The organism is Acinetobacter sp. ACNIH1, from assembly GCF_002934695.1.
GTDB lineage: Bacteria > Pseudomonadota > Gammaproteobacteria > Pseudomonadales > Moraxellaceae > Acinetobacter > Acinetobacter variabilis.
In genome coordinates this window covers 1,153,429-1,211,099 of sequence record NZ_CP026420.1, presented here as the reverse complement: position 1 = coordinate 1,211,099, position 57,671 = coordinate 1,153,429, and the positions used below count along the sequence as shown (strand labels likewise).

The 57,671-nt window shown below is 42.4% G+C and carries 55 protein-coding genes, 2 tRNA genes, 3 rRNA genes, 5 pseudogenes and 1 riboswitch (1 of these 66 running past the window's edge); of the genes and pseudogenes, 27 read left to right on the top strand and 38 right to left on the bottom strand.

The genetic code is table 11. The features are described 5' to 3' along the window. Nucleotides 1-24: 24 nt before the first annotated feature. Genes C3F22_RS06020 through C3F22_RS06010 form a run of 3 tightly spaced genes read right to left on the bottom strand, consistent with a single transcriptional unit; the run spans nt 25 to nt 2,588 of the window. Nucleotides 25-132 (bottom strand): DUF2474 domain-containing protein, encoded by a 108-nt coding sequence (locus C3F22_RS06020; protein ID WP_104426067.1) that lies wholly within the window; start codon nt 130-132, stop codon nt 25-27. 9 nt (nt 133-141) lie between these two features. Beyond that, complete coding sequence (gene cydB / locus C3F22_RS06015) at nt 142-1,146, bottom strand: cytochrome d ubiquinol oxidase subunit II (protein ID WP_104426066.1); 1,005 nt, start codon at nt 1,144-1,146, stop codon at nt 142-144. Next, nucleotides 1,143-2,588 carry a cytochrome ubiquinol oxidase subunit I gene (locus C3F22_RS06010; RefSeq protein ID WP_104426065.1) on the bottom strand — a complete coding sequence of 482 codons (1,446 nt, stop codon included), beginning with the start codon at nt 2,586-2,588 and terminating at the stop codon, nt 1,143-1,145. The genes cydB and C3F22_RS06010 overlap by 4 nt, the downstream gene beginning before the upstream one ends. 260 nt (nt 2,589-2,848) lie before the next feature. On the opposite strand from C3F22_RS06010, the gene C3F22_RS06005 reads away from it, so the two are divergent. Beyond that, a complete protein-coding gene (locus C3F22_RS06005; RefSeq protein WP_004785531.1) occupies nt 2,849-3,292 on the top strand; it encodes a MarR family winged helix-turn-helix transcriptional regulator in 444 nt (147 codons plus the stop codon). After that, nucleotides 3,289-3,729: pseudogene (locus tag C3F22_RS06000) on the top strand (MFS transporter); the annotation flags it as partial. The gene C3F22_RS06005 and the pseudogene C3F22_RS06000, both read left to right, overlap by 4 nt. 17 nt (nt 3,730-3,746) lie before the next feature. On the opposite strand, the gene C3F22_RS05995 reads toward C3F22_RS06000, so the two are convergent. Further along, nucleotides 3,747-4,775: a transposase gene (locus C3F22_RS05995; protein WP_077067961.1), complete on the bottom strand. Its 1,029-nt coding sequence runs from the start codon at nt 4,773-4,775 to the stop codon at nt 3,747-3,749. A 57-nt stretch (nt 4,776-4,832) separates the two neighbouring features. On the opposite strand from C3F22_RS05995, the pseudogene C3F22_RS05990 reads away from it, so the two are divergent. The 3 genes and pseudogenes from C3F22_RS05990 to C3F22_RS05980 all read left to right on the top strand — a co-directional run. Next, nucleotides 4,833-5,594: pseudogene (locus C3F22_RS05990) on the top strand (MFS transporter); the annotation flags it as partial. 150 nt (nt 5,595-5,744) lie between these two features. Further along, on the top strand, nt 5,745-5,951 hold the full coding sequence (locus C3F22_RS05985; protein WP_104426064.1) for a helix-turn-helix transcriptional regulator: 207 nt from the start codon (nt 5,745-5,747) through the stop codon (nt 5,949-5,951). Then, on the top strand, nt 5,948-6,277 hold the full coding sequence (locus C3F22_RS05980) for a hypothetical protein (protein WP_104426063.1): 330 nt from the start codon (nt 5,948-5,950) through the stop codon (nt 6,275-6,277). Before C3F22_RS05985 ends, C3F22_RS05980 begins: the two co-directional genes overlap by 4 nt. Before the next feature lie 45 nt (nt 6,278-6,322). Here the strand turns inward: C3F22_RS05980 and C3F22_RS05975 are convergent, their stop codons facing one another. After that, complete coding sequence (locus tag C3F22_RS05975) at nt 6,323-7,303, bottom strand: GlxA family transcriptional regulator (RefSeq protein WP_104426062.1); 981 nt, start codon at nt 7,301-7,303, stop codon at nt 6,323-6,325. 78 nt (nt 7,304-7,381) lie between these two features. Here C3F22_RS05975 and C3F22_RS05970 point away from each other — a divergent pair, with 78 nt between their 5' ends. Next, on the top strand, nt 7,382-9,205 hold the full coding sequence (locus C3F22_RS05970; protein WP_171284742.1) for an acyl-CoA dehydrogenase: 1,824 nt from the start codon (nt 7,382-7,384) through the stop codon (nt 9,203-9,205). A 9-nt stretch (nt 9,206-9,214) separates the two neighbouring features. On the opposite strand, the gene C3F22_RS05965 is transcribed toward C3F22_RS05970, so the two are convergent. After that, entirely contained in the window at nt 9,215-9,967 is a 753-nt protein-coding gene (locus C3F22_RS05965; protein WP_104426060.1) for an IS5 family transposase, read from the bottom strand. A gap of 134 nt (nt 9,968-10,101) precedes the next feature. After that, on the bottom strand, nt 10,102-11,316 hold the full coding sequence (locus C3F22_RS05960; RefSeq protein WP_104426059.1) for an alkane 1-monooxygenase: 1,215 nt from the start codon (nt 11,314-11,316) through the stop codon (nt 10,102-10,104). A 188-nt stretch (nt 11,317-11,504) separates the two neighbouring features. Here C3F22_RS05960 and C3F22_RS05955 point away from each other — a divergent pair, with 188 nt between their 5' ends. Further along, nucleotides 11,505-12,455: an AraC family transcriptional regulator gene (locus C3F22_RS05955; protein ID WP_104426058.1), complete on the top strand. Its 951-nt coding sequence runs from the start codon at nt 11,505-11,507 to the stop codon at nt 12,453-12,455. Here C3F22_RS05955 and lpxB read toward each other — a convergent pair. Beyond that, nucleotides 12,444-13,616 carry a lipid-A-disaccharide synthase gene (lpxB, locus tag C3F22_RS05950; RefSeq protein ID WP_104426057.1) on the bottom strand — a complete coding sequence of 391 codons (1,173 nt, stop codon included), beginning with the start codon at nt 13,614-13,616 and terminating at the stop codon, nt 12,444-12,446. The two genes, C3F22_RS05955 and lpxB, sit on opposite strands and share 12 nt — an antisense overlap. Before the next feature lie 407 nt (nt 13,617-14,023). Here lpxB and C3F22_RS05945 point away from each other — a divergent pair, with 407 nt between their 5' ends. The 3 genes from C3F22_RS05945 to C3F22_RS05935 all read left to right on the top strand — a co-directional run bounded on the left by C3F22_RS05945 (nt 14,024) and on the right by C3F22_RS05935 (nt 16,722). After that, nucleotides 14,024-14,914: a sulfite exporter TauE/SafE family protein gene (locus tag C3F22_RS05945; protein ID WP_104426056.1), complete on the top strand. Its 891-nt coding sequence runs from the start codon at nt 14,024-14,026 to the stop codon at nt 14,912-14,914. Between the two features lie 127 nt (nt 14,915-15,041). Beyond that, nucleotides 15,042-16,133, top strand: coding sequence for a 3-deoxy-7-phosphoheptulonate synthase (locus C3F22_RS05940; protein ID WP_125278643.1), 1,092 nt, complete (start codon nt 15,042-15,044; stop codon nt 16,131-16,133). A gap of 64 nt (nt 16,134-16,197) precedes the next feature. Beyond that, nucleotides 16,198-16,722: a protein tyrosine phosphatase family protein gene (locus C3F22_RS05935; RefSeq protein ID WP_004785512.1), complete on the top strand. Its 525-nt coding sequence runs from the start codon at nt 16,198-16,200 to the stop codon at nt 16,720-16,722. 2 nt (nt 16,723-16,724) lie between these two features. Here C3F22_RS05935 and ispF read toward each other — a convergent pair whose 3' ends face one another. Continuing rightward, nucleotides 16,725-17,213: a 2-C-methyl-D-erythritol 2,4-cyclodiphosphate synthase gene (ispF, locus tag C3F22_RS05930; protein WP_005235881.1), complete on the bottom strand. Its 489-nt coding sequence runs from the start codon at nt 17,211-17,213 to the stop codon at nt 16,725-16,727. A 99-nt stretch (nt 17,214-17,312) separates the two neighbouring features. Here ispF and C3F22_RS05925 point away from each other — a divergent pair, with 99 nt between their 5' ends. Continuing rightward, nucleotides 17,313-17,966: a hypothetical protein gene (locus tag C3F22_RS05925; protein WP_104426054.1), complete on the top strand. Its 654-nt coding sequence runs from the start codon at nt 17,313-17,315 to the stop codon at nt 17,964-17,966. Nucleotides 17,967-18,162: 196 nt separating this feature from the next. On the opposite strand, the gene C3F22_RS05920 is transcribed toward C3F22_RS05925, so the two are convergent. From C3F22_RS05920 to C3F22_RS05890, 8 genes are all read right to left on the bottom strand, one after another. Further along, nucleotides 18,163-19,407, bottom strand: coding sequence for a D-amino acid dehydrogenase (locus tag C3F22_RS05920; protein WP_104426053.1), 1,245 nt, complete (start codon nt 19,405-19,407; stop codon nt 18,163-18,165). A gap of 134 nt (nt 19,408-19,541) precedes the next feature. Next, a riboswitch (glycine riboswitch) is annotated at nt 19,542-19,629 on the bottom strand. 292 nt (nt 19,630-19,921) lie between these two features. Further along, on the bottom strand, nt 19,922-20,830 hold the full coding sequence (locus C3F22_RS05915) for an AEC family transporter (RefSeq protein WP_104426052.1): 909 nt from the start codon (nt 20,828-20,830) through the stop codon (nt 19,922-19,924). Between the two features lie 160 nt (nt 20,831-20,990). Then, on the bottom strand, nt 20,991-21,242 hold the full coding sequence (locus C3F22_RS18515; RefSeq protein ID WP_005235892.1) for a hypothetical protein: 252 nt from the start codon (nt 21,240-21,242) through the stop codon (nt 20,991-20,993). Beyond that, nucleotides 21,184-21,426 (bottom strand): hypothetical protein, encoded by a 243-nt coding sequence (locus tag C3F22_RS18510; RefSeq protein WP_228203575.1) that lies wholly within the window; start codon nt 21,424-21,426, stop codon nt 21,184-21,186. The genes C3F22_RS18515 and C3F22_RS18510 overlap by 59 nt, the downstream gene beginning before the upstream one ends. Before the next feature lie 52 nt (nt 21,427-21,478). Further along, nucleotides 21,479-22,009, bottom strand: a complete 531-nt coding sequence (locus C3F22_RS05905) for a GNAT family N-acetyltransferase (protein ID WP_104426051.1) — start codon at nt 22,007-22,009, stop codon at nt 21,479-21,481. Between the two features lie 64 nt (nt 22,010-22,073). After that, complete coding sequence (gene aroC, locus C3F22_RS05900) at nt 22,074-23,168, bottom strand: chorismate synthase (RefSeq protein WP_104426050.1); 1,095 nt, start codon at nt 23,166-23,168, stop codon at nt 22,074-22,076. Between the two features lie 12 nt (nt 23,169-23,180). Beyond that, nucleotides 23,181-24,191, bottom strand: a complete 1,011-nt coding sequence (gene prmB, locus C3F22_RS05895) for a 50S ribosomal protein L3 N(5)-glutamine methyltransferase (RefSeq protein WP_104426049.1) — start codon at nt 24,189-24,191, stop codon at nt 23,181-23,183. A 197-nt stretch (nt 24,192-24,388) separates the two neighbouring features. Beyond that, nucleotides 24,389-24,775, bottom strand: coding sequence for a lysozyme inhibitor LprI family protein (locus C3F22_RS05890; protein ID WP_104426048.1), 387 nt, complete (start codon nt 24,773-24,775; stop codon nt 24,389-24,391). 201 nt (nt 24,776-24,976) lie between these two features. On the opposite strand from C3F22_RS05890, the gene C3F22_RS05885 reads away from it, so the two are divergent. The 3 genes and pseudogenes from C3F22_RS05885 to C3F22_RS05875 all read left to right on the top strand — a co-directional run. Further along, entirely contained in the window at nt 24,977-25,285 is a 309-nt protein-coding gene (locus C3F22_RS05885; RefSeq protein ID WP_004785493.1) for a hypothetical protein, read from the top strand. A gap of 156 nt (nt 25,286-25,441) precedes the next feature. Then, nucleotides 25,442-26,815, top strand: a complete 1,374-nt coding sequence (locus C3F22_RS05880) for an ABC1 kinase family protein (RefSeq protein WP_005235905.1) — start codon at nt 25,442-25,444, stop codon at nt 26,813-26,815. A 243-nt stretch (nt 26,816-27,058) separates the two neighbouring features. After that, nucleotides 27,059-27,748 (top strand): annotated as a pseudogene (locus tag C3F22_RS05875) (acyl-CoA dehydrogenase family protein); the annotation flags it as partial. An 11-nt stretch (nt 27,749-27,759) separates the two neighbouring features. Here the strand turns inward: C3F22_RS05875 and C3F22_RS05870 are convergent. Next, nucleotides 27,760-28,461, bottom strand: a complete 702-nt coding sequence (locus C3F22_RS05870; RefSeq protein ID WP_001223318.1) for an IS1-like element ISPa14 family transposase — start codon at nt 28,459-28,461, stop codon at nt 27,760-27,762. A gap of 62 nt (nt 28,462-28,523) precedes the next feature. On the opposite strand from C3F22_RS05870, the pseudogene C3F22_RS05860 reads away from it, so the two are divergent. The 4 genes and pseudogenes from C3F22_RS05860 to C3F22_RS05845 all read left to right on the top strand — a co-directional run. Continuing rightward, a pseudogene (locus C3F22_RS05860) lies at nt 28,524-29,150 on the top strand (acyl-CoA dehydrogenase family protein); the annotation flags it as partial. Nucleotides 29,151-29,173: 23 nt separating this feature from the next. Next, a complete protein-coding gene (locus C3F22_RS05855; protein ID WP_104426047.1) occupies nt 29,174-30,373 on the top strand; it encodes an acyl-CoA dehydrogenase family protein in 1,200 nt (399 codons plus the stop codon). Between the two features lie 106 nt (nt 30,374-30,479). Then, on the top strand, nt 30,480-30,968 hold the full coding sequence (locus C3F22_RS05850) for a GNAT family N-acetyltransferase (protein WP_104426046.1): 489 nt from the start codon (nt 30,480-30,482) through the stop codon (nt 30,966-30,968). A 285-nt stretch (nt 30,969-31,253) separates the two neighbouring features. Continuing rightward, nucleotides 31,254-31,760, top strand: coding sequence for a lytic transglycosylase domain-containing protein (locus tag C3F22_RS05845; protein ID WP_227504435.1), 507 nt, complete (start codon nt 31,254-31,256; stop codon nt 31,758-31,760). A 156-nt stretch (nt 31,761-31,916) separates the two neighbouring features. Here the strand turns inward: C3F22_RS05845 and rrf are convergent. The 9 genes and pseudogenes from rrf to ftsY form a co-directional block, all read right to left on the bottom strand. Next, nucleotides 31,917-32,031 (bottom strand): 5S ribosomal RNA (gene rrf, locus C3F22_RS05840). Nucleotides 32,032-32,233: 202 nt separating this feature from the next. After that, nucleotides 32,234-35,125 (bottom strand): 23S ribosomal RNA (locus C3F22_RS05835). Nucleotides 35,126-35,506: 381 nt separating this feature from the next. Further along, nucleotides 35,507-35,582 (bottom strand) — tRNA-Ala (locus C3F22_RS05830). A 61-nt stretch (nt 35,583-35,643) separates the two neighbouring features. Then, a tRNA-Ile gene (locus tag C3F22_RS05825) sits at nt 35,644-35,720 on the bottom strand. 61 nt (nt 35,721-35,781) lie between these two features. Beyond that, a 16S ribosomal RNA gene (locus C3F22_RS05820) occupies nt 35,782-37,319 on the bottom strand. The 16S, 23S and 5S rRNA genes sit together here with 2 tRNA genes alongside, the layout of an rRNA operon. A 474-nt stretch (nt 37,320-37,793) precedes the next feature. After that, nucleotides 37,794-38,459 (bottom strand): DUF2057 domain-containing protein, encoded by a 666-nt coding sequence (locus tag C3F22_RS05815; RefSeq protein ID WP_104426045.1) that lies wholly within the window; start codon nt 38,457-38,459, stop codon nt 37,794-37,796. 194 nt (nt 38,460-38,653) lie between these two features. Beyond that, nucleotides 38,654-39,247, bottom strand: coding sequence for a nitroreductase family protein (locus C3F22_RS05810; RefSeq protein WP_104426044.1), 594 nt, complete (start codon nt 39,245-39,247; stop codon nt 38,654-38,656). A gap of 182 nt (nt 39,248-39,429) precedes the next feature. After that, nucleotides 39,430-39,857: pseudogene (locus C3F22_RS05805) on the bottom strand (hypothetical protein). 180 nt (nt 39,858-40,037) lie between these two features. Beyond that, nucleotides 40,038-41,141 carry a signal recognition particle-docking protein FtsY gene (gene ftsY, locus C3F22_RS05800; protein ID WP_104426043.1) on the bottom strand — a complete coding sequence of 368 codons (1,104 nt, stop codon included), beginning with the start codon at nt 41,139-41,141 and terminating at the stop codon, nt 40,038-40,040. Between the two features lie 232 nt (nt 41,142-41,373). Between ftsY and C3F22_RS05795 the strand changes: the two genes are divergently transcribed. Beyond that, complete coding sequence (locus C3F22_RS05795; protein ID WP_416332517.1) at nt 41,374-42,714, top strand: M16 family metallopeptidase; 1,341 nt, start codon at nt 41,374-41,376, stop codon at nt 42,712-42,714. An 11-nt stretch (nt 42,715-42,725) separates the two neighbouring features. Beyond that, entirely contained in the window at nt 42,726-44,303 is a 1,578-nt protein-coding gene (locus C3F22_RS05790) for a M16 family metallopeptidase (RefSeq protein WP_171284719.1), read from the top strand. On the opposite strand, the gene C3F22_RS05785 is transcribed toward C3F22_RS05790, so the two are convergent. Further along, complete coding sequence (locus tag C3F22_RS05785; protein WP_104426040.1) at nt 44,227-44,550, bottom strand: hypothetical protein; 324 nt, start codon at nt 44,548-44,550, stop codon at nt 44,227-44,229. The two genes, C3F22_RS05790 and C3F22_RS05785, sit on opposite strands and share 77 nt — an antisense overlap. Before the next feature lie 162 nt (nt 44,551-44,712). On the opposite strand from C3F22_RS05785, the gene C3F22_RS05780 reads away from it, so the two are divergent. Next, on the top strand, nt 44,713-45,594 hold the full coding sequence (locus C3F22_RS05780) for an IS982-like element ISAba9 family transposase (RefSeq protein WP_004282326.1): 882 nt from the start codon (nt 44,713-44,715) through the stop codon (nt 45,592-45,594). A 42-nt stretch (nt 45,595-45,636) separates the two neighbouring features. On the opposite strand, the gene C3F22_RS05775 is transcribed toward C3F22_RS05780, so the two are convergent. Further along, nucleotides 45,637-45,999, bottom strand: coding sequence for a hypothetical protein (locus C3F22_RS05775; protein WP_081402667.1), 363 nt, complete (start codon nt 45,997-45,999; stop codon nt 45,637-45,639). Between the two features lie 220 nt (nt 46,000-46,219). Here C3F22_RS05775 and C3F22_RS05770 point away from each other — a divergent pair, with 220 nt between their 5' ends. From C3F22_RS05770 to C3F22_RS05760, 3 genes are all read left to right on the top strand, one after another. After that, complete coding sequence (locus C3F22_RS05770; protein ID WP_034171084.1) at nt 46,220-46,453, top strand: hypothetical protein; 234 nt, start codon at nt 46,220-46,222, stop codon at nt 46,451-46,453. Between the two features lie 156 nt (nt 46,454-46,609). Beyond that, nucleotides 46,610-46,984 (top strand): DUF2750 domain-containing protein, encoded by a 375-nt coding sequence (locus C3F22_RS05765; RefSeq protein WP_034171083.1) that lies wholly within the window; start codon nt 46,610-46,612, stop codon nt 46,982-46,984. A 100-nt stretch (nt 46,985-47,084) separates the two neighbouring features. Next, on the top strand, nt 47,085-47,516 hold the full coding sequence (locus C3F22_RS05760; RefSeq protein WP_034171082.1) for a CBS domain-containing protein: 432 nt from the start codon (nt 47,085-47,087) through the stop codon (nt 47,514-47,516). Nucleotides 47,517-47,656: 140 nt separating this feature from the next. On the opposite strand, the gene trpB is transcribed toward C3F22_RS05760, so the two are convergent. From trpB to C3F22_RS05715, 9 genes are all read right to left on the bottom strand, one after another. Then, complete coding sequence (gene trpB, locus C3F22_RS05755; protein ID WP_034171081.1) at nt 47,657-48,862, bottom strand: tryptophan synthase subunit beta; 1,206 nt, start codon at nt 48,860-48,862, stop codon at nt 47,657-47,659. Between the two features lie 107 nt (nt 48,863-48,969). Next, on the bottom strand, nt 48,970-50,157 hold the full coding sequence (locus tag C3F22_RS05750) for a vWA domain-containing protein (RefSeq protein ID WP_034171080.1): 1,188 nt from the start codon (nt 50,155-50,157) through the stop codon (nt 48,970-48,972). A 13-nt stretch (nt 50,158-50,170) separates the two neighbouring features. Further along, nucleotides 50,171-51,022: an AAA family ATPase gene (locus C3F22_RS05745; RefSeq protein ID WP_104426039.1), complete on the bottom strand. Its 852-nt coding sequence runs from the start codon at nt 51,020-51,022 to the stop codon at nt 50,171-50,173. 21 nt (nt 51,023-51,043) lie between these two features. Beyond that, nucleotides 51,044-51,427: a hypothetical protein gene (locus C3F22_RS05740; protein WP_104426038.1), complete on the bottom strand. Its 384-nt coding sequence runs from the start codon at nt 51,425-51,427 to the stop codon at nt 51,044-51,046. Between the two features lie 21 nt (nt 51,428-51,448). After that, nucleotides 51,449-51,754, bottom strand: coding sequence for a YcgL domain-containing protein (locus C3F22_RS05735; RefSeq protein ID WP_004783715.1), 306 nt, complete (start codon nt 51,752-51,754; stop codon nt 51,449-51,451). 129 nt (nt 51,755-51,883) lie between these two features. Then, nucleotides 51,884-53,026, bottom strand: coding sequence for a ribonuclease D (locus tag C3F22_RS05730; protein WP_104426037.1), 1,143 nt, complete (start codon nt 53,024-53,026; stop codon nt 51,884-51,886). Nucleotides 53,027-53,219: 193 nt separating this feature from the next. After that, nucleotides 53,220-53,816 carry a recombination mediator RecR gene (gene recR / locus C3F22_RS05725; protein WP_004783720.1) on the bottom strand — a complete coding sequence of 199 codons (597 nt, stop codon included), beginning with the start codon at nt 53,814-53,816 and terminating at the stop codon, nt 53,220-53,222. 13 nt (nt 53,817-53,829) lie between these two features. Then, nucleotides 53,830-54,159 carry a YbaB/EbfC family nucleoid-associated protein gene (locus tag C3F22_RS05720; RefSeq protein WP_004783723.1) on the bottom strand — a complete coding sequence of 110 codons (330 nt, stop codon included), beginning with the start codon at nt 54,157-54,159 and terminating at the stop codon, nt 53,830-53,832. Nucleotides 54,160-54,187: 28 nt separating this feature from the next. Then, nucleotides 54,188-55,375, bottom strand: coding sequence for an O-succinylhomoserine sulfhydrylase (locus C3F22_RS05715; RefSeq protein ID WP_104426036.1), 1,188 nt, complete (start codon nt 55,373-55,375; stop codon nt 54,188-54,190). Nucleotides 55,376-55,517: 142 nt separating this feature from the next. On the opposite strand from C3F22_RS05715, the gene C3F22_RS05710 reads away from it, so the two are divergent. From C3F22_RS05710 to C3F22_RS05700, 3 genes are all read left to right on the top strand, one after another. Further along, on the top strand, nt 55,518-56,615 hold the full coding sequence (locus C3F22_RS05710) for an alpha/beta fold hydrolase (RefSeq protein WP_104426035.1): 1,098 nt from the start codon (nt 55,518-55,520) through the stop codon (nt 56,613-56,615). A 55-nt stretch (nt 56,616-56,670) separates the two neighbouring features. Then, nucleotides 56,671-57,543 carry an NAD(P)-dependent oxidoreductase gene (locus C3F22_RS05705; protein ID WP_104426987.1) on the top strand — a complete coding sequence of 291 codons (873 nt, stop codon included), beginning with the start codon at nt 56,671-56,673 and terminating at the stop codon, nt 57,541-57,543. Nucleotides 57,544-57,626: 83 nt separating this feature from the next. Further along, nucleotides 57,627-57,671, top strand: the beginning of a protein-coding gene (locus C3F22_RS05700; protein ID WP_104426034.1) for a YARHG domain-containing protein. The gene runs 222 nt beyond the window's last position; the window shows 45 of its 267 coding nt (coding positions 1-45); the start codon lies at nt 57,627-57,629; its stop codon lies off the right edge, out of view.

The following is a 57,671-nucleotide window of genomic DNA, read 5'->3' as shown; positions in this document are numbered from 1 at the left end:
TGCTTGTTCAGTTCATATGATGACCTAATAGGCCAAATGCACCAGAAAGCGGAATGCCCCTGCAATAAGTGCCAGTGTCAAAAAACCTGCAAGCCATAAGCCTACAAACCATACTATCTGTTTGCGTGTCATACCTGCTCCTTAATGATAACCATCATCACCAACACGCACCTTATGCCGGAATACCCAATAGGACATGCAGGTATAAATCACGATAATCGGAATCAGGACTAAGGCTCCAATCAAAGCAAATAACTGACTATTTTCATGTGCCGCTGCCTGCCAGATCGTGACTGATGGTGGAATAATATAAGGCCACAGACTAATCAGAAAACCGGTATATGCCAGGAATACCAGCACTAACATATAGGAAAATGGTCCTAGTTCACTGCGTCTTTTACAGGCACGTAAGGCCAGCCAGGTAAACAATATGACCAGGATCGGTACGGGCATAAAGTAGGTAAATTGAGGCTGGCTGAACCAGCGCTCCGCAACTTGCGGATGGGTCAACGGCGTATAAACACTAACTGCACCTAGAATAATCAATAAGGCTATAATCAGCTTCGGCATCAGTTTAAACATGCGATCCTGTAAATCATCACCGGTTTTATAAATGAGCCATCCACAGCCTAATGCTGCATATAGCACCACGACACTGATTCCTGTAAATATACTAAATGGACTGAGCCAATCCAGACCACCACCTACATAGACACCATTTCGTGTTTCAATTCCCTGAATATATGCACCCAGGATCATCCCTTGCAAGAAACTGGTGACGATCGATCCACCTATAAAAGCTTTATCCCACCAATGTTTGCTTTTATTCGCCTTAAAACGGAACTCAAAAGCAACACCACGAAAAATCAAGGCGATCACCATCAGGATAATGGGCATATACAGTGCTGAGAGTACCGTCGAATAAGCCAATGGAAAGGCAGCAAATAATCCAGCGCCCCCTAGAACCATCCAAGTTTCATTACCATCCCAGACCGGAGCGACCGTATTCATCATGACATCGCGTTCATCCTGATGCGGGAAGAATGGAAATAGAATGCCAATGCCCAGATCGAAACCATCGAGAATAGTATAGACCAGTACACCCAGTCCAATAATCGCAATCCAAATTAATGATAAATCAATCATTTTTTATCCTCCTGATCCGGATGTTCAGGAACATCTTCAATACGCTCGCGAATACTGCTCAATGGTCGACGGGAAGCCTGAACCACATCGCTATCCGATTCATGGTGTGGTCTGGAATGAATAAATTCTGGACCTCTATGCATTAGGCGCAACATGTAGAAAATTCCTACGCCAAAAACAACGCAGTACACCACCACAAAGATAATCAAGGTCAAACCGACCTGTTCAGCGGACACTGGTGATAATGCATCTTTGGTCCGCATAATGCCGTAGACAACCCAAGGTTGACGGCCGACTTCTGTGGTAAACCATCCTGCCAGCATGGCAAGAAATCCGGATGGACCCATGATGAGTGCAAAACGATGCAGACCACGTGACTCATAAAAACGTCCTCGGGTACGTGACCATAGCCCCCATAATGCAAGCAAGAGCATCAACATACCCATCCCGACCATAATCCGGAAACTCCAGAACACGACCAGTGAATTGGGTCGATCTTCAGGCGCAAAATCTTTAAGCCCCGTGACTTTTCCATCCATAGAGTGCGTCAGAATCAGACTACCCAATTTAGGAATACCAATTGCATATTTGGTTTCTTCCGCTTGCATGTCTGGAATCCCAAACAGGTATAAAGGCATTCCTTCATCATGATTGGTTTCCCAATGGCCTTCCATCGCGGCCAGTTTGGCTGGCTGATGTTCAAGTGTATTCAGACCATGCATATCCCCCACAAAAATCTGTAAAGGTGCAAGTGCCAGAATCAGCCACATGGCCATGGAAAATGAAGTTTTAACTAAAGGATCGCGACGACCCTTGATCAGATGCCATGCTGCTGTTGAGGCTACAAGTAAGGCCGAGACCAGAAAGGCGGCCATCGCCATATGGGCCAGACGATAAGGAAAAGACGGGTTAAATACGATCGCTACCCAATCCTGCGGGACGATTAGGCCGTTTTCAATCGCAAAACCTTGTGGGGTCTGCATCCAGCTATTGGAAGATAAAATCCAGAACATGGAAATACAGGTGCCGACTGCGACCATTAAAGTGGAGAAAAAGTGTGCTCGTGGGCCAACCCGATCCCAGCCAAAGAGCATGATGCCCAGGAATCCGGCTTCTAAAAAGAACGCAGTTAAAACTTCATAAGCCAGCAAGGGTCCGGTCACACTTCCAGCGACCCGGGAAAACTCACTCCAGTTGGTTCCGAACTGATAGCTCATTACCACACCGGATACGACGCCCATACCAAATGCAACGGCGAAAATTTTGACCCAAAACTTGAACAGATCCTGAAAAATCGGATTTTTAGTCTTTAACCAGCGCCATTCCAGAATAGCCAGAAAACTTGCCAATCCGATTGAAATTGCAGGAAAGATAATATGAAAAGATACAGTAAAGGCGAACTGTATACGTGCTAACTCTAATGCAGTTAAACCCAGAGTCATAAACTTCACCTATGTAGTGTTATTTGGCATATCTGCCCTTCAGTTATTAAGTGATGGATTTTTCTAGTGCTTAGGTAGCTTAGGCTGAATCATTCTTAAAAGTATGTAGTCTTTTGTTGATTGTTTTTTAATCAGGTTAAAGACTTGTAATAACTTAGTCAAAAAGACGTTAACCATGCAAAAATTTTCAAAATTTCCCTCTTGTCTAATTGAATAAAGAGGCGTAAATTAGGCACAATTTAGTTAGCTAGGTTAACTATATGTTTCAACCCTCTTCCAGATTTCGTTCACTGTTGCTGCGTTGCGCACGACTCATGAGTGATGAAATCAATACTATTTTGTTATCCTCCCAACTTAATTATTCCTTATGGCAAGTGCTCTATACCATTCAATCCCAACAGCAATGCACGCTGGTTGATATTTCAAGCTATTTAAATGTTTCAAAACCAAGCATAACCAAACGTATCCAGCATTTAAGTGAACTCGACTTAATCTGCCAGATCGAAACCGAAGATAAACGTCAAAAAGTATTTAAACTCAGCGAGCAAGGGGTTAAAACCTTTAACCTGTGTTCTAAACAGATTGATGCTTTTGAAGATCAGTTACTGCAACAGATTGACGCAGATGATCTGCAAAGCAGTAAAAATACTTTGGTTCAGCTGATTCAGCAATTACACCCTTCATCTCAGGAAACACCACAATGAGCCAAGATCAAGCCCGCTTATGGACCCCTAATTTCGTCCTGGTCAGTCTGGTTAATTTCCAGCTTGTTCTGGTGTTTTACCTGCTGGTGATCGTGATTGTCGGTTTCTCGGTCGCTGAACTGGGAGCATCGACTGCACAAGCCGGTCTGGTATCCGGTCTGTTTATTGTCGGAACGCTAATTGGACGCTTATTTATTGGGAAGTTGCTGAATCGTCTAGGGCTGAAAAATACTCTAGTGATTGGCCTGACTGGCTTTTTACTATTTTCCGGACTTTATATGATTCCGGCCAAACTAGAAGTGTTATTGGGTATTCGTCTGATCCACGGCTTTATGATGGGTATGGCCTCTACCGTACTCGGCACAGTAATTGCGCAAACCATTCCGGCAACACGACGTGGTGAAGGTATCGGTTATTTCAGTATGAGCAGTACGCTTGTAGGACTTACGCACTATTATTTATAGATTTTCTGTGGCAGCAGATGATTCTTATCGAGAATAAATTCATCAATAAAGTTCTTGATAATTGGTCTAAATAATTTCTTCTGCCAACGATATACATTTTCAAAGATCCGCTCAAACTGGTTCTTTTGTATCTCAACATAGGCCATCAAGGCTGAGAAAATATGATTCAAAATCAGCTTGGATCGTCTTACTTGAAACTTTTCAATATGACAAACCTGTTTAATTACTCGATGATATTGTTCTATTTTCCAATGACTTGAATGTAATTCATAAAAACCATCAAAGGACAATAAATCATCTTCATCTTGATGCACAATATAAAATCTCTGCTGTTCTTTTAACTGAGTCTTAAATAATTGTACAAAGCCAACATCTTTGAGCCAGACCACTTGACCCTGATGAAAATTCGGCAATAAACGGAGTTGAAACCATTGTCCTTTTTCAGGGGAAACCTTACGGTTACTGTCGACACCAAACATAAATCGAATACCATGTTTTCTTATGGTTTTTAGATTTTCAGTCGATGAATACCAACTATCACCTGTAATGAATTGAATCTTTGCACCCCAATCGAGTACTTCACTTAACATCTCCATAAAGTAATCATTCTTGGTTTTACTTTCTGACTTATCATAAATTCGAAAATTAATTGGAATATTTTTGCCATGTTGATCTGTCGCATACAAGGTAATGAGATTAATACCCTTGACGGATCGGTGGTGTTTACCTGACCAAAAATAGCTAACTAAGTCCATATGTTGACTATATGGCTTATCTAAAACAGTATCATCAATACTGACTATAAGTTTATTATTATCAATGTGTTGAATTGCTTCTTGATATAGATCGCGAGCTGTGTAGTCTTCACGCTCCAAAAAGCGATTTACACTGTCATGCGAGATATTATAAGTCTCGGCAAGTTGTGTGCAGCTAATAGAGTTTGGTTCTGTCATGAGAAAGCCCATATAAATGGGTAATGTACAAGTTGCTGTAGAAGCATGTTTAGTTCGTCTGATCACAGATACGTTATAAAGTAGTTTGAGACTTTTTTAAATCCCTCAATGCGTAAGTCCTAGCTTGGTACAGCGATTGGTCCTTTTGTCGGGATCTGGCTGATGACGAATTTTAATTATCAGGTGATTTTTATCTTCACCACTATCGTTGCGCTCAGCTGCCTGATCTGCGGTCTGTTTATCCAGCCGCCGCGCCTTAAAGCGAGTGGTACATCAACTTCCTCTGTTCCACAATCTGCCAGTAAACTCGCTCAATATGTAGAGCCCAATGCCTTGCCGATTGCAGTGATTGTCCTGCTGGTGGCTACCTGTTATTCAGGCGTACTATCCTTTATTCACTTCTATGCCAAGGACATCAATCTGGTCGAAGCAGCCTCTTTCTTCTTCCTGATGTATGCCTTTGCTATTCTGCTGTCGCGTCCTTTTACTGGCCCATTAATGGACCGTAAAGGTGAAAACATCATTATCTACCCTGCAATCGTGATTATGGCAGTAGGTATTCTGATGCTGAGTCAAACACAAAACTCTGTGATGTTACTGGCGAGTGCCGCGTTATTAGGTTTTGGTTTCGGGAATATCCAGTCCGTGTGTCAAACCATTGCTGTGAAAAGTACCACCTTGCAACGGATGGGCCTCGCCACCTCAACCTTCTTTATTGCACTGGATGCAGGTCTTGGTTTCGGCCCTTATTTCCTCGGCATGCTGCTGGATCAGGTGGGTTATCGTCAGCTTTATCTGTTCTCTGCATTGCTTACCTTTAGCTGTCTGATCTGGTATTACCTGCTGCATGGCCGCAAGGTTAAATCGACCTCAGTCAAAGCTTAAACGAGTTGATTCAATACTTTTTAAACGGGCATCAAGCCCGTTTTTTATATCTCGACCTTTTTAAATGACGCTTATTTTCATCATTATGAAATATATAATTTACACAATGTTAAATATATATTACATTTTGAATGATGTTGGAGTAAAGACATGTTAAAGAATGACATCATCGTGTTCCGTGCTAAAAAACGTTGGACACAACAACAGCTTGCTGATGCAGTGGCAGTCAGCCGCCAAACGATTACTGCATTAGAAAAAGAGAAGTACAACCCTTCCTTGATACTGGCATTCAAGTTAGCAAATGTGCTTGAAACCACGATTGAGGAACTGTTTAGTTATGCTGAGGAAGAAACATGACACTATATTGGTTATTGATGGCTAGTATTTTAAGTATTGTGGTTGCTGTGATTTGCTGTGAAATATATAAAATACGCTTTGAGTGCTCACAGGAAGCCAAAGACGAAAGAGGAACCATGATTTTATTAAAGCAGAAGTCATTATCCTATAACATTTTATTTTTGGGGATTAGTTCAGCCTTTTTGATCATCATCGGATTTGAAGGCTTCGGACTAAAATGGTTAGAACGTGAAGTTTTCATTTACTGGATCATGTTCACTGGCTTCCTGCAAAGCATCGCCTCAACTATTTATACGCATTATTTACGTAAAGACATCTTTAGCTAATAAGTATGTTAAGAGAGATTTTCGAATCTCTCTGTTTATCAAAATCTAGAAACGTCGGCTAAAACGACGGCGATATTCTAAGGGTGTTAACCCTGTTTTTTTATAAAATAAACGCCGAAATGAGCTTGGATCCTGATAGCCGACATTTTGCATAATCAGATCTATTGCCTGATCGGTTTCCTCAAGACGCTTACGTGCCGCTTCAATACGAATGGCTTGCAGATACTGGTTCGGTGCAATATTTAGCGCCTGCTTAAAATGCCGGATTAAAGTACGAGTGGTGACATTAAAACGTTCTGCCAGTGCATTCAAAGTGAATTCTTCATGAAAATGCTGCTCTAACCAGTCCTGAATCTTTTGCACCAGTTCATCATGATGAGGTTGACCAATCTTCATTAATGAATAAGACAATTGACTATCACGTCGATAATCAATCACAAAGGATTTGGCAGATTGCATGGCAACTTCAAAACCATAGAAACGTTCAATCAGATGCAAGCCTAAGTCAAACCAGGCCAAGCCTCCACCTGCACAGTAAATATTCTGATCCCGGCTAATCATCAGATCGGCATTGAGTTTGACCTGAGGATAACGGGCACGAAACATGTCCTGAAATCCCCAATGCGTTGTCGCCACACGTCCATCTAAAATGCCGGCTTCTGCCAGAAAGAAATTTCCGGTGCAGTTTCCAGCGATTAAGGTGGATTGTGCATGAGCGGAAGTTAAAAACTGAATCAGGCCTGGATTTTCATCCAGTACCTCTTGAATAGGTGCGGCAATGGTCGGCACTACCAGAATATCTGCTGTTTGAATCTCTTTATACGCACAATGAGCTTGCAATTCCAGACCATTAATACAACGAATTGGCTGTCCATCTGGACTGGCGATCCTGACTTTAAACAGGCGTTGTACATCCTGCTGCTGAATCCGGTTCCAGCTCACGCCAGCCATAGCAAATAAATCGACGACACCTGTAATTGCTGAAGCCAAAGCACCATCAAAGCCTAAAATCACTACCTGTTGCATATTTTTCTATTTGTCTTTTTTCACCCTATTCATGTCATTATTGACAATCCTCCTTGATAAATGCAACTGCTAGTCTTGATGCTATCTCAAGGATTACACATTCAGGATCGTACTGTGACTCAGCTGATTAATGATAAAGACCTCAATTTTCTGCTTTATGATGTTTTCAAACTCGAAGCCTTAACTGACCTGGAACGTTATCAGGATCATGACAAAAATACCTTTGATAGCATTCTGGAAACGGCAAAAGGCATCGCGACCGATTATTTTGCGCCGCATAATGCCAAGGCTGATCATCACGAACCGAGTTTTGATGGCAAACAGGTGAAGACCATTGATGAAGTGAAAATAGCATGGCAACAATTTGCTGATGCTGGCCTACTCTGCGTCCAGCATGATTACGCAGACGGCGGCATGCAATTGCCGACTTTGGTGAATATGGCCTGCAATGCCTATTTCATGTCGGCGAATCCTTCGACTGTTGCCTACTCTTTTCTGACAGCCGCTGCAGCAAATCTGATTCAGGCCTTTGCTTCTTCAGAACAAAAACAAATGTTCTTGCCGCATATGCTCAGTGGCCGCTTTGCCGGGACTATGGCGATGACCGAGCCGAATGTAGGTTCCTCTTTGGGAGATCTGACCACTAAAGCGATTTCTCAGGCAGATGGAAGCTATAAAATTAAAGGCCAGAAAATGTTTATTTCTGGTGGTGATCAGGACATTACTGAAAATATTGTGCATCTGGTTCTGGCTCGTATCCAAGATGCACCACAAGGCGTAAAAGGTATTTCCCTATTCATTGTGCCGAAACTCAAAACCAATACAGATGGCACTTTAGGTGAATCCAATGATGTCCAGCTGGCTGGCCTGCTACACAAAATGGGCTATCGCGGCACTACTTCAACAGTTCTAAGCTTTGGGGAAAATGACAATTGCTTAGGCTATTTAATTGGTGAAGCGGGGCATGGCTTAAAATACATGTTCAAGATGATGAATGAAGCACGTGTCGGTGTTGGTCTCGGTGCAGCCATGATTGGTTATCGTGGTTATCTGGAATCTCTGGACTATGCCAAAAACCGTCCTCAAGGCCGGCTGGTTCATGAAAAAACACCTGGTGCCAAGCCCGTGAATATCATTGAGCATACTGATGTCAAACGCATGTTATTAGCACAAAAGTCTTATGTTGAAGGTGCTTTGGCGCTGTGCTTATTTGCAGCCCGCTTAATTGATGAACATCAGGCTGCACAAGATGAAGATAGTGCCATTTTGCTGGATCTCATTACACCCGTGGTCAAGTCCTTCCCTTCTGCCTATGGTCCTAAAGCCAATGATCTGGCGATTCAGGTCTTGGGTGGTGCAGGCTATACGCGTGAATATCCGGTTGAGCAATGCTATCGGGATAACCGTCTTAATCCGATTCATGAAGGCACTTATGGGATTCAGTCTCTGGATCTATTAGGCCGTAAACTCTGGCAGCACAATGGCAAAGGCCTGACTCTGCTCATGCAACGCATCCAGAAAACCTTATTTGAGATTCAGGATAGCAAGTTAACAGAACTGGCAGATGTCTATAAACAGCATCTTGCCACTGTGCAAAAGACCACTCAGGTTTTAGGTCAGGCTCTGCATCAAGGCAAAGTTAGTGAAGCTTTGGCCAATTCTGGGCTATATCTGGATATGATGGGCAAAACTATTATCGCGTGGTTGTGGATGGAAATGGCCAATCAGGCTCAACTTAAATTTGGCACATCTTCTCAACAGGAAGATCAAGCCTTTCTGACGGGTAAAATTCAGGCAGCTCAATATTTTATTCATTGGGAACTGCCTGAAATTGAACATCAGGCTAAATTACTGATGAACTTCGATGACACCTGTCTAAATATGCAAAGTGACTGGTTCTAGGGCGTGTCCTCATTTGGCTTTACACCAAATAAACATGCAAACAATGTAAATCATAGACTGGTAATTTCGTGCAAGCTTATCAAATCGGGTTGCAATCGCTCGGAAATGCTTCAATCTCGCAAACACATTTTCAACTAAATGTCTTAATTTATATAGATATTTATCAAACTCCTTATTCGATCTTTTACTATTTGATCTCATTGGAATGATGGGAATCATATCCTTGTTCTGGGCATATATTCTAATGTGCTCAGCATCATACCCCTTATCAGCAATGAGATAAGTTGCCTCGCCTACAGTATCAATCAGTTGTTTTGCAACTTGACTGTCGTGGACGCCACCCCCAGTGATTTTAAAATCAATCGGTAATCCATTCGCGTCGGTTGCAAGATGTATTTTTGTTGTTCGTCCACCACGTGATTGTCCAATTGCTCTTTCGAAACCATTCCGAGCTCCACTTGCATGTTGATGCACGCGTATGTAGCTTCCGTCAATGAATACCCATTCTTGATCCAAGACGCCTCGTAATCTAAAAAAAAATTTATTCCATAATCCCTTGCTTGCCCAACGATTAAAACGATTATAAGCAGTTTGCCAAGGACAAAATTCTTGAGGAATATCACGCCATGTGGTGCCTGTACGCAGTTTCCATAAGATCGCTTCCATGATATTTCTACTATTCTTTGAACGGTAGCAACCATGTAATCGCATAGTATCTTGAATTTGCTGCCAGATATCATCGGTAAGAAGAGTACGTGCCATTGAAAATATAGAAATAAAAATAACTTAAAGGAGGATTTTAAGTATTTAAAACCAATTCTTCAAATGAGGACACGCCCTAATTAAAAATCAATAAAAATGCGCCTCGAATGGCGCATTTTTATTTGTTTACATCATCAAGCCGCAGCGTCTTTTAGACCAAATTTCTTAAGTAGCTTGGCACGCTTCGAAGGCAGAATATTCGCTTTAGTCAGATCGCCTTGATAATGCTGATACACACGTTGATCCATCATCTTGTACCACAATGGTGGAATCAGTGCTGGAATCAGCATGGTAGCATAACCACTTGGTAATTCTGGCGCTTCATCAAAATGTCGCAATGCCTGAAATGGCCGGCTTGGATAGGCATGATGATCCGAATGGCGTTGTAACTGGTACAGGAACAGATTAGTCACGATGTTGTTATTGTTCCAGCTATGCTCGGGCAAGGTTCGCTCATAGGTACCATCCGCTTTTTGCCCGCGTTTCAACCCATAATGCTCGATATAATTCACGATCTCAAACAGGCTGATGCCATAGAAGGCTTGGGTCAGCGTATAAGGAATAATTTTCTTGCCATACGTTTTCAACATCAAGGCATGATAGCCTGCACTCATGGCCCAGCCATGAAACAGTTCATTCTCCTGACTAAAGAATTTTAAGCCTTTACGTTCCAAACGTCTTTTTTCTATCTGAATTGCTGATTTCAAGCCACCCAATACGGTACGTGGCCAGAAACGGTAGAAAGATTCACCCATTTTCGAAGATGCCGGGTCTTCTGACGTCGCCACCCGTTTATGATGTCCATAAGGATGCTCAATCCGGAAATGGTTATAGGCCAGTGGCATCAGGCTGGCATGCGACCAGTAATGGTCTTTTTTCTGAGAACGATGGCTCAGCTCGTGCGCAGTATTCACGCCGATTCCATTGATCGCCCCCATAGATACGCCAAGTAGAACCTGATCGACCAGAGAAACATTTGGGCGGGATACTACATAGCCTGCAAAAGCATTGGCAGCCATTTGCAAAGGAATAAACATCTTCACGATCCGGTCATAATAAGGATCTCTGACCAATGCCTGAATCTGCTCATCATTTGGATTATTGGCATCATCACCAATTAAAGCATCCAGAGTCGGGATAATCACATGCAATAATAAAGGTCCACCCATCGCAAAGACTTTTTTAGTGGCTTTGGGACCAAAATGATAGCCAGCCAGAATTCCCATACCGATCACAGGCAAACTGGGACTGAGCAGCCAGCCAAAACGTTTTTTATCCAGTTGTAAACCTTTCAGCACTGACGCATCCTGCGTGAACAGAGCTTTGCTAATTTGTGCAGGGGCGTTCATTGCGACCCTCCTTTTTTATGTTACTCTGCACATATAGTTGAATATTTCAGCATTAGCGAACAGTATTGAACGTCCAGAAAAACTATGTCAGCGTCTTTGGCGCAATAGGCTAAATCTTGGCCTTAAATCACAATTCTGGACTATTTAAATTTAATTAAATTAATTAAAACAAAAGAATAGAGTCAGGCATGGATGCTTTAAGTAAAATTTTTGATGATATTCATCTGGAAAAATCAGAATATCTCTACCTCAATGTGTTCCATCCAGGCGGGTTTGATTATGAATATGAACCTTCCATGCTGGCTTATGTGTTATTGCAAGGTCAAGCGCAATTAATATTTAAAGATGGTGATTTGCTTGAGCTGCAACAAGGCGATCTGGTGTTATTGCCTGCAGGTTCTGCCCATCGGATTTCTAGTCCCGGTAATGCAGATTTTTCTGAACATCATTCGATCAACTCTTATTTTCAGACTCATGCACAGCAATGTGTGGATCTCAATATCACCCATTCAGCAGAACGCAGTTTTATTCTGGCGATTCGTTCCAATCTGGATATCCAGATGGCGAAACCGCTATTGAGTGCTTTACCTAAATATCTGCACATCCAGCATATTCTGGGAGATACAGCACCAGAATGGTTACAAGTTGGTTTGCAATTTCTGGCGCTAGAAACCCAACAACTTCGTCCTGGACGGGACAAGATTCTGGATCATCTGGTCAGTATTTTACTGATTGAATGCGTACGAGATTATATTTTAAATCTGGAAAATGCCTCAAGCTGGCTAAATGCCCTTTCGCATCCTGAACTATCCAATGCCTTGGCAGCGATTCATGGCAAACCAGAACAGCCTTGGACTGTAGAAAGTTTGGCTGAACAATGCCATATGTCGCGTTCCAAATTTGCCCAGCTGTTTACCCAGATTGTTCGTGAGCCGCCATTAGCTTATCTGCAACAGCATCGACTTCGACTGGCAGCACAATATCTCAGAAATAGCGGATCTTGCATTCAGCAGATCGCCTATCTGGTGGGCTATTCTTCGGAAACGGCGTTTAGTCAAAGCTTTAAAAAACAGTTTGAACTAACCCCGACCCAATATCGTATTGCCTGTCAGAAAAACAAGACGCCTTTATTGGACTAAGTCTAGTACCGATTTGACAGGATCTTCACTATTGCCGGAAAGCAGCTGCTTATGCATGGTGAGATGCTGCATCACTTGAATTTGAGCTGCTTCAATATCCATCAGCTTTTCAATTTCAGCAGCCAGATTTTCAGGCGTTGCTTCAGACTGAATTAATTCCTGAATGACTTTTTTGCCCGCAATAATATTTGGCAACGAGAAATAAGGAATTTTGACCAGCAATTTGGCAATCTGGTAAGTCAGCCAGTGCAATTTATAAAAGGTCACCATCGGACGATGCAATAACATGGCTTCCAGTGTCGCAGTACCTGAAGCTAAGGCAATAATATTGGAAGCATTCATGACTTGGCGGCCAATTTTTGACTCGCTACTGGTATTTTCCATCAGGCGGATATGCGCTTTTAAACTGTCCGGATATTGTGCCAGCAAGTTTTCAATCTGCTGTTTGCGCATCTCATTAATGGCTGGAATCAGAAAAATATAATCTGGATATTTCTGATGCAGAATTTTGGCTGCATCCAGTACCAATGGTCCTAAACGTTCAATTTCACCACGGCGGCTCCCCGGCAGCAGTGCAATATACTTTTGCGTAGAATCGAGACCCAGTTCTGCCTGCGCTTCAGCCAGATCATTGTTGAGGGGTAACTGGCTTGCCAATGGATGACCGACAAAGGCAGCCGGAACATCCCATTTCTTGAAAAATGCTTTTTCAAATGGAAATAGGCACAGCACCAGATCAATACAGGCCTTGATACCATGTATCCGGCCCTGACGCCATGCCCAGACTGAAGGACTGACATATTGCACGGTCTTAATCGGTACCTGTTTTTGTTTCAGGGCCTTGGAAAGTCGCAAATTAAAATCAGGCGCATCAATACCGATAAACACATCGACTGGATCTTTCGTCCAGGTCTCGACCAGACCATCACGAACTGCAAACAGTTTTTTAATATCTTTCAGGACTTCAACAATGCCCATGACCGAGAGAATATCCATTGGATAGTAGCTCTTGAAGCCTTCCGCCAGCATTTGTGGACCGCCGATCCCTTCAAACTCTGCATCAATACCCTGCTCTCGAAAACTACGGATGAGCTTCGCACCAAGCGTATCTCCAGATACTTCTCCCACCACGATTCCGATTTTAAGTTTCCGATTTTGCAAGTGTATTCCCTCGAATGAGACAAATTAATTCCGTTCAGATTCTATCATAAAGCGTGATTTGAGCATGCCTAAGTGTTGAACTCACAAATCGTGGCTATCCCAAATAATAAAACTCTGGAAGCTGTACAACGCTCGCGCCTTAGCCCAGCTTAAAAATTAAAATAAATTTAAAGCGGCTGATCTTTAAACAAATAAATCAAAAGGCATTTTGCAGAATCTTTATCAATTTTCAGGCTTAGCAATAGAAAGGTGTGCTAGATGATTCAAATTAAAATATAAATTAGGATGAATTACTTTAAATTTTACAGTCTTTATCTCTTTTTAGAATAAGCAAATCAATAATCAAGACAACGACTTATATTTAAAAGTCATAAGATATGCTCGTTTTTTGATTTTGGCATATATGCATGTTTGGTCCGATTGAATTTATTTTAGCAGGTGTATTGGTAGGTTTCTGTGTCGGGATTACCGGTGTCGGTGGCGGTTCATTGATGACCCCAATCCTGATTACACTGCTTCGGGTTGAACCGCATATCGCGATTGGTACAGACCTTCTTTATGCCGCAATTTCTAAATTCTGTGGTTCATTGGTTCATGCCAAGAAAATGAATATTGTCTGGCCCATTGTAATCTGGCTGGCGATCGGTAGTATCCCTGCCTCATTTGTGACCCACTGGGTACTTGAGAATTACCTTAGTCAATCGACACATTATAAAGCAACACTGACTATGGTATTGGGCTTTATGCTGACCCTTACCGGGGCATCTATTATATTCCGCAATTCTATTGAAAAGTTTTTTAATAAATACCGCAAACAAGAACTGCCTGACATGACTCAGGATCTGGACAAAGTTGACTTTAAATCTGGTAATAAACGTGTCTTGATCGTGATCATGGGGATTGTACTGGGCGTGTTTGTGACCCTGTCATCTGTCGGTGCCGGTGCTTTCGGTATTATGGCCCTGATCCTCATGTTTCCGAATTTACCCATGATCCGCATTATCGGTTCGGATGTAGTACATGCAGTACTTCTAACTTTAGTCGCAGGTCTGGGCCATATGAGTGCTGGTAATGTAGACTTTACTTTATTAGGCTGGTTACTTTGCGGTTCTATTCCAGCAATTGTGATTGGTACACTGATCAGTTCACGTATGCCAGAGAAAATTATCCGTAAAATTCTTGGGATTACCCTGTTCTGTCTTGGCGTGAATTTCATTGTGAATCCAGTCAAGTCAAAACCGGCACAACCCGCCCAACCTGAATTGGTAACAGCAGTAGAAAAAACAGCTGCTGTTTAAACTAAATCATGGATTCATCACTTTTTTTTCAAAGAAGTATTCATCTTTTTTATAACAAAGTGACGCATCATTCATGTTATATTCAGGCTATTAAACAACCTTTTGTATGATCAAACCAGTGACGGCAATGAATACACTACAGTCAAAACCTATTTCAGCATCAGATATTGATGACGTGAATATCCAAAGCATGATTCCTTTGGTAACACCTGCTCAGTTGAAAGCAGAGTTACCTTTGACTGAAACTGCTTATCAAACCGTACTGCATGGTCGTGAAACGATTCGTAATATCCTGGATGGCAAGGATAAGCGTATTTTTGTAGTGATTGGTCCATGTTCAATTCATGATCCAGCGGCTGCGCATGAATATGCTGAACGTTTAAAAGCTTTAAGCGAAAAAGTAAAAGATAGCCTGTATATCGTAATGCGTGTTTATTTTGAAAAACCGCGTACAACTGTAGGCTGGAAAGGTCTGATCAATGACCCTGATATGAATGACTCTTTCAATATTGAGAAAGGTCTGCGTATCGGTCGTAAACTGTTACTGGAGCTGAATGAACTTGGCCTGCCATGTGCGACAGAAGCACTGGATCCAAACTCTCCACAGTACTATCAAGATCTAATTTCATGGTCAGCGATCGGTGCACGTACTACTGAGAGCCAAACTCACCGTGAAATGTCTTCTGGCCTGTCTTCACCAGTCGGCTTCAAAAATGGTACAGACGGCGGCTTAACTGTTGCGACCAATGCAATGCAATCTGTTAAACATGGTCACAGCTTCTTGGGCCTTAACGATCAAGGTCAGGTTGCGGTGATTCGTACTTCAGGTAACCCATATGCACACGTGGTTCTACGTGGCGGTAATGGCAAACCTAACTACGATGCAGGTTCAGTTGCAGATGCTGAGGCAGCTCTTGCGAAAGCAAAAGTCAGTGGCAAAATCATGATTGATGCCAGCCACGCAAACTCAAATAAAGACCCATACTTACAACCGCTTGTCTTAAAAAACATTACTGAACAAATTCTTGATGGAAACAAGTCAATTGTTGGTATTATGGTAGAAAGTCACCTGAAAGGTGGTCGTCAGGATATCCCTGCCAATCTTTGTGATCTGGAATATGGAAAATCAGTAACTGATGGCTGTATCGATTGGGAGACCACAGAAAAAGTGTTGCTTGACATGCATGAGGCATTGAAGGACGTTTTACCTAATCGTTAAACGAACTGACAAACGCCATCGACAAGATGGCGTTTTCATTTCTGAACAAGGAAAATTTTATCTGATGAATGAAATTGAAACTGCATTAAGTCAAATTGAAAATTTTCAGTTCATCCATGACCATCTGTTCAGCTCTGGTCAGCCGACAACTGAACAACTGAGGTTGATTAAAGAATACGGCGTCTCTACCGTAATCAATGTGGCATTAACAGATAGCGATCATCATCTGTTACATGAAGATAAAATTTGTCTTGATCTTGGCCTGAACTATATCCAGTTGCCGATTTCCTGGGAAACCCCTTCGGATAGTCAGTGCCTGCTGGTACTGGATCTGATTGATTATCTGGTCAAAGAACAAATGGTCTGGGTACATTGTACGCAGAATTATCATGTCAGCTGCCTGATATATCTATACCGTCAATACTATATGAATATGGATATGCCGACTGCGCAGGAATATCTGCATCAGCTCTGGGAACCGAATGAAACCTGGACCGGTTTAATTCATGCGGTTGCCCTACAGCTGCAAGGCCGTAAAGCAACACATGAACTGGAATTATCCCTGATTCATCCCAATAACTTCGGTTGATGTTATTTGTAGTGGATGATTAGAACAGTTGCCATAGACATAATACCTTCCTGACGGCCAGTAAATCCTAATTTTTCAGTGGTTGTGGCTTTAATACTGATTTGAGTCACATCCACATCCAGTACATCGGCAATGCTCTGACGCATTTCCAGATTATGTTTAGCCAGCTTTGGACGTTCACAGGCCACCGTAATATCGGCATTATTCAGGCGATAACCGCGATCCAGAATTAGCTGATAGACATGCTTTAACAAGACCTTACTGTCCGCACCCTTAAACTGCGGATCGGTATCTGGAAAATGCTGGCCAATATCGCCCAGTGCTAAGGCACCTAATAAAGCATCACAAAGTGCATGTAAAACTACATCACCATCAGAGTGTGCTTTCAAGCCATGCGTATGTGGAATCTGAATACCTGCCAGAGTGACAAAATCACCTTCTTCAAATGCATGTACATCCAGTCCCTGACCAATACGAATTTGTGCAATCACTTTTATATCCTTTAGAAATAACTGATTGAAATCTTGTACACGACGTTTCTATTTCGCTATAGTTAGACCTAGCGTAACACAGTGAAAGTATAAGCGATCATGCTACTGAAAACTGATATAAATATGATGAAAATAATGGGACTTTTACTCGGGACAGGCCTTTTTGCTAGCAGCATTCATGCTGAATCGCTGGACTGTAGCAGTCATCATAACAATAACGCAGCCATGAAAAAGATCTGCTCAGCCTCTCTAGATGAACCGCGTGAAAAACTGGCTGATCAATATTTTACCGCTTTTCTGATTACAGATGCACCTGTTCGCTTGTTGCAAGATACCCAGCAACTATGGAGCACACGCTTACAGCAATGTAAAACGCTGGACTGCTTTAAACAGCAATTTGACCAGCGTCTGGATGACCTCAATATTTATATTTCTTTGAATCAGAGCCTGACTCAGCACTATCTGAAGTTTGAACAGGGCCAAATGGCCAAACAGCCGATTCATCTCAAGATTCATCAGCTGACGAAAGACCGCATCAAGATTGAAGGGATCGCCTACCGCAATCCGAATAATCGTGCAGAAACCCAGACCATTCCTTTTCTGGCTTATACCACGACGGAAACTAAAAGCCAGATTACGGATAATGAGCATGACTGCAAATATACCTTTAACTATAGCAAAGCAATCTTGACGGTCAGTACTGAACAAAAAGGCTGCGAGCGCTTTAGTGGTATTTATCGTTTATATGATTAAACAGTCGATTTTTATTTTTATCTATCAATGTCCTAAATATATATTTAAAAATCTAAACTAGAAATTCCCTCTCCTTATTGGAGAAGTTTTTATAAAGATTCCCTTCACCCCAACCTTCTTCCCCAAGTAGAAGAAGCTTAATCGATAAACAATTATTTTTTGATCTTTTAAAATAGCCCGCAAGCGGGCTATCTACTTATGCCGGGTAATGCTGAGCTATTTCTTGGCTAATCATGGCTGCGGTTGCCGCTGATAATGTCCAGCCCAAGTGTCCATGACCGGTGTTATAAAAGACACGTTCCTGTCTACCACGGCGCACTACAGGCATCATATTCGGCATCATGGGACGCAGACCTGCCCACGGAATCACATGTTCAGTACACAGATCGAAATTGTGTTGTGTCCAGTCAATTAAAGGCTGAATCCGGTCTACGCGAATATCCCGATTATAGCCATTAAATTCCGCGGTTCCTGCAACACGTAAGCGGTCTTTACCTAAGCGTGACAAGACTATCTTGGCACTCTCATCGAGGAGACTGACCCAAGGAGCATTTTGCTGGCTTTGCTCTTCATTGAGCTGTACCGTAATTGAATAGCCTTTCACCGGGTAGACATTCACTCGCTCACCCAACAGATCTGCCAACTGATAACTGCTGACACCAGCACATACTACAATGGCATCTGCCTGAATCTCGAGCACATCTTCAGCATCGGCACGCACATTTTCAGGGCTGGGCCTGCATTTAACTGTAATCTGCTGTGCCTGGTGATCGACTGCAAATACATCCTGACCAAATTCGAATTTCATCCCTTTTTTCATACAGGCATTTGCCAGTCCGTTACTGAATTTATGAATATCTCCAGTCGCATCACTTTGGCAATAAAACCCGGCGTAGTAATCTCCAGTTAATGCAGGTTCAATCTGCTTGATTTCTTCATTTGTAATTGCATTACGTTCTAGACCACCACTACATAGGAGATCATTGACCTTAATTGCGACATCATAATCAGCTTTATTATGGTAGAAATGTAGAATTCCGCGCTTTTCCAGATCAAAATCAATCTGCTCAATTTCGGCAATTTCAAACAGGCGTTTTCTGGCCAGTAGCGCGAGTCTTACCGTTTCCCGTGTATTGGTTTCATAGTTTTTAATATGACCTAGAAATTCCATCAGCCAGCTATATTTATGCAGACTAAAAGAAGGATTAAGCAATAGCGGGGCGGTTTTTTGTGACATCCATTTGATGCCTTTTAACACAGTGGCTTTTTGATTCCAGACTTCTGCATTACAGGCAGAAAGTTGCCCGCCATTGGCAAAGGATGTTTCCATCGCGGGATAAAGATGACGGTCAATCACCGTAACCTGATAACCGAGTAAAGCGAGCTCATAAGCTGTTGTTACACCGGTAATGCCTGCCCCCATCACAATAACATGACGCATAGACACCTCTCCTCAATATGTGATGTCTTTCCCATCTGTCATGTGTACCTGAGAGCTTCGGTGACTGCATCATAACTGTATGCAGCAACCTTCCCCCTTCGGTGAGTGATTCAACACTTCTCTCCAGAGTTTAATATATTATTGCAGTCCTTTTGCCTGAGAGTTTCCTGGGACCTTGCTCCTTCGGCGAATGCAGTAGCATTTCTCTCCTGCAATAATATTTTTATTATCCTGAGCAATTTATATACCATCTTATCGGGGACTACAGTTTTTTATTTATGTTAATTCACGTGATTTAAGTGGTAACGATACTTTCAATAAATTTAGAAGAAATAACACTATCTATTTCAAATGAATTTTAAGATTTTAATTTGGTTTTTTGCCTCATTTTCCTACGTCATGCTCCAATGTAAGGCATTTAAGAAAAGCAATAAAGTTAATATTTTCTTAGGCTATTTACGAGATTGGTTTACGAGAAAACTCTCAATATATGACTGGCTTTCAGAGCCTAAAATTAAATTAACCAGGAAAGAATTAACATGAGAGATCCTGCCGCGACTACCGTTTGCATACTGATAATACTAGCCATGAACTGGCTATCTCCTCCATAGACACGCGTCAGCACATAAGAAGCTGAAGCGGTAGGTAAAGCAAAAAACAACACCAGTACCTGTGTGGTTAAAGGATCAATATCAAATAATTGGCAGACAAAGAACGCAGCGAGCGGCATTCCCAATAAACGTCCGAAAGTCGCCAGGCCCAATGGGAAGATATCCCGCTGGAAGCCTTGGAATTGTAAGGCAGCCCCCACACACATCAAGCCAAGCGGCAAACTGCATAAGGCAATCTGTTTTAGGAATAACTCAAACCCAGCCCAGAGTGATAAGCCTGAAAGATTAAATAGGCCTCCAACAAGAGAACCTAGAATTAAAGGATTCTTTAACAGATCAACCAGAATTTTGAAGATCTGCATATCTGAACTACGAGTAAATGCAAGTACAGATAAAATATTGACCAGTGGAATACACAACACCATCACTACGGCGAAAATGGTCATGCCCTGCTGATGAAATAAGGCATTCACTGCTGCAAGCCCGATATAGGTGTTAAAGCGCAGAAGTGCCTGCACATAGACCCCAAAACGTGCATAGCCAATCTGATAAATCTTGCGCAGTACATATAGCGCAATACTGACCACCGCCATAAGGCTAAAGACCACCAGAATCACATCTTTAATGACTGCCATTTCAATCTTGGCTACGGCCAGATTTAAAAACAGCATAACTGGAAACAGGACAAAATAATTGAGTTTTTCTGCCCCACGCCAGAAACTATCTTCCAGCCATTTCCTTTGTTTTAATACATAGCCCAAAGTAATCAGGCCAATAAGCGGAAACAGTACAGTGAAGATAGTCTGAAACATTGAACAAATCATGATATGGGTTTTGCGGCAATCGCATCCAATTCAATTGCCTGTCAATGAGCAAGAATACAACAAGCGGCTCGTTTCAGGATAAAAATAGTGGAAAATTCAATGGATAATAAATAAAAAACACTCTGGCTGGCTTTAATTAAAATACGCTTTAAATCCAACTTTCATCTTTTGCAACATTTAGTGCATCATTTTTTAGTCTTTCAAGCTCCTCATAAACCTTTGCATCAAGCTTCGGACGGGCTTTTTCAAACTTAACTTTTAACAAATCTAGGCTTCTTAAGAGCATCCTAAAAATGAGTCTCTCACGGCCTAAATCATCTGTTGCCTTAAAATTTGTTGGATCAATCCTTAAAACGGAAATCCATATTTCTACGCTTAAATGAATAAAAAATACGTTCATCAAAACTATCATTTCCCATCATAATTTCAATGCACTTCCATTTATCTATCGGAATATCATACGACTTATTTTGTAGTTGAGCATTTAAGGCATTTTCTACTGTGTTACGTGCTTTATTTTCGAGATCAAGATGATCTTCTGTTAACACTTCCCTACTTAATTCAGCACTTAACCATACTTCCATTCATACATCCTGTCATTATTTTTATTAAATACACTTAGAATCAAAAATAGATTCAAATAACTTCATAAGTCTTTTCGAGACTCTTTTCTAAAATCACCAGATTTAAATCTACTAAAGGCTGTCCAACATCTGCATCCAGTGGATAACTCTCTGTTTTGCCGGTTTGGTGATAACTACAACGCTCATAATACGCGATTAATTCAATGCGAACATTAAGAACAGACATTCTAAGTTTTTTGAAAGGTATTTTTTCTCTAGAGTATTGCTCAGCGAAATCTAACAATATTCGACCATAACCTGAATTTTGCCGGACTGGGTAAATAGCAAAACTGCCGATTTCAAAACAATCTGGCAAGTGTGTCACACCAATGCAACCCACCAGTTGGTCATCATTTTCCAAAACATAAAGTTCAAAATCAGATCGTGTTAAAAGCTCACTTAACTGAGCCTCATTAATTCGATCACCTGAAACAATGCCATGTTCATGCGTCCAGCCCAAATTAGATCGATAAGCTGTATTAATCAACTTAACAATGCCTTGAATGTCCGTAGGTTGGGGTAAACAAATATTGTTATTTTTCATTTTATAAATATGAAAAAGTCAGACCGAAGTCTGACTTTAATTTCATTTAATTCTATAAAGCAAATTATTTAGGTTCAATTGGCTCAAGCGGCGCAACGACATCGGCATTTTGTGCACGATGACGCATGAAATGATCCATCAAAACAATTGCTAGCATCGCTTCAGCAATTGGGGTTGCACGTACACCCACGCAAGGATCATGACGGCCTTTGGTCAGCACATCCGTATCTTCACGATTAATGGTAATGGTTTTACCCGGAGTTGTGATGGAAGCCGTTGGTTTCAACGCAATCGAAACACGAATATCCTGACCGCTAGAAATACCACCCAAGATACCGCCAGCATGGTTCGCCAGGAAGCCATCTGTTGTGAGTTCATCACGGGTTTCATGACCGAACTGCTCAGCGACACTAAACCCATCACCAATTTCCACGCCTTTCACGGCATTGATTGACATCATGGCATGGGCAATATCAGCATCTAAACGATCAAATACTGGTTCACCCCAACCCACTGGCACTTTAGAAGCAATGATCTCAAGGCGTGCGCCACAGCTTGTGCCTTGCTCACGTAATGAAGTCACGAGTGCTTCAAAGCGCGGCACCGCATCAACATCACCACAGAAGAACGGGTTATTTGGCACTTCATTCCAGTCTAGTTTTTCTGCTTTTTCAGTACCGATTTGGGTCACATGACCACGGATTTCAATACCAAATTTCTCAAACAGGAATTTCTTGGCAATCGCACCTGCTGCTACACGCATCGCAGTTTCACGCGCACTCGAACGGCCACCACCGCGATAGTCACGAAAACCATACTTCTGGGTATAGGTATAGTCTGCATGACCCGGGCGGAAAGTTTGCGCGATATTGCCATAATCTTTCGATTTCTGGTCCGTATTGCGGATTAAAAGACCAATTGAAGTACCGGTAGTTTTACCCTCAAACACACCGGAAATAATTTCAACTTCATCTGGCTCTTTACGCTGTGTTGCAAATTTTGAAGTACCCGGCTTACGACGGTCCAGATCCTTTTGCAAATCCGCTTCAGACAGTTCAATCCCTGGTGGAACCCCATCAATAATGGCCATTAAGCCAACACCATGAGATTCACCACAAGTCGTTACACGGAAGAGTTGCCCTATACTATTACCTGCCATGTCAACGACTCCTTATGAATTAACAGATTGAATGAATAAATCACGATATTGACGGCATTGGGCTGCAGTCAGTGCAAAGATACCTGAACCACCACGTTGGAACTGCAACCAGTGGAAATCAACGGTATTGAAGTTTTGCTTCATCGCCCATTCAGAATTACCCACTTCAATCACGATCAAACCATCTTCAGTCAGATAATCAGCTGCTTGAGCCAGCATCTTGCGAACTAGATCCAGACCGTCTTGACCAGCAGCCAATGCCAGCTCTGGCTCATGATGGAATTCATCAGGAAGATCAGCCATATCCTCTGCATCGACATATGGAGGATTAGATACGATTAGATCATATTGGTTTTCAGCTGGAATTTTAGCGAACAGATCAGATTCAAGTAACGCTACTTGGTACTGCTTACTGTGATGTTCACAGTTAATCTGCGCCACTTCCAAAGCTTCTTTAGAAATATCAGTTGCATCCACTTCTGAATCCGGGAAAGCATAGGCCAATGCAATCGCGATACAGCCAGAACCGGTACACATATCCAGAATACGTTGTGGAGTTTTTGGATTCGGATTTTCTGGCAGGTTATTTACTGCTGCACCCATTTCACCATTTTCAGTCAGGCAATAAGGAGCAAAGCGGTTTTCAATCAGCTCAACGATTGGCGAACGTGGAATCAGAACACGCTCATCCACATAGAATGGCTTGCCGAAGAAATAGGCTAGATTCAATAAATAAGAGGTTGGAACACGTTCATTAATGCGGCGTTCTAGCAAGCTCAAGAACTCAGCCACTTCGCTTGGCAATAATTTAGAGTCCAGAATTTCAGGATCTGCATTCCAGTCCAGTGACAAGGTTTGTAGAACCAGCGCTGAACTTTCAGCAAAATAATCTTCTGTACCTTGACCTAAGTGCGCATCGTATTGACGTAATGCTGTAACCCCAAAACGAATAAAATCACGAATGGTAGTTAAATTTTCAGCGGCTTCCTGCAAATGTTCAGGGCTAATAGTCGGTCGATCCACTTAAGGCGTCTCCAAGGTCATTTTTTAGAACGCCTTATGATACCTTGTTTTGAGGTCTTTTATAATGCCAAAACCATGAAAAACCCGAATTCTCCATGGTTTATCAATGACAGATCTTCTGGATTTCAGGCAGATTAGAATCTCGCTTTTTGAGATTTATCGCTATTTCCAGAAGGATTTATTAACTTAAAATCAGTTTAAGCACCGGCACGATAAGAACGCGATTGATACAAATTCGCCTGATCTTTTACCATCTCCAGCGCACATTGACCCTGTTTAATCTGGGCATATTGAGTATTCATGGTCAGCTTGCATTGTTGAGTAAGCTTACTTTGCCACACTGTATGCTGATCACGAATATTATTACGATAACCCGCATTCAATTCCAGATAAGTCTTATAGTTTTTCTTCAGACGTTTATTCTGTGCTTTTAATTCTTTTTTCACACATTTTTGCAGTTTAGCTGTATTGCCATAACTAAAGTTCATGCACTGGATATATTCCTGAGAATAACCTGTAGCCGCCTGAACCTGTAATGCCACCGTCCCCAAACAACCTGCCATTAATAAACATGCAAAACGCATAATATCCCCTTCACCAAAACTGGCTTGTTTCCAATCAATATTGAATAATGAATCTTGTTTAAATTATTGCCTGATACTAACTTAGTCCCCGATAAAATCCTATATTTTTCTCACTTAAAAAGATGTCACAGTTCTTTGGTTGAAACTTGATTTTATGGCCGCATATAATTCGGCAATGATGTCCAAACGAGCCCAGATCTTATGAGCTATAAGCACAACAATCTTATGGCCATGCGCCAGAACTACTGGAATGACCAGTTATCCAGTCAGGTGCAGCAGGAAAAGGTATTTTTACAAACCACATTAATGCAGCAAGGCGTATTTAGTAGCGCGACTTTGGAAGATGCCAAATACCTGTTTTTCAGCCTGCCAAGCATCATTATTGTGAAGGGTTATGCGCTGGGTTTTATGCATGAAACAGTCCAGAACCTAATTCATCAACATATTCAAACAAATAAACAACAGTTACAACAACGATCTGAATTAAAAATTCAATTTCAAATGTCATAATATTCACCCTACACTGGTCAAAACGGCAAGCGATATGCTCTTGCCGAGATTTTCACCGTGAATTCAGCGGCTTAAACTTTTTTAATACGTGCAGACACGGTAATATCCACTACAATGATTTATTCCGCTTTATGCTGATAAAAGGATTGAGTTTACATGTCAGATCAGAACGATAAGCTTAAACAATTGAAAACTTCCTCAATGGATCGACGCTTATCGATCGCAAAGGCATCTTTGCTGGCAGGTACGCGCTGGGCAGCATCCAGTGCGGGTTCTATGTTCTCGAGTGAAGAAGAAAAAGAAAGAAGACGCAAAAAAGCCATGAAAGAACAGGCCGATTATCTGGTTGCAGAAATTGGCAAGCTTAAAGGTTCAATTGTCAAAATTGGCCAGATGATGGCCCTGTATGGCGAACATTTTCTGCCAGAAGAGGTCACTCAAGCCTTAAATACGTTAAATAATAAAACAGTTGCTTTGGCGTGGCCGGCGATCAAAGCTCAATTACAACAGCAATTAGGTTCCAAGCTAGATGATCTGACGGTTGATCATGAGCCCCTAGGTACCGCCTCTTTGGCTCAGGTTCACCGTGCTGTACGCAAGTCAGATGGCATGGAACTGGTGCTTAAAATCCAGTACCCGGGTGTAGCTGAGGCTATTGATTCTGATATGAGCCTGTTTAAGAACATGCTCAAATTGACCCGTATGGTGCCGCAAACCCGTGAATTTGATCAATGGTTCGATGAAGTTCGTGAGATGATGCATCGTGAGGTCAATTATAAAATTGAGGCGGATACGACCCGTCGTTTCTGTAAACGTCTGCAAAATGATCCACGATATATCGTACCGACCATCATCGATAACTATTGTACTGACCGTGTCCTGTGTATGACCTTTGAACGTGGTGTACCGATCAATAGTCCAGTGATGCTGTCTCTACCACAGGAACGTCGTAATAAACTGGGGGAAGCTTCCCTTGAAATCGCAGTACGTGAGATTTTTGAATGGGGCGAGATGCAGACTGACCCGAATTTCGGCAATTACCTGGTACGTCTAGGGGATGGTGAAAATATCCAGGACAAGATTGTGCTTCTCGACTTCGGTGCAATCCGTCAGTTTGACCAGCATCTACTCAATGTAGCACGTAACCTGATCCAGGCCGGTTATCATCATGATTCAGACATGATGGTGAAAGCCATGACCGGTTATGAATTCTTTGATTCTATTCCGCCTAGCATCAAACCGGATATGGCAAAAGTCTTTCTGTTAGCCACAGAAGCCTTCAGCTCGCCAATGAACAATAAAGACTTGCCTCCAGGTGTGATGGATGAACATGACCGCTATAACTGGAAAAAAAGCCAGCTTCATAGCCGTGTGATGCAGCAGGCTTCTAAATCCATGGCTTCACGTTATTTCAGTGTACCGCCTAAAGAATTTATGTTTATTAGCCGTAAGTTTATTGGTGCTTATACCTTCATGACGGTGATTGATGCGAAAACTAATGTACGCGCAATGATTAAACGTCATCTCTAATAGACTAAGTTATTATTAGCCTTATATAAGACCCGGATGATTTTGTCATTCGGGTCAATTTTTGATAAAAACCAAATTTTTCTTATTTTATTTTTCTATTTATTTTCAATATCTTAAATATTTAAATCCTCTCTTTATTTTAATGATAGATTGACAATGATTCATGTCATTGATGACATGGTTTTTTCTAGAACTGCATGTCAACATCAGGCAAATAAGATAACACCCCGTAGGATAATTAGAATGAACAATATGGTGAACAAAGCACAAGGATTTGGCTTGTCCATCCTGACCAAAGTGGCTGGAAGTGATTTACTCGACCAATTAAAGCTGCGTAAATTTTTAGAAAAATCTCTTTATCAAAGTTCCAAAGCAGGTTTTAAAACACTCAGCCAAACTCAGAAAATCCTAAAATCTGGTCAGAAAATTCAAAGACAACGTTTACCACATCAGTCCAAATCCCTGTTTGATCTGAATCTGACTGAAGAACAGCAAATGACCTGCGAGGCGATGCAACAGTTTGCCAGCGAAGTCCTTTATCCCTTGGCACATGATGCAGATCATCATGAAATCTTCCTAGAGGAACTCTGGCAATATTCAACTGATCTGGGTCTTAATTTTTATGCGCTGCCTGAAGCTTTAGGTGGTGTAGCTGCAGAACAGAATATCGTCAGCAATGTCCTGATGGCTCAACAGTTGGCTCAAGGTGATTTCAGTCTGACCGCTGGACTGCTTTCTACCTTTAGTGTGATTAATGCGATTACCCATTGGGGTTCAGAACAGGTTCAGGCTGAGTATTTGACTGCATTCGCTGATGATCCTCATCTTAAAGCTACCTTCGCAGTACAGGAAGCAACAGCCGCCTTTAATCCTTATCAGTTAAAAACTCAAGCAACGTCGAATGGAGATCACTATTTGGTGGTGTTTCAAAAAGTATGCTGACATTAAATGAAGCCATTATTGATGTAAAAAAAGGTTAAGTCGAAAGCTTTAAAATGGTTTTCAATCTTTTTTGAAAAATTACAACTCCTTCTAAAACCGCGCCTAATTCGATGCCTTATTTTGCAATTATTACCTTCAATACCTACAGTAAAAAATTTACCAATACTTTGCTTGCAGTTTTTAAAAGCAGTGATGAAACTGTCCCAATGATCACTTGCAATTCGGGTGTAGTGAATACCTAATTGTTTAAGCTTTGTCTTCAATCGTTGAACTGTAGCTAAGTCTCTTTTACCCCAAACATAAGCAACAATCTCACCTGTTTCTCGATGGTAGGCGTAAATAAGCCATTGTTTATTATTTTTATTTCCCACGAAAGTCCAAAACTCATCAACTTCAAGAGACTCATAATGACTTTGTTTAGGCTGAATTTGGTAGGTCGATTCGGTTAAAGTACGTAAAACTTTACCGATACTGATTCGCTCAACTTCAGCGATATCTCGTATACCACTACCTCTGACCATCAACTGTAATATTTTTCGAGTAATGCCTGAATTACATCCTAGATAGCTCAGAGCATGGTCACCAATAAACTGACGTTTACAGTCTTTGCACTGATAGTTTTGTTTCCCATCTACTTTGATGCCATTTTTCTTTATACTGTCACTGAGGCAGGTTGGACATTTGATTTCTAGAGTTATTCGCATTTCTCTATTTTATCAAAATTCAACCTGCTTTGTTTCAGCATACTTTTTGAAACACCACCCACTATTTAATTAATGGTGAAAAAACCTTGGTGATGCTCGGAGAAACTGCTGATATCTATCTGGTCAGTGCAGATCTGAATGGCAAAACCGAAGTATTTATTATGCAACGCAATAATACTATTACTGCACAAAAATCTTCGGCTATGGGCCTGAAAGCCACTCAAACCATGAATCTCAAATTTAATAACACACCGGCACAACGCCTGGGAGATGACGATTTTGATTACACCGCTTTTATTGATCTGGGTAACTTGATGTGGTGTGCCATGGCGGTCGGTACCTGTGAAGCGGTTAAAAAATACTGTGTGCAATATGCCAATGAACGCACAGCCTTTGGTGAACCAATTTCCCATCGGCAAAGTGTAGCTTTTATGATTGCAGATATGGCGATTGAAATTGATGCTATGCAAATGCTGATCCTGAATGCCGCCAGTCTGGCAGAATCCGGACAGGATTTTCATCGTGAAGCTTATCTGGCCCGTCTGCTCTGTGCAGAAAAATCCATGAAAATTGGCACAGATGGCGTGCAGATTCTCGGCGGACATGGCTTCACCAAGGAACATCCGGTAGAACGCTGGTATCGGGACTTAAGAGCAACAGCAATCGTACATTCTGGCCTTCATGCCTGAGCAAAGAATAAGGAAAAAAATAGATGAACTTGCAAAATCCTAAAAAATTCAAATTGCTGATTGATCAGGCACATGAAGTTGCTCTAAATGTACTCCGCCCTATTTCACGCAAATATGACAAAGCTGAACATGCTTATCCGAAAGAGTTGGATATGCTTGCCTCTGTCGTCGATGGTATGAACCAAGGCAGCGAAGGCATGAATGCAGGAGCTGCGGTCAATAAACGCGGTGATAGCGATGAAAGCAATAAAAATGGCGTCAATATGTCGACAGCACTTAGTACTGTCGAAATGTGTTATGGCGATACCGGATTACTTTTATCCATGCCGCGTCAAGGTTTAGGAAATTCAGCCATTGCTGCCGTTGCTAATGACGAACAGTTACAACGCTTTCACGGTATCTGGGCAGCGATGGCGATTACTGAACCAGGCTGTGGTTCGGATTCAGCTGCCATTCGTACCACTGCCATTAAAGATGGTGATGACTATATCCTCAATGGTGAAAAAATCTTTGTCACCTCTGGCGAACGTGCAGATGCGGTTGTCGTCTGGGCGACTTTAGATAAAAAACTTGGCCGTGCTGCAATTAAATCCTTTGTCGTACCCAAAGGCACACCCGGCATGAAAATCGAGCGTCTGGAACATAAGCTAGGCATTAAAGCCTCGGATACGGCTGCAATTAGTTTTATTGATTGTCGTATACCTGCTGCTAATTTGCTTGGACATGCTGAAATTGATGTGGCCAAGGGTTTTGCTGGGGTCATGGAAACTTTTGATAATACCCGCCCACTCGTTGCAGCGATGGCAATTGGTTGCTCTAAAGCTTCTTTAGAGAGAACCAAGGAAATTTTTAAGGATCAGCTAGATTCTGAGTACCATACACCTTACTTACAAACATCGAATATTGCAGCGCAGATTTATCGTATGGAAGCCGAATGGGAATCTGCCCGTTTATTAATGTTAAAAGCTGCGTGGATGGCGGATAATCGTAAGCCTAATTCCCGTGAAGCTTCTATTGCTAAAGCCAAGGCGGGTCGTATCGCGAATGAAATCACTTTGAAATGTGTCGAATTAGCAGCATCTATAGGCTATAACGAGGCAGAACTTTTAGAAAAATGGGCACGTGACTCCAAGATTCTGGATATTTTCGAAGGAACTCAACAGATCCAGCAACTGATTATTGCTCGACGTGAACTAGGTAAATCTTCAAGTGAATTAAAATAATAAAAAACTGAAAATACCGCTTCATTAAAGAATGAATCAACAAAAAGGATGGATTTTTTATGGTTTTCGGACTATAAAATTTCCATCCTTTTTTATGTCATAACCTATGTATTCTATTCGTCCTATACAACCTCAAGATAATGCTCAAATTGCCAAGATTATTCGTGAAGTTTCCGTAGAATTCGGACTTGCAGCAGAATCCGGTTTTGCTGTCGGTGATTCAATCCTGGATAACCTGTATGAAGTATATCAGCAGCCAAATGCAGCTTATTGGGTCATTATCGATGAGCAGGATCAAGTCTTTGGTGGCGGAGGTATTGCGCCATTAGAGGGTGATCAGAGTATTCTAGAAATACAGAAAATGTATTTCTTACCCATTATTCGTCGTTATGGATTTGCAAAAAAGATTTTAAATCTGACCTTTGACTTTGCTCATGAGCAGAACTTTAAACGAATCTATCTTGAGACTACTGCAAGTCTTTGGCAGGCAGTGAAGCTTTACGAAAAATTAGGTTTTGAACATCTCGATCATCCCGAAGGCAATACAGGTCATAGTGCAGCTTGTGAAATCTGGATGCTAAAAACTTTAGACTAAGCTTTCTTTTGCATCTAAACACATACACTTTAAAGAAAAGCCAGAGATACAAATTCGGCTACTAACTGGCTTTTCTTTAAACAATTCTTCATAAAAAATTCATTATTCAACAAAATCTAATTTGTCTTTGTAAACAAATCATCTAATTTCTTGACGATTTTAATACATCTTCCTAAGATCAATCTAATTTTAAAAATACAGGGAAGCTGAAAGTTGTTGGGCAAATTTTCTGGCAAAAACTATTCGTTATTAAAGGTCTTAAATCCTACTACTTTAAAAATTGGGATGCTTGGCTTTAGTACAATATTAATAAGTGCTTGCTCTTCACTAGGAGGTAACTCCTTAGAAAAACGCTCTGCTAAACTGTCTCAAGGAATTCAGACTGCATATGCTGTGCCTGCGACAACTGCTACTCGCGTTTCACCTTTAATTATTCAGAATGCAGAAAGACATAGTATAGATCCCTTGCTAGTAGCAGCCGTGATTCGACAGGAATCTACCTATCGCAGTCAGGTCGCTTCACCTGCAGGTGCAGTGGGTCTTATGCAAATTGTTCCGCGTTATTGGCAATCTACCTGTGGACCTGATTTATTTAATGAAGCAGTCAATATTGGATGTGGGAGTTATATTCTGTCACGTTATCAGGAATCTAGCGGTAGCCTAGAAAAAGCACTGGGCTATTATAATGTAGGCCCTACTGCCTATGAGAAAGATCGGAAAATGCGTAAACAAGGCAAAAAATATGCAAAAGAGGTTTTAACGCACCAGAAGCAACTTAAAAAATCAATGTAATTAGAATGTACTAATAATTAAGTAAATGCATTCCAGAAATATTAATACATAAATAAAACGGCTTAAATTAAATTTAAGCCATTTTTATCTTGTCTTATTAAACCCCACGCATAAAAAAAGCCCCCTGCGTGAGCAGAGGGCTTTTTAGGAATAATGAGCTGGCGATGACTTACTCTCACATGGGAGACCCCACACTACCATCAGCGCTAAGAGGTTTCACTTCTGAGTTCAGGAAGGGATCAGGTGGTTCACTCTTGCTATGGTCGCCAGCACAACTGGTATGCTTACTCGCTATGGTCTTATCTACGTTGCTTGCGCTTCGTTTGCCTAGCTTTCTTCAAATAGAGTTCATTAACAGATGTATCTGAGTCGCATTAGTTTGTTCGATTAGCTTAACTAAATCAAGGCTTCGTCTGATCGTTAGATCAATATGAAATCAATTGATGCTTTATATACAACTGCTTGGGTGTTGTATAGTCAAGCCTCACGAGCAATTAGTATTGGTCAGCTTCACATATCGCTATGCTTCCACATCCAACCTATCAACGTCGTAGTCTTCAACGGCTCTTTAGGAGACATAAAGTCTCGGGGAAATCTTATCTTGAGGTAGGCTTCCCGCTTAGATGCTTTCAGCGGTTATCCCTTCCGAACATAGCTACCCGGCGATGCGACTGGCGTCACAACCGGTACACCAGAGGTTCGTCCACTCTGGTCCTCTCGTACTAGGAGCAGATCCTCTCAAATTTCCAGCGCCCACGGTAGATAGGGACCGAACTGTCTCACGACGTTCTAAACCCAGCTCGCGTACCTCTTTAAATGGCGAACAGCCATACCCTTGGGACCTGCTTCAGCCCCAGGATGAGATGAGCCGACATCGAGGTGCCAAACACCGCCGTCGATATGAACTCTTGGGCGGTATCAGCCTGTTATCCCCAGAGTACCTTTTATCCGTTGAGCGATGGCCCTTCCATACAGAACCACCGGATCACTAAGACCTACTTTCGTACCTGCTCGACTTGTGGGTCTCGCAGTTAAGCGCGCTTTTGCCTTTATACTCTACGCGTGATTTCCGACCACGCTGAGCGCACCTTCGTACTCCTCCGTTACTCTTTAGGAGGAGACCGCCCCAGTCAAACTACCCACCAGACATGGTCCTCGCTCCCGATCAGGGAGCAGAGTTAGAACCTCAATATTACCAGGGTGGTATTTCAAGGACGGCTCCATGGCAACTAGCGTCACCACTTCAAAGCCTCCCACCTATCCTACACAAGTAAGATCAAAGTTCAATGTCAAGCTGCAGTAAAGGTTCACGGGGTCTTTCCGTCTAGCCGCGGGTACACCGCATCTTCACGGCGAATTCGATTTCACTGAGCCTCTGCTGGAGACAGCGCCGCCATCATTATGCCATTCGTGCAGGTCGGAACTTACCCGACAAGGAATTTCGCTACCTTAGGACCGTTATAGTTACGGCCGCCGTTTACTGGGGCTTCGATCAAGAGCTTCGCTTACGCTAACCCCATCAATTAACCTTCCAGCACCGGGCAGGCATCACACCCTATACGTCCACTTTCGTGTTTGCAGAGTGCTATGTTTTTAATAAACAGTTGCAGCGGCCTGGTTTCTGAGGCTGCCAACAGCTCAAGGAGCAAGTCCTATCACCGCCGGCAGCGTACCTTCTCCCGAAGTTACGGTACCATTTTGCCTAGTTCCTTCAGCAGAGTTCTCTCAAGCGCTTTGGTCTACTCGACCTGACCACCTGTGTCGGTTTCGGGTACGATTCCAGTGTAACTGAAGCTTAGAGACTTTTCCTGGAAGTATGGTATCAGCCACTTCACCAGTAAACTGGCTTGCTATCAACTCTCAGCATAGAGCACCCCGGATTTGCCTAAGATGCATGCCTACTGTCTTCCACCTGGACAACCAACGCCAGGCTGACTTAACCTTCTCCGTCCTCTCATCGCATTACACTGAAGTATTGGAATATTAACCAATTTCCCATCGACTACGCCTCTCGGCCTCGCCTTAGGGGTCGACTCACCCAGCCCCGATTAACGTTGGACTGGAACCCTTGGTCTTTCAGCGAACGGGTTTTTCACCCGTTTTGTCGTTACTCACGTCAGCATTCGCACTTCTGATACCTCCAGCAGACTTCTCAATCCACCTTCATCGGCTTACAGAACGCTCCCCTACCACTTGCAATAAATTGCAAATCCGCAGCTTCGGTACATAGTTTTAGCCCCGTTACATCTTCCGCGCAGGCCGACTCGACTAGTGAGCTATTACGCTTTCTTTAAAGGGTGGCTGCTTCTAAGCCAACCTCCTAGCTGTCTATGCCTTCCCACATCGTTTCCCACTTAACTATGATTTAGGGACCTTAGCTGGCGGTCTGGATTGTTTTCCTCTTGACTACGGACGTTAGCACCCGCAGTCTGTCTCCCGGATAGTACTCATTGGTATTCGGAGTTTGCATCGGTTTGGTAAGTCGGGATGACCCCCTAGCCGAAACAGTGCTCTACCCCCAATGGTATTCGTCCGAGGCGCTACCTAAATAGCTTTCGGGGAGAACCAGCTATCACCGAGTTTGATTAGCCTTTCACCCCTATCCACAAGTCATCCCCTGGCTTTTCAACGACAGTGGGTTCGGTCCTCCAGTTAGTGTTACCCAACCTTCAACCTGCTCATGGATAGATCACCCGGTTTCGGGTCTATACCCAGCAACTATACGCCCTATTAAGACTCGATTTCTCTACGGCTCCCCTATGCGGTTAACCTCGCTACTGAATATAAGTCGCTGACCCATTATACAAAAGGTACGCAGTCACCACACAAAGTGGCTCCCACTGCTTGTATGCATGCGGTTTCAGGATCTATTTCACTCCCCTCACAGGGGTTCTTTTCGCCTTTCCCTCACGGTACTGGTTCACTATCGGTCAGTCAGGAGTATTTAGCCTTAGAGGATGGTCCCCCTATATTCAGACAAGGTTTCACGTGCCTCGCCCTACTCGACATCATCATATCAGCCCTTTCGTGTACAGGACTATCACCCACTATGGTTGCACTTCCCAGAGCATTCCACTAAAACTGATATGACTTAATGGGCTGTTCCCCTTTCGCTCGCCGCTACTGAGGGAATCTCAATTGATTTCTTTTCCTACGGATACTGAGATGTTTCACTTCTCCGCGTTCGCCTCATAAACCTATGTATTCAGTTTATGATACCGACCTTATAGCCGGTGGGTTTCCCCATTCAGACATCTCCGGATCACAGGATATTTGCCGCCTCCCCGGAGCTTTTCGCAGGCTATCACGTCTTTCTTCGCCTCTGACTGCCAAGGCATCCACCACATGCACTTAATTACTTGACTATACAACCCCAAACAGTCGTTACACCTACAAGTCAGTGTAGCAACGTAGTTGTTTGCGATCTTGTGAACTTAATCACTGTACAGCTTCAATTAGATTCATATACCAAAACGCTTGATTCAGTTAATTTCGCTAGTTCTCATTCAATCACTTCAACAATCAATCTTGCGATCTCTTGTTTCCGCTCTTTCATGAGTATGAACAAATTATTTCAACTCAAATATATTCTGTTAATGATTTAATATGCATCCTCGTCGGACTGCATTACTGTGATAAATCACAGAGATTAATAACAATGCCGCGCATTATACGCCGCTTTCTTACTAAGCTCTATAAGCTATCAAACCGTTTGCTTAATGTTTAACTCATTGCATCGCAATGAGTGGTGGAGACTAGGAGAGTCGAACTCCTGACCTCCTGCGTGCAAAGCAGGCGCTCTACCAACTAAGCTAAGTCCCCAGCTTATCAATAAGTCAATGTCTCTGATTTCCTCACTCTGCAATTGCTTGCTTGTCGTTAGTGGTGGGTCTGACAAGACTTGAACTTGTGACCCCACGCTTATCAAGCGTGTGCTCTAACCAACTGAGCTACAGACCCTCAGATACATCGTCATGAAGAACAACTTGTTGTGGATTCTTACCAATCGTCAATCTTTCGTTAAGGAGGTGATCCAGCCGCAGGTTCCCCTACGGCTACCTTGTTACGACTTCACCCCAGTCATCGGCCACACCGTGGTAACCGCCCTCTTTACAGTTAGGCTAGCTACTTCTGGTGCAACAAACTCCCATGGTGTGACGGGCGGTGTGTACAAGGCCCGGGAACGTATTCACCGCGGCATTCTGATCCGCGATTACTAGCGATTCCGACTTCACGCAGTCGAGTTGCAGACTGCGATCCGGACTACGATCGGCTTTTTGAGATTAGCATCTGCTCGCGCAGTAGCAACCCTTTGTACCGACCATTGTAGCACGTGTGTAGCCCTGGCCGTAAGGGCCATGATGACTTGACGTCGTCCCCGCCTTCCTCCAGTTTGTCACTGGCAGTATCCTTAAAGTTCCCACCCGAAGTGCTGGCAAATAAGGAAAAGGGTTGCGCTCGTTGCGGGACTTAACCCAACATCTCACGACACGAGCTGACGACAGCCATGCAGCACCTGTATCAGAGTTCCCGAAGGCACCAATCCATCTCTGGAAAGTTCTCTGTATGTCAAGGCCAGGTAAGGTTCTTCGCGTTGCATCGAATTAAACCACATGCTCCACCGCTTGTGCGGGCCCCCGTCAATTCATTTGAGTTTTAGTCTTGCGACCGTACTCCCCAGGCGGTCTACTTATCGCGTTAGCTGCGCCACTAAAGCCTCAAGGGCCCCAACGGCTAGTAGACATCGTTTACGGCATGGACTACCAGGGTATCTAATCCTGTTTGCTCCCCATGCTTTCGCACCTCAGTGTCAGTATTAGGCCAGATGGCTGCCTTCGCCATCGGTATTCCTCCAGATCTCTACGCATTTCACCGCTACACCTGGAATTCTACCATCCTCTCCCATACTCTAGCTAACCAGTATCGAATGCAATTCCCAAGTTAAGCTCGGGGATTTCACATTTGACTTAATTAGCCACCTACGCGCGCTTTACGCCCAGTAAATCCGATTAACGCTTGCACCCTCTGTATTACCGCGGCTGCTGGCACAGAGTTAGCCGGTGCTTATTCTGCGAGTAACGTCCACTTATCCCAGGTATTAACCAGGTAAGCCTCCTCCTCGCTTAAAGTGCTTTACAACCAAAAGGCCTTCTTCACACACGCGGCATGGCTGGATCAGGGTTCCCCCCATTGTCCAATATTCCCCACTGCTGCCTCCCGTAGGAGTCTGGGCCGTGTCTCAGTCCCAGTGTGGCGGATCATCCTCTCAGACCCGCTACAGATCGTCGCCTTGGTAGGCCTTTACCCCACCAACTAGCTAATCCGACTTAGGCTCATCTATTAGCGCAAGGTCCGAAGATCCCCTGCTTTCTCCCGTAGGACGTATGCGGTATTAGCGTCCCTTTCGGAACGTTGTCCCCCACTAATAGGCAGATTCCTAAGCATTACTCACCCGTCCGCCGCTAGGAATCAGGTGCAAGCACCCTATCCCCGCTCGACTTGCATGTGTTAAGCCTGCCGCCAGCGTTCAATCTGAGCCATGATCAAACTCTTCAGTTAAAATCATTTCGAGTTTTATAAGTAAAACTCTTAAACTTGGCTCATCAATTTCCTGACTTAAATTTCGCTCAAATAAACTTCGAGTAATTCAAACCAATCAATCAATGAAAATAATTTCGATCAATCAACCAGTAAAAATCCACACAAGTTGTTCTTCATAATCTCTTAATGATCTTACTTAAAACCTCGTCAGTTTTAAGCTCCAACCCAACCACTTAACGTTTTGTTTCATGCATTGGTGTGCTGCGTATTCTATACAGTTTCAGAACCAGTGCAAGAGCTTTTCTTAAAAATATTCAAAAAAGCATATCGTACGTTTATTTTTTAATCTGAATTGCTATTTTTAGCAGTTTTAATGCTTTTTTCCAGTCATTTTTGGCCTAAAAGTTTAAGCAAATGTGAATTTCTACTGGTTTAGTTTTTATTAAAAGGGATCGTATGAGTACGATCCCTTTTAATATTGAACAATAAATTTTAATTTGCCTGCTCGCCAAGCCAATTCATAAATTTTTGTCGTTCAGCTTTAGATGCCTGTTTCCACAACTGAATTAATTGCTGATCAACCTGACCAACTGATGCATTTTCCCGAACGTTTGCAGTAGCCACATTCGGTGTGCTTGCAGTTTGAGTGTAGACCGCTGCCGGCTGATTTGTTGGAGTTACAACTTTATTCGTTGTCAAATCCACAGATTTTCCTAAAATACTTTGCCCTAGTAATGGTTTCGCTGCATCTTTTGCTCCTGCCTGCTGAACCAGAAGCTGATTTTTTGCATCATATAAACCAATAATTGGCTGATCTTTATATTTTTTCGCTTCATCAAAATTTTTAGGCGCGTTAATTAAACCCAATTTATAAGTTTCACCATCTTTAAGTTCTGGAGTTTTTACAGTTACTACGCCAGATTTTAAAATGTCATGAGAATTATCATTGTGCTGGAAAAATTCATTATAACGAACACTAATCGCATTCGTACCCGCATCCAGTTTATAAGTTTGATCTGAGCGTAATAGACCTGAACGTACTTCCTGATCATTCACTGCAATCATCTTGATTTCTTCAGGTACGGTTAATGTCACGGCTGAAAAAGCTGATGTGCTGCCCAATAATGCAACTACAGCTGCTGTAATACGTAAATCCATGTCACTCACTCATTCTGGTTAATATATAAAATTTTCATTGCACTATGCCGTGTACAAATGACAATTCTATGACAAATGCTTTGCCTCTACAGCACTTTACTCAGCATTTATCAGACTATCTATCTTCTGATTTCTGCTATATCACACATAAAAAAGAAGTACTTAACAGTACTTCTTTCTCATCTCTAAATCGATTATGCAAAGGTCTTAAATCGTTCTGCATCATCCATAAAGATTTTTTCACCTGGAGGGGCTTCGATTGAACCAAATACCAATTGAGCACGAAGCTTCCAGTTCGATGGAATACTGAAAGTTTGCGCCACTTCTTCATCAATGATCGGATTGTAGTGCTGTAGTGATGCACCAATATTATGTTCAGCCAAAGCTGTCCAGGTTGCAAACTGAGCGATACCGCTGGCATGCTCTGACCAGATCGGGAAATTATCTGCATATAGCGCAAATTTTTCTTGCATTCCTTTAATGACATTCTGGTCTTCATAAAACAGTGCAGTTCCATAACCTGCCGCAAAACCATCTATTTTGCTATTGGTAGCCTCAAAAGCATCTGCCGACACCAAGTCGCGTAAAGTTTCACGCACAATATGCCAGAAAGTATCATGTGATTGACCAAACAAAATCACTACGCGTGAAGATTGCGAGTTAAAAGATGATGGACTATGTTTCACCGCCTCTTTAATGATGTACTCAATTTCTGCCTGATCCAGGCTGACATTTTTCCCAATGACATAAATACTACGGCGTTTTTTAATATGATCTAGAAATGCCATGATCTCACCTCGTTCTATTCTGATTATTAAAAACCGATAAGATCATCCTAAGCATTTTCACTGCCCAAAACAGTCTTATTTCGATAACAATGTGTTTTATTTATAGAACATTCTCAGAGATGTTAAGGTTGATCCTTTGTATCAATCACCTTAGCGCATGCTAATTTCAAAAATCGCCGGTCTTAGCTAAATACCAGGAAGCTGTCTGGATTTACAAACTCAATTTTATCTTCTATTGCTTCTTCAATTGAACCGAAACAGAGCTGAGCACGTAGCAACCAGTTTTCATCAATTTTAAAATGCTCAGCTACAGGGTGATTCATCTGTGCATTATAATGTTGCAAAGAAGCCCCCAGACCGGAATCAGCCAGCGCACACTTTGTGAATTATAGGTTGAAGGACAGCTATGCACTGCTTCCTGAATCAGCTCGGTCAGATAAGCCTGACTATAATGCACACGCTTACCTAGCTGATAAGGCCCACGGCACTTTTTTAATTTCTCAACAAAAGTGAATTCTAAATGTTCAACTGCTTTACTCTTTTTAGGAAATTTAAAATCCTTAGTAAGGTCATTTGTTAATACCTGCCCAATTTTATTGAGTAATGCTATTTTTTACCCTCTACATATAGCCTGAACTTCAATCACCAGGCAAATTCCATACAATATAATGGGTTTATTTAGGCAGGCAGGATTTGCTGTTTTTTTCATGCTGCTTTTTAGAGCATTCAAACTCCTTAAAAACAAAAAACTCCGCATTTAGCGGAGTTTATGTGACGCAAGTTGCATTAATTATTTTTCAGTTTCAAACAATGCCGCAACGAATGATTTTGCCGAGAATGGACGCAAGTCATCAATTTTCTCACCTACACCGATAAAGCGAATCGGTACATGGGTACGGCTGGCAATATTAAACAGCACACCACCTTTTGCAGTACCATCCAGTTTGGTAATGGTTAAACCCGTTAAACCCACTGCTTCATCAAACATTTCAACTTGATTAATGGCATTCTGTCCTGTACCGGCATCCACCACCAGCATCACTTCATGTGGCGCAGTCGCATCAATCTTCTGCATCACACGTTTAACTTTGGTCAATTCCTGCATCAGGTGACCTTTGTTATGCAGACGGCCTGCAGTATCTGCAATTAAAACATCCACACCTTTGGCACGCGCACTTTCGAAAGCATCAAAAATGACTGAAGCGGAGTCAGCACCATGACCTTGGGCAACTACGGCGATATTGTTGCGTTCACCCCAGATCTGTAACTGCTCAGTTGCAGCAGCACGGAAAGTATCACCCGCAGCCAGCATGACTTTTTTACCTTCGCCTTGCAGACGTTTTGCCAGTTTACCAATGGTCGTGGTTTTACCTACACCATTTACACCCACCACCAGAATCACATACGGATTTTTGTTTGGATCGATATGCAGTGGTTTTACACGCGGAGCCAGCAGAGCCACCAGTTCTTCCTGAAGCGCTTTATACAGCGAGTGAGAATAAATCAGGTCACCACGTGCGGTACGTTCAGTCAAATTGGCAATAATCGTTTTAGTCGCATCAACACCGATGTCTGCAACCAAAAGCTGTTCTTCAACTTCTTCTAATAATTCATCGTCAATTTCTTTGCCACCAATCAGGATATTGACCATCCCATCGGCAAGATTTTTACGGGTTTTGGTTAAACCCTCTTTCATACGGCTAAAGAAACCGCCTTTTGTAGCAGGTTCTTCTTCCTGAGCTTCCGTCGCCACAGGTGCAGAAACTTCAGCAGTTGCGCTTGGTGTTTCTACAATCGGCACATTAACCGCAGGTAAACTCGGTAATGTGACATCATCATCTCCGATATCAGCATCAATCAAAAATTTGTTTTGCCCACTAGATTGCTGTTGCATGCCGAATCCTTGAAAAGCATTGCGTTAAAAAATTGAATTCTAGCATAACTTGCAGTGTTTTGAGCGGGAAATCCAATCCATGAATAAACAACCAAAAAATAACAGTGTTTGGTTGCTTTCAATACAAGATTTCTGAAAAATAATCCTAAATACAAATATCTATTCATTGGAAGACTTTGTGTCCATATCTTTTTTTGCTATCTCCTTCTTATCCAGAATCATCAAACAGCGGATTTCTCCAGTCGCAGTACTAATCCTGAGTTTTGGTTTTAGCCCCGTACATGCCGCAACCCAGAGTGAATTATCCCGCACCACCATCGAAACCTATTTAGGTAATGGCTTAAAAGTCATTATCCGAGAAGATCATCGCTCTCCGATGGTGATGACACAGATCTGGTATAAAGTCGGCAGTAGTGATGAGTCCGGCAATATTCTCGGTGTCTCTCATGCTTTGGAACATATGATGTTTAAAGGCACGAACAAAGTTCCCAATGATGAATTTACCCGCCTGAGCCGGATTTATGGCGGCAGTATTAATGCCGCAACCTTTACCAATTACACGAACTATTATCAGCTCTATCCTAAAGGCTATTTTCCGATGGCGCTTGAACTCGAATCTGACCGCATGAACAACCTCTTGTTACGCCAGCAAGATTTTGATCCGGAAATTAAAGTGGTAATGGAAGAACGGCGTCAGCGTACTGATGATAATCCGCGTGCCCAGGCATTTGAACGATTTAGATGGATCAGTTATCCCACCAGTCACTATCGTCAGCCCGTGATTGGTCACATGAAAACGCTCAATAATATTCAGCTCAGTGATGTTAAAAAATGGTATCGAGACTGGTATAGCCCGAATAATGCCATTCTGGTCATCGTCGGGGATGTTGACGTTCAAGAAGCTCTCGTTCAGGTACAGAAATATTTTGGCGATATTCCGGCACGTCCTACACCATCACGTAATGACGTACTCGAGTTTGAACGCTTAGGCTATCGTCATATGGAAGTTGAGAGTAATGTCCAGGTGCCTAATCTGTATATGACCTGGAATGTGAAATCTCTATCTACCGCCAAGAATCCTCAAGATGCCTACGCCCTAACCATTATCCGCAGCTTGCTGGATAGCGGAATTTCTTCTCGTTTGCAGGATCGTCTGGTTCGCGACCGCAAAGTGCTTACTTCTGTAAGTGTGTCTTATGATCCTTATAACCGTGGAGATAGCCTGTTTGGTATTTCCGCACTTCCGGCTCCAGGTGTAAATCTGACAGAAGCACAAACGGCCATCCAGAAAGAAATTAATTTACTAAAAACTGAAACTATTTCTGAGTATGAACTGGCAAGGATCAGCACACGCTTTATTTCAAATCTGATTTATAGTCAGGACAGTCTGAGCGGACAGGCCAAAATGATTGGAAACCTTGAAGTAAACGGATTGAGTTACCGCCTGATGGATGAACTGCCTCAGCATTATGACAGTGTCCGTGCAGAGGACATTCAGCGGGTTGCTAATGCCTATTTTGTCCGTGAAAATTTAAGTACGCTCTACCTTTTGCCTGAACAGAAAGATCAATAATGGTTATTACAATGTCTAAAGTTCGCTCTCTTATCCTTTTAACCAGCTTAAGCCTCAGTTCAAGCCTTTGGGCAGAAAATTATTTAGATACCCAACCTGATTTGAATGATAATCCCAGTCAGTTACAAGCGATCCCTCTCCTGCAAAGCTTAAAAAACATTAATCAAAAGCAGGCATTTCAGGCACCTTTTATCCATGACCTGAATAATCGTTACAAAGTTCGCACTCTATTTGTTGAAACCCGAGATCTGCCGATGGTCGATATTCAACTGACCTTTAATGCCGGATCAGCACGAGATCAGGAAATTGCTAAAGGTCTATTTGGTTTATCCAGCACAGCAGCCAAACTGATGCGCGAAGGAACAGATAAATATACGGCTGCACAGGTGGCTTCAGTCTTTGATGCGACAGGCGCACAATTTAGCGTGCAGGCTTATCGCGATATGTTTGTCGTTCGCCTTAGAACTTTATCAGATCCCAAAAAAATGGAACCTGCTTTGGCCATGATGATGGAAGTTCTCAAAAATGCCACATTCAAGCCTTCGAGTATACAGTTAGCACTCAGTAATACTCAAGTAGGACAAAAACAGCTTCAGGAAAATCCAAGTAAACTGATGGATATCCGGTTTTATCGGGCATTGTATGGCCAGCATCCTTATGCCGAACCCATTACCGGCACCATTGGCAGTACCAAAAAAATTACGGCTGATTTACTGAAAAAATTCCGCGACCAGTTTCTGGTAGCACAAAACATGAATATTGCCATTACCGGCAAACTCAGTTCTAAACAGGCACTGGAACTTTCTGAACGAATTGCAGGCAATTTGCCTCAAGGACAGAAAGCTGTTGCATTAGCTGAACCTGAAGAAAAATCGGGTTTTGATATCGTGCATTTGCCTTATAACTCATCCCAAGCGCATGTGACCTTCGGCCACTTAGGACCAAACCGTTTTACTGAAGATCGACTTGCTCTGGAAGTGGCCAATCGCATGTTTGGTGGTGGTGGGTTTAATGCAGTATTGATGCAGGAATTAAGGGTAAAACGCGGCTATACCTATGGTGCTTATAGTACATTTAGCTTTAGTCAGGCACCCGGCATATTTAGCTTCCGTTATTCGACTAGACAAGATCAGTTACTGGATAGCATTCAGATCGCACATCAGGCTTTTATCAACTTTGTAAATCAGCCGATTGATACTAAGCGCCTGGAAGAAACCAAGGCCGGGATGTTAAGAGCATTTCCAAATAATTACAGCAGCAATGCCACGATTAATGCCCAGTTAGGCACAATGGGCTTTTATGCAGAGCAAGCCGACTATCTTTCACGCTATCCAGAACGTTTAGCCAAAATTACCGCTGCAGATGTGCAAAATGCCGTGCGCAAACATCTGCATCCAGAACGTTTAACACTGGTCGTGGTGAGTCAAGAATTGGATAAAGAAGCATTAAAACTACGATTGAAACAGAACCTGTTAGATCCTTCTACACCACTACCTAATATGATTTCAATACCTAAGGCATATCCACAGAAACCGGCGGAAGCTGACGAGTCCGTAGAGATTCCTGCTGATACGCCTGCATCAATTTAATATATTGACCGCGATGGATGCGTTGCTGTTGCAGCAAAGTCTGAGCCATATCCTGGGTTTGAGGTAAGCTCTGCTGTTCTGCAAGTTCCTGAAGTAAATTAAATTGGGAAGTCGTCAGTGGACGATAAATGGCAAATGTAGCGAGACATAAAATTAATGCCACAATAAAAATAACAACCGCATTATAAATTTGTTCAAGCTTAATTTTATTCAGAAAATCGCTTAATTTTTTGCTATCTATAGCCATACACTACCTCAAGTTGAAGCTAGTGTATGGCTGGGTCCCATGAAGTTCAAGTCAAAGATTGAATGACCAGTATAAATATACCCCAATCTCAACTTTTTAAGTGATTGAAATAAAAAGGACATAACCCTATTTTAGTTTCCACCAAGAAATTAAAGCAAAGTTATGTCCATTGAAGAATTTATCATTTTTGTCTATGTAATCATAGAAGAACTTTATCCCATTGTTGTTACTCAGCCCCTGAGAACTCGTGGTTTTCCGCCTGCTGTTACTGATGCAGAAATCATCACTATGCAAATAGTAGGTGAATTTCTTGGTTTAGATACAGACAAAAATATTTGGATGTATTTCAAAAACAATTGGTTAGAATGGTTTCCAAAATTAGGATCTTATCCCAATTTCTGTAAACATTGTGCAAACCTGTGGCATGTCAGTCAATCCATTATGGCACAGCTCATTCAGCGTTATGGTTCAGATAACATTCACTTTATTGATGGCTTCCCACTCCCTGTCTGTAGTTATACCAGAGCTAGAAAGCATAAAAACTTTAAAGAATACGCAGGTTTTAGTTATTGTGCTGCAAAACAAGAAAAATATTATGGTTTCAAAGCTCATATCGTCATTAATCTTTCAGGCATGATTTCGGGTTATACCTTTGCACCTGCTCATTGTGATGAGCGAGATGTTGCACCTGAAATTACGAATGATATTTACGGTTTACTGGGAGCAGATAAGGGCTATTTAAGACCAGAATTGAAACGATATTATGAATATCAGGGTATTGATTTACAAACACCCTTTAGAAAAAACATGATAGATTTCAGACCTAAAGAGACACTGCAAATACTGATGAAAGCCAGAAGAAAGATTGAAACAGTGATTGGTCAATTAACAGATCGCTTTCACATTCAGAAAGTGAGGGCAAAAGATCTATGGCATTTAACCCACCGCATAACTCGTAAAATTCTGTCGCATACAATTTGTGTGGTGCTAAATAAAAAGCTTGGTCATTCACCAATTCAATTCGAAAATCTTATTTTAAGTTGAGATTGGCGTATAAATATACATTTTGATATGACTATAAATCGGTTAGGATTTCAACAATTCGTACACACTCCAGGCAATGACCATTGCCACCAGACCTAAAACCAGCAAAATTGCAAACTTGCTTAAGCCGGCTTCGGCTTCAGGTGGATGCAGTCGATCCTCATCTGCAATTCGGACCAATTCATCATTATAGTGACTATAAAACTCTGCACGCTGGGTTTCGTCCAGAGCGCGGGTAAAATCATAAACTTCTTTACGTTGAGCCAGACTGTAATCACCTAGATGGGTATATTTGTCATAAATTGCCTCATCTAGTTTTTTACGGTGTACATGCGCCAATTCTGTAATCTGACTGGCTGTTGGGGGCATATCAAAACTGAGCCCTTCAAGAGTTCTTTGCATCATGTTGTTCTCCTTTTCTTTTGTTCTATTGTTAAAATCTATACCAACCAAACTTCCAATTGTGTATAGTTTGATCGTACAAACTATAAATTAAGTAAACAAGAAAGCTGATATAGTTGACTTTTCCATTATTTTGTAATATTAGTTTAATAATACTAAGTTATATTTGTATTTAGACTTAAAAGTCTATCCGAAATCATAATTAAAATTAAGGAGTTTTTATATTATGCAGAATATCTCTCAACATGATTTGGAACATCTGTATGCAGATGCAGTGAATACCATTCAATCGCAAATGAACTTTGTCGATGCAGTAAAACAATTAGAAGATGCAGCGCGCGCCGGTCACGGTAAAGCAGCACTCTTTTTAGCTGAACTGTATTATCAGGGTTTTCGTGTAGAACGAGATTCACTCAAAGCACAATACTGGCAGAACATGGCTACCATGCAAGCTTGAAGAAACGTCACCTCGGTGACGTTTTTTTATGCCATTCTTTCGAAATACTGCAATTAAGACATAATTTATTACGATTGCTTGCAAAGCTGAAACAGTAATTTCACTGGAACTTTCTAGAATAGAGCTGAACTCTAATAGCACTTTATTTTAACGACAATGCGAAAAATTATTCAATACGACCCGATATGTAAAAACTTTCTTTTGAGGCTCACCATCCTCAAATCCATGATGTATTGTGGCGTTTTGTGGGGCGTCTATCATCAGGGTTGGGCGATGATGCGCGATCAGGAAGATTATATTTTTCCATTCTGGCTTAATTCTCTGGATGCCAAAAATTATGCCAAGGAACATTGGCCAGGTTATGTACCACGTAGAATCAACCCCGAAGATTTTGAAAACAACTTATTACCAACACTGTCCCGATTAGCCGTGACACCTACTTTATGTAGCGGTAATGGCACTAAACTAAAATTATCAATTCCACAGATGCGCCACCTGTTTTTCTCACAACAAAGACTGCACTTTGCCTAAAAACATGTTATTTATAAAGACATAAAATAGACACCTAGAGATGTTCAGTTGGATACATACTCTAGGACTAATAATAATTAGATAAAAAGGACTCAATAGAATGACCAACGTAGCACAAGTGCTCGGTGATAAAGTACATCAGGCAGTTTATACTATCCGTCCAAACTCTACAGTTTTAGAAGCAATTAGCCTGATGGCAGAAAAAGGAATTGGGGCGCTGGTCGTTACCCACGAAGACAGTGTGGTCGGCATTTTGTCAGAGCGTGATTACACCCGTAAAATCGCATTGATGCAAAGAACCTCTTTTGATACCACGGTCAATGAAATTATGACACCTAAAGTCATAACTGTGACTTCTGCAACTTCTGTTGAAGACTGCTTAGCATTAATGACTGACCGCCATTTACGTCACTTACCTGTAGTTGAAAATGGCAAACTGATTGGTCTGATTTCGATTGGTGACTTGGTCAAAGCTGCAATGGAAGATCAACGTAAACTGATTGATCAGTTACAACAATATATTTCAGGCTAAAATTCTTTCTTATTTCAATACGTGAATTAAATTCCAAAATGTCATTACAAACAAATAACAATGCAATATCAAAACCAGATCAGATATAAAAAATCCCAGTCTTAAGACTGGGATTTTTTTGATTATGACTATAAATCAAATTAAAGACCGAGTTTCTCTGCGACATAATCAGAGTCTTTATCACCACGCCCTGAAAGATTCACTACAATCTTAGTCTCTTTAGGCAATTTACCCGCTTCACGAATTGCCCAAGCCATTGCATGTGAACTTTCTAATGCTGGCACAATTCCCTCAACGCGTGACAGGGTCATAAAGGCATCCAGACACTCCTGATCTGTTGCCGTAGTGTATTCCACACGACCCAGATCTTTAAGCAGGCTGTGCTGTGGCCCTACGCCTGGATAATCCAGGCCAGAAGCAATCGAATGCACAGCTAAAGGTTCACCCTGCTCATCTTCAAGCACATAGCATGCCATACCATGCAACTGGCTTGGTTTACCCAAAGTCAGCGTTGCGGAATGCTTATCAGTATTTAGGCCATGACCAGCAGGTTCTACCCCTACCAGTTTCACGTCTGGATCATTCAGGAATGCCGTGAATGCACCCATGGCATTTGAACCACCACCCACACATGCCACCACATAGTCTGGGTTTGCACCGAAGCGTTCATTGGTTTGAACCTTGATTTCATCGCCAATAATGGACTGGAAATCACGCACCATCATTGGGAATGGATGCGGTCCTACCACCGAACCAATCGCATAGATATAGTTTTTCGGATCTTTCAAGTATTCTTCAAAAGCACTGTCGACTGCATCTTTAAGGGTTGCTGTACCACGAGTCACAGAAATCAGCTTAGCACCCAAGATTTTCATCTTTACGACGTTTGGATGTTCTTTTTCGATATCCACCTGGCCCATATGAATTTCACATGGAATACCCACCAAAGCACATGCAGTGGCTAATGCCACACCATGCTGACCTGCACCGGTTTCTGCAATCACTTTGGTTTTACCCATATATTTCGCCAGCAGTGCTTCACCCAGACAGTGATTGATTTTATGTGCACCGGTATGATTCAGGTCTTCACGTTTTAAATAGATCTGTGCTCCACCTAACTGATCAGAAAGGCGTTTAGCATGAAACAAAGGGCTAGGACGGCCGACATAGTTAGCAAACAGGTCTTTTAATTCATTCTGAAATTCTTCAGTTTGACGGATTTCCTGATAGGCAACATTGATGTCATCCATGGCCTGTTTTAGCTCTGGTGGAATGAACTGACCGCCATATTGACCAAAGAAACCTTCTTCGTTGGGCAACGCAATACCATTAATTTGATGAGCCATAATAATTCCTGAATATTGGAATAAGGTATAACAAGTGACTTTATACTAGAATAATTCGTTTTAAAGCACTAATAACTATAGATAAAGTCACTTATAGATAAATGGAATCAACGCGCCAGATATTTGGTCATATCCTCAATACCTTTTAAGGTCATTGGAAACATATGATCTTCAAAGATTTGCTTAATCAGGCCAATAGTATGCGTGTAATGCCAGTATTTTTCTTCTTCAGGATTGAGCCAGGCGGTTTTATCAAAATGCTGACGCAGACGCTGTAACCAGACCTGTCCTGCCTCATCATTCATATATTCGACCGAACCACCGACGGAGTTCAACTCATAGGGTGCCATGCTGGCATCACCCACTACAATCACCCGGTAATCCCGTCCATAGGTATTGAACAGATCCCAGGTATTCATGCGCGAGCTGGAACGACGGACATTATCTTTCCAGACATAGTCGTACAGACAGTTATGGAAATAGAAATATTCCAGAGTCTTAAATTCGCTCTTGGCGGCGCTAAACAGTTTTTCACACTGAGCGATATGCGCATCCATCGATCCGCCGATATCAAACAGCATGAGTACTTTAATACGGTTACGACGCTCCGGCACCAATTGCACATCCAGAATCCCCTGTTTGGCAGTTTCACGAATAGTGCTATCAATGTCCAGTTCTTCAGCCGCACCCTGACGGGCGAACTTACGCAAACGGCGCAGTGCCATCTGCATCTGACGACTACCAAGAATCTGATCATCATCCAGATTACGGTATTGACGCTGTTCCCAGACTTTGACGGCGGAACGTTTACGCCCCGGCCCGCCAATGCGCACACCTTCAGGATGATCACCATAGGCACCAAATGGCGATGTGCCACCAGTACCAATCATCTTATTCCCGCCCTGATGTTTTTTATGCTGTTCACGCAAGCGCTCTTCCAGCATTTTCATCAGTTCTTCCAGCGACCCGGCTTTTTTCAGTTCTTCACGCTGTTCAGGGGTTAAGTGCTTTTCTAGAAGTTCCAGATCAAACCAGTCTTTAGGCAGTTTATGCACCTGATTCAGCAGTTCATCCAGATCAAAGGTCACGATACCATCAAAGTAGTCTTTCATGGCACGATCGAACTTGTCGAAGTAGCGCTCGTCTTTGACCATCACAGTTTTAGCAAGCTGATAGAACTCGTCCTGATCGGCAAAAACTACGCCTGCCGCTACCGCCTGATTCAGATCGATCAACTCACGTGTGGAAACTGGTACGCCATATTTTCTGAGGGTATAAAACAATCGCACAAACATGCGTGTTTCTCCCTTAGCGACGCGACATAAAGGCTAGACGTTCAAGCAGCTGTACATCCTGCTCATTTTTGATCAGCGCACCGTACAAAGGCGGGATCGCTTTGGACTTGTCGGTATTTCTTAAAATGTCTTCCGGCATATCATCTGCCATTAACAGACTTAACCAGTCGATCAGTTCTGAAGTTGAAGGTGGTTTTTTCAAACCTGGAATCTGGCGTAACTTGAAGAAAACTTGCAAAGCTTCATTCACCAGTGTTGCCGAAATATTCTCAAAATGCACATCGATAATTTCACGCATGGTCGCTTCATCCGGAAACTCGATATAGTGGAAGAAACAACGGCGCAAGAAGGCATCTGGAAGTTCTTTCTCGTTATTTGAAGTGATGATGACAATCGGACGCTGGGTCGCAGTAATGGTTTCACCCGTTTCATAAACAAAGAAAGACATCTTGTCGAGTTCATGCAGCAAGTCATTTGGGAACTCGATGTCTGCTTTATCGATCTCATCAATCAGTAACACACAGCGTTCTTCACTAGTGAACGCTTCCCAGAGTTTACCCGGCTTGATGTAGTTCTTGATGTCATAAACGCGATCATCACCTAACTGACTATCACGTAAGCGTGATACCGCATCATATTCATACAGGCCTTGCTGTGCCTTGGTCGTTGACTTGATATGCCAGGTAATCAGCTTCAGTCCAAGACTTTGTGCCACCTGTTCAGCCAACAGGGTTTTACCTGTACCCGGCTCACCTTTGACCAGCAAGGGTTTTTGCAAACTACGCGCAGCTTTCACAGCCAGTTTTAAACTGTCAGTGGCAATGTACTGATCCGTACCTGAGAATTGTTGAATATCAGCAGACATGATTGAACCTTATTTTTTTATTTACAGCGGTGAACTTTTCTTGTTTGACCCAAAACCCGTTTTACTGGATGCATAGGTCGACCAGCAATAGCCAATCACAGACCCGACACCAATGACAAATAAAATAAGTGACGCATTAATCCAAACGAGTTCATATTCCTTGGTTAGAATACCAAACAGCAGCCCGAAAATAGCAGGTGCAACTGAAGCATTACTGCCTTCAGAAACGGTTGGGGTCAACAGCACGGCAAAGGCCAATAGCCATAAAAAACCGCCCATTGTCTTTGGCATGCGCTTGGTCACGCCATACCAGCAGCCTAACGCAATCAGACTGCCCAGCAGATACACTGCAAACGCAATACTCTGGTCAGGAATTGAGTACAATACAGCTACAAAACCATTCATTTCACAACTCCTGAACTGAGCTTAAGCCCCACGAAGACCTTCTGGCGCTGGTGCATTCGGGTTAATCAAACCTTCTGGTGGCATTTGCAGGAAGAAACCACGGGTAGAAATTGAATCCATCACATGTAAAACATTAGCACGTGCCAGTTTACGCGATTCACTCAATTCAAGATGCATAACAAAAGTCGCACGACCAAACGCCACACGTACCGGTTCAGCCAATACCTCTAGTGGTTCAAATGTTTCGGCTTCGTTCTCATCTGCAGGACGCGCCACATAAAGATACATTTCATCTTTTTTGCTAGATTTGTAGATAGACACTTGCATGTTTCAAACGACTTTTCTGAAAAAACAATCGCAAGGATACATCAAAAAAACGACAGAAACATTAGCCGCTTCAAATGCATCAGTCGTGATTTTGTATAATTGCTTTATCTTTAATCAATCCAGTAAAAATCACTCAACCACTTTCATCTGGGTCGACAGATAAGACTCATCCTGATGCAATACCTTAATTAGTGGCAGAGTTAATAACTCATAGCGCCAGCCGAGCAAGTAGTTTGGCAGATCCTGTTCATCCTTATGACATACCACATGCTGATATAAGGCATTCAGCCATTTCTTGCGCATCAGCACTTCTTTCGGTACAGAGATTTCATTGGATATATTCTGGATCATTGTTTCGACCTTCTCGCCAATCTCTCTGGATGAATGACGAATTGGACGTGCCAGACGCAGCGGCCATTCGGCTTGATCAGGCAGGAATTTCAACAGATCCAAAATGGTCTTGCCATGTTCGCGGACAATATTGGCCCGGATGTCTTTTATCTGACTGAGCTGGAAATTATTGCGAGGGAATTTCTCTACCAGATCAATCATGGTCGAGTTTTTCAGAATGAAGCTGCGTGGCTGATTCAGCGCCTTGGCAATCTGCTCACGCCATACAGCCAGTTGTTGTAACTGCATTAATTGACGGCGTGAATGACGATAATTACCGACATCCTGATAAAGCAAGGCAGTCGGTGTTTCTTCACCAATTTCATGGGTCAAAAAACGGCAATCTTCAAGAGCGAAATCGAGCAGATACTTGCTTTCCAGATCCTGTTTGACTTTATCCGACAGTTGCACCAGATAATGCACATCATTGGCTGCATACAGCAACTGCTCAGAGCTTAAAGGACGTGCCAGCCAGTTAGAGCGAGTCTGATCTTTTTCAATATCGACATCCAGCATCTGTTTCAAGGCATTCTGATAGCTGACCTGCAAACCATGTCCGAGGAAAGACATACCGACCTGTGTATCAAAGACATTACTCAGGGCTTTTTTCTGGGTGTAATGGTAAATCAGGTCAATGTCTTCACTGCAGGCATGGAAAATATTCTGTTGAGCATTAAAAATCTTGTTCAGAAATTCACTCAGATCCAGTGTTGTTCCATCCAGCAAATAGACATTGTTATTGACATTGATTTGAAAAACACCAAGTTTTGGCCACAAGGTGTCTACCTTAATGAATTCTGTATCCAAGCCATAGACCGGATTTTGATCCATAAGGTTCAGGACATGATTTAAGTCGTGCTGATGTTGAATAAATTGAAACATAAAGACTGAGTCTAAAATTAGATGCTCGATGAAGCTATATTACCCGATATATAGAATTTTTATATAAAAATGTGACAATCAAATCATACTTTTTGTTCCATATTTTTTTTCGAATATAGCTTATCTAGTAAACATTTTATATTTTTACTAATATATTTTTTATATTATATGTTAAGAGAATATAATTAATATTTCACTTAATTCGCATCCGGTTATGCACTGCCTGACTCAAAGTATGACTATCGACATACTCCAGTTCTCCACCTTGAGGCACCCCTTGAGCGATACGCGTCATTTGCACTGGTAAATGCTTACTGGCTTCAACCAGATAATGTGCGGTTGCCTGTCCTTCGACAGTCGCATTGGTGGCCAGAATTACTTCCTTGATCTGTCCCTGACTTAAGCGTTGTAGTAAATACGGAATACCGATTTCTTCAGGCCCGATTCCATCTAGAGGTGACAGATGACCACCCAGAACATGATATTTACCACGGAAACTGCCGCTTTGCTCAATTGCCATGACATCTGCCGGTGACTCCACTACACAAAGCAGCTCATCATCACGCTCAACTGAGGTACAGATATTACAGACTTCATCTTCCGTCAATGAATGGCAGATCGAGCATTCATGAATGTGATCGGTTGCTTCAGTCAAGGCATGTGCCAGACCAATCGCCCCTTCACGATTTTTCATGATTAAATGCAAAGCCATACGCTGGGCCGATTTCGGCCCAACGCTTGGCAAAATGCGTAATGCTTGAACCAGTTGATCAAAACGATCACTAAACATTGCGCATACTTCCTTAGAATAAACCAGCCAGACCAGGTGGTAAGCCCATACCTGAGTTTGCAGATTTCATTTTCTCTTCAGAGATCACTTCTGCTTGACGCGCTGCATCATTCATCGCTGCTGCAATCAGATCTTCGATCATATCTGGATCGTCCTGTAACAGTTCAGGATTAATTTCGATACGTTTCACCACATTGCGACAAGTCATGGTGACTTTCACCAGACCGCCACCAGCCTCAGCATGCACTTCAGTTTGCGCAAGCTCTTCTTTGGCTTTTTTCATGTTGTTTTCGACTTCTTTTTGCATGCGCTGTGCTTGCTGCATCAACATATTAATGTTCATAAAGATCTCCGAACATATATTTATAAAATTAGATTAGATCTAAACCGCGTGTAATGTCGCGAATAATATCATCAATCTCTTCCAAACCAACAGAAACGCGAATTAAACCTTCACGAATACCCGCTGCTGCTTTGGCTTCTGGAGACAATTTACCATGCGTGGTTGTTGCCGGATGAGTAATCGTTGATTTCACATCACCCAGGTTACCGGTGATTGAAATGAACTGGGTATTGTCAATTACTTTCCAGGCACCTTCACGACCGCCTTTAACTTCGAAAGATACGATACCACCGAAACCGGTTTGTTGTTTTGCAGCCAGTTCATGACCAACATGTTCAGGTAAACCTGCATAGTAAACTTTTTCTACTTTCGGATGTGCATTTAAGAATTCTGCCAGTTTTTGTGCATTGGCAGAATGCTCACGCATACGTAAACGTAAAGTTTCTAGACCTTTCAGGAATACCCAGGCATTGAACGGGCTCATAGAAGGACCAGTGGTACGTACATAACCGAAGATTTCTTCAAGCAGTTTGTGGTTACCTACCACAGCGCCACCGAGTGCACGGCCTTGGCCATCCAGATATTTAGTCGCAGAATATACGACTAAGTCTGCACCAAATTTGAGTGGTTGTTGTAACACTGGTGTACAGAAGCTGTTGTCAATCGCGAGCAATGCATCATTGGCATGTGCAATATCTGCCAAAGCCTGAATATCCGCGACTTCAGCCAGTGGGTTTGACGGAGATTCAACAAAGAGTAATTTGGTTTCTGGCTTGATGGCATTTTTCCATGCATCCAGATCAGTCAGATCGACAAACTCAACTGCGACACCAAATTTAGCCACGTATTTTTCAAATAAAGAGACTGTTGAACCAAATACGGCGCGTGAACAAATGACATGATCACCTACTTTCAGGTAAGCCATCGCCACCGCCATAATCGCAGCCATACCAGAGCTGGTCGCAACAGCGCGTTCTGCGCCTTCTAAAGCAGCCAGACGCTTTTCAAACATGGCAACAGTTGGATTGGTAAAGCGAGAATAAATATTACCCGGCTCTTGGCCTGAAAATTTTGCTGCAGCTTCAGCCGCATTTTCATAAACAAATGACGATGTTAGAAAAATCGGTTCACCATGCTCACCCTCAAAGCTACGGGTGTGACCAGTACGGATGGCTAAAGTTTCTAATTGATAGTTAAAATCGTCTTGCTGGCTCATCACTTTACTTCAGCCCAAAGGCTGCCTTTTGTAAAAAATTGCCAACATTTTGAGCGTCTAAGCTATTTCAGGTCAAGGCATAATAAGCAATTATTGCTTAGACTTCGACCAATTCTCCTTTGTATACGGATAAATTATTTACATGATTCAGTTAAAACAAAATATTCAACGCCAGAAGAAAAAATTAAAACACCTGAATGCCCGGTTATTTAACTCGTCTTCTCTGATTCTTTCGCAAAAAACGCCATTTGAATATATTGCTGCGACTGAGTTCTGCAAAATTCGCTATTATGCAGCGCCTGAAAAGAAGTACCATGAGCCCTTAGTCTTTGTTGCCCCTCTTGCGATCAATATGGATATTTATGACCTGTATCCTTACCGTTCACTGGTCAAGCATTTTCAGCATAGCGGTTTTGATGTCTATTTAATGGAATGGAAACGTTTCCGCTATAAACACCGTCACTTGAATTTTCTGTCTTTTATTGACGGCGCGATTCCTCAGGCTATTGAACGGATCTGCTCGCATTCAGGCAGTCAGTTTATTTCCCTGCATGGCTGGAGTATGGCCGGAATTTTTGTCACGCTTTATACAGCGCTGCATTCCCCTGAACATGTTAAAAACCTGATCGTACTGGGCAGCCCGATTGACAGTTATGCCTCTGGTCGGGTTGGCAAGCTGTTTAGCACCACCAATAAGCTCATTTCCAAAAATAAAAACCTGCAACAGGCGATTCACCAAGGATTGATTCCCAAGGAATATATTCATTCGCCCGGTATCATCAATGCACTGGGATTTAAGCTGCTTGATCCGATTGGCTGGTTTAAAAGCCAGAAGCAGTTTTTGATGAACCTGGAAAATGTTGAAGATGTTTATGAACATGCCACCATGGGCAATTTTCTGAACAAGATGATTGATTATCCGGGAGGAATCAATCAGGACATGGTGCTGCATTTATGGCTGCAAAACCCTTTAAAAAATGGCTCGATGACTTTAAATGGCCGAACGATTGATCTAAAAAATATTAACTGTTCCTTGCTGGTCGGGGCTGGGAAAACCGATCAGATTGTTACGGAACAGTCAGCTAAACCTTTGATAGAATTGACAAGTAGTACCGATAAGACGTTTACTCTTATCCCGGGTGGTCATCTTGGACTGATGTCCAATCAGAAAACAGCCAATACATTCTGGCCGAAATTGACCACCTGGCTGGCACAACGCTCAACCAGGATAGATGCTTAATTCCGGAAGAGCCGGCATTTTTCAGGTATTTATTATTTTATTCAGAGGGTATGACATGATTCAGTCAGTGGCATTTATTGGTTTAGGCGCAATGGGTTATCGCATGGCAGCGCATTTACCCAAGCATTTTGAGACAGTCTATGTCTGGAACCGTACTTTCGCCAAGGCTGAAGAACATGCTGCTAAATATGGCACCCAAGCTGTCGCTTTAGAACAGGCAGTTCAGGCAGATATTATTTTTTCCTGCCTGCCGACCAGTGCCGATGTTGAAGCATTAATCCAAGGCCTCAGCCTTAAAGCTGGCAGTATCTGGGTAGACTGTACCAGTGGTGTTCCTGACGCTGCCCGATGCCTAGAAGAAGCACTGACTGAACAGGGTGTGATTTTCCTAGATGCGCCTGTGAGTGGCCAGACCATTGGTGCGGAAAATGGCACATTGACTGTGATGGTCGGTGGTAATGCAGAAGGCTTTGAAAAAGCCCTGCCAGCGATGCAGGCTTTTGGCAAATTAATTAAGCATGTGGGTACATCAGGTGCTGGCTTTGCGGTAAAAGCGGTAAATAATATGTTACTGGCTGTAAACCTGTGTGCGGCAGCAGAAGGCTTTACCACGCTGAAAGCACACGGGGTTGACCTGAATGAAGCACTGGATTGTATCAATGCATCAAGCGGCAAAAGCAATGTGACTGAAACCGTTTTACCACAGCGTATTTTGAACCGTAGCTTTCCTGTTACCTTTGCCCTGCCTCTCTTGGCCAAAGATACCGGCATTGCACTTGATCTTGCGCGTGATGCTAAACTGGCAGTGCCACTTCTTGCTTTGGGTCAAAGTCTGATGCAAGCTGCTAGCAATCTGTCGGATAAAAATAGTGACTTTTCCAGTGCTGTAAAAATGTATGAATCATGGAGTAATATTACCATTGAGTAATATCTCGCCATTGAATAATAATAAACAAACCTAATATTGTGACTATAGACTAGCCACATGCAGTGATACCTGAGGAAACTCTTATGAATAAGTTATTTGTTGTAACACTCGTCGGTTCTGCAACTTTG

Bases quoted from the DNA above. Each gene is read 5' to 3' on its own strand.
- C3F22_RS06020 (WP_104426067.1), bottom strand. From the start codon at position 132: ATGACACGCAAACAGATAGTATGGTTTGTAGGCTTATGGCTTGCAGGT.
- cydB (WP_104426066.1), bottom strand. From the start codon at position 1,146: ATGATTGATTTATCATTAATTTGGATTGCGATTATTGGACTGGGTGTA.
- C3F22_RS06010 (WP_104426065.1), bottom strand. From the start codon at position 2,588: ATGACTCTGGGTTTAACTGCATTAGAGTTAGCACGTATACAGTTCGCC.
- C3F22_RS06005 (WP_004785531.1), top strand. From the start codon at position 2,849: ATGTTTCAACCCTCTTCCAGATTTCGTTCACTGTTGCTGCGTTGCGCA.
- C3F22_RS05985 (WP_104426064.1), top strand. From the start codon at position 5,745: ATGTTAAAGAATGACATCATCGTGTTCCGTGCTAAAAAACGTTGGACA.
- C3F22_RS05980 (WP_104426063.1), top strand. From the start codon at position 5,948: ATGACACTATATTGGTTATTGATGGCTAGTATTTTAAGTATTGTGGTT.
- C3F22_RS05975 (WP_104426062.1), bottom strand. From the start codon at position 7,303: ATGCAACAGGTAGTGATTTTAGGCTTTGATGGTGCTTTGGCTTCAGCA.
- C3F22_RS05970 (WP_171284742.1), top strand. From the start codon at position 7,382: ATGCTATCTCAAGGATTACACATTCAGGATCGTACTGTGACTCAGCTG.
- C3F22_RS05965 (WP_104426060.1), bottom strand. From the start codon at position 9,967: ATGGCACGTACTCTTCTTACCGATGATATCTGGCAGCAAATTCAAGAT.
- C3F22_RS05960 (WP_104426059.1), bottom strand. From the start codon at position 11,316: ATGAACGCCCCTGCACAAATTAGCAAAGCTCTGTTCACGCAGGATGCG.
- C3F22_RS05955 (WP_104426058.1), top strand. From the start codon at position 11,505: ATGGATGCTTTAAGTAAAATTTTTGATGATATTCATCTGGAAAAATCA.
- C3F22_RS05945 (WP_104426056.1), top strand. From the start codon at position 14,024: ATGTTTGGTCCGATTGAATTTATTTTAGCAGGTGTATTGGTAGGTTTC.
- C3F22_RS05940 (WP_125278643.1), top strand. From the start codon at position 15,042: ATGAATACACTACAGTCAAAACCTATTTCAGCATCAGATATTGATGAC.
- C3F22_RS05935 (WP_004785512.1), top strand. From the start codon at position 16,198: ATGAATGAAATTGAAACTGCATTAAGTCAAATTGAAAATTTTCAGTTC.
- C3F22_RS05925 (WP_104426054.1), top strand. From the start codon at position 17,313: ATGCTACTGAAAACTGATATAAATATGATGAAAATAATGGGACTTTTA.
- C3F22_RS05920 (WP_104426053.1), bottom strand. From the start codon at position 19,407: ATGCGTCATGTTATTGTGATGGGGGCAGGCATTACCGGTGTAACAACA.
- C3F22_RS05915 (WP_104426052.1), bottom strand. From the start codon at position 20,830: ATGTTTCAGACTATCTTCACTGTACTGTTTCCGCTTATTGGCCTGATT.
- C3F22_RS18515 (WP_005235892.1), bottom strand. From the start codon at position 21,242: ATGAACGTATTTTTTATTCATTTAAGCGTAGAAATATGGATTTCCGTT.
- C3F22_RS18510 (WP_228203575.1), bottom strand. From the start codon at position 21,426: ATGGAAGTATGGTTAAGTGCTGAATTAAGTAGGGAAGTGTTAACAGAA.
- C3F22_RS05905 (WP_104426051.1), bottom strand. From the start codon at position 22,009: ATGAAAAATAACAATATTTGTTTACCCCAACCTACGGACATTCAAGGC.
- aroC (WP_104426050.1), bottom strand. From the start codon at position 23,168: ATGGCAGGTAATAGTATAGGGCAACTCTTCCGTGTAACGACTTGTGGT.
- C3F22_RS05890 (WP_104426048.1), bottom strand. From the start codon at position 24,775: ATGCGTTTTGCATGTTTATTAATGGCAGGTTGTTTGGGGACGGTGGCA.
- C3F22_RS05885 (WP_004785493.1), top strand. From the start codon at position 24,977: ATGAGCTATAAGCACAACAATCTTATGGCCATGCGCCAGAACTACTGG.
- C3F22_RS05880 (WP_005235905.1), top strand. From the start codon at position 25,442: ATGTCAGATCAGAACGATAAGCTTAAACAATTGAAAACTTCCTCAATG.
- C3F22_RS05870 (WP_001223318.1), bottom strand. From the start codon at position 28,461: ATGCGAATAACTCTAGAAATCAAATGTCCAACCTGCCTCAGTGACAGT.
- C3F22_RS05855 (WP_104426047.1), top strand. From the start codon at position 29,174: ATGAACTTGCAAAATCCTAAAAAATTCAAATTGCTGATTGATCAGGCA.
- C3F22_RS05850 (WP_104426046.1), top strand. From the start codon at position 30,480: ATGTATTCTATTCGTCCTATACAACCTCAAGATAATGCTCAAATTGCC.
- C3F22_RS05845 (WP_227504435.1), top strand. From the start codon at position 31,254: ATGCTTGGCTTTAGTACAATATTAATAAGTGCTTGCTCTTCACTAGGA.
- C3F22_RS05815 (WP_104426045.1), bottom strand. From the start codon at position 38,459: ATGGATTTACGTATTACAGCAGCTGTAGTTGCATTATTGGGCAGCACA.
- C3F22_RS05810 (WP_104426044.1), bottom strand. From the start codon at position 39,247: ATGGCATTTCTAGATCATATTAAAAAACGCCGTAGTATTTATGTCATT.
- ftsY (WP_104426043.1), bottom strand. From the start codon at position 41,141: ATGCAACAGCAATCTAGTGGGCAAAACAAATTTTTGATTGATGCTGAT.
- C3F22_RS05790 (WP_171284719.1), top strand. From the start codon at position 42,726: ATGTCTAAAGTTCGCTCTCTTATCCTTTTAACCAGCTTAAGCCTCAGT.
- C3F22_RS05785 (WP_104426040.1), bottom strand. From the start codon at position 44,550: ATGGCTATAGATAGCAAAAAATTAAGCGATTTTCTGAATAAAATTAAG.
- C3F22_RS05780 (WP_004282326.1), top strand. From the start codon at position 44,713: ATGTCCATTGAAGAATTTATCATTTTTGTCTATGTAATCATAGAAGAA.
- C3F22_RS05775 (WP_081402667.1), bottom strand. From the start codon at position 45,999: ATGATGCAAAGAACTCTTGAAGGGCTCAGTTTTGATATGCCCCCAACA.
- C3F22_RS05765 (WP_034171083.1), top strand. From the start codon at position 46,610: ATGCGAAAAATTATTCAATACGACCCGATATGTAAAAACTTTCTTTTG.
- C3F22_RS05760 (WP_034171082.1), top strand. From the start codon at position 47,085: ATGACCAACGTAGCACAAGTGCTCGGTGATAAAGTACATCAGGCAGTT.
- trpB (WP_034171081.1), bottom strand. From the start codon at position 48,862: ATGGCTCATCAAATTAATGGTATTGCGTTGCCCAACGAAGAAGGTTTC.
- C3F22_RS05750 (WP_034171080.1), bottom strand. From the start codon at position 50,157: ATGTTTGTGCGATTGTTTTATACCCTCAGAAAATATGGCGTACCAGTT.
- C3F22_RS05745 (WP_104426039.1), bottom strand. From the start codon at position 51,022: ATGTCTGCTGATATTCAACAATTCTCAGGTACGGATCAGTACATTGCC.
- C3F22_RS05740 (WP_104426038.1), bottom strand. From the start codon at position 51,427: ATGAATGGTTTTGTAGCTGTATTGTACTCAATTCCTGACCAGAGTATT.
- C3F22_RS05735 (WP_004783715.1), bottom strand. From the start codon at position 51,754: ATGCAAGTGTCTATCTACAAATCTAGCAAAAAAGATGAAATGTATCTT.
- C3F22_RS05730 (WP_104426037.1), bottom strand. From the start codon at position 53,026: ATGTTTCAATTTATTCAACATCAGCACGACTTAAATCATGTCCTGAAC.
- recR (WP_004783720.1), bottom strand. From the start codon at position 53,816: ATGTTTAGTGATCGTTTTGATCAACTGGTTCAAGCATTACGCATTTTG.
- C3F22_RS05720 (WP_004783723.1), bottom strand. From the start codon at position 54,159: ATGAACATTAATATGTTGATGCAGCAAGCACAGCGCATGCAAAAAGAA.
- C3F22_RS05715 (WP_104426036.1), bottom strand. From the start codon at position 55,375: ATGAGCCAGCAAGACGATTTTAACTATCAATTAGAAACTTTAGCCATC.
- C3F22_RS05710 (WP_104426035.1), top strand. From the start codon at position 55,518: ATGATTCAGTTAAAACAAAATATTCAACGCCAGAAGAAAAAATTAAAA.
- C3F22_RS05705 (WP_104426987.1), top strand. From the start codon at position 56,671: ATGATTCAGTCAGTGGCATTTATTGGTTTAGGCGCAATGGGTTATCGC.